The following is a 57,671-nucleotide window of genomic DNA, read 5'->3' as shown; positions in this document are numbered from 1 at the left end:
TACCCGATTTCCCGCCTTACCCAATACCTGGAGCGACGTTATGCCTTCTACTGAAACCGTCGCCGAACCCCTGGTCAGCCTGCGCGACTTGCACTTGTCGTTCGGCAGCAACCCGGTGCTCAAGGGCATTGACCTGGACGTGCGCCGTGGCGAAGCCGTGTCGATCATCGGCCCGTCCGGCTCGGGCAAGTCGACGATCCTGCGTTGCATCACCGGCCTGTTGCAACCCCAGCGGGGCAGCATCCGTGTTGGTGCCACCGAGGTCCACACCCTGGCCCAGGAAGCCCAGCGCATCGAGTTGCGCAAGCGCGTGGGGTTTGTATTCCAGCAGTACAACCTGTTCCCGCATCTGTCGGTGCTGGAGAACCTGGTGATTGCGCCGCGCAAGGTCCTTGGCCGCAATCGGGCCGACGCCGAGAAAGATGCCCGCGCCTTGCTCGCCAAGGTGCGCATGGAGCACAAGGCCAATGCCTATCCGGGACAACTCTCGGGCGGCCAGCAACAACGGGTGGCGATTGCCCGCGCCCTGGCGATGCGGCCGGAGCTGATCCTGTTCGATGAAGTAACCTCGGCCCTGGATCCGGAAACTGTCGGCGAGGTGTTGACGGTGATTCGCGAGCTGACCGAAGAGGGCATGACCTGTGTACTGGTGACCCACGAAATGCGTTTCGCCGAGGAGATCAGCGATGTCGTCTATTTCACCGAGAACGGCGTGATCGTCGAGCACGGTAGCGCCGCGCGGATTTTCCAGCACCCCACCAGCGAGCGCACCCGGGAGTTTCTGCGCCATGCCTTGGGTGATCCGGGGCGACGGCCGCCCATCGCCGATGATCCTTTCCTGTTGACCAACCTGAGTCGCTACAGCCTGTCCGTCTAAAGGAGACTGCCATGACCGCCCCTGACCGTGCCGATATCATCGAGGACTTCCTCAAGCAAGTGCGCGTCATTCACCAGCGTGGCGTCGACCGAGCCGCGCTCAAGCAGATTGTCGTGCTGCTGGAGGCCCTGGCCGAGCGCCGCGACCTGTTCAACTTCGAGGCCTTTCCGGCACCGGAGCCGGGGCAGGGCAGCACCGCGTTTCGCTATCGCCTCAATGACGACGGCGACACGCCGACGCTGTACCTGAACTCGCTGCTACCGGGCAAAAGCACCATCCCCCACAACCACGAAACCTGGGCCATCATCAGCGCCATTGAAGGCGAGGAAATCAACTACGTCTATCGACGCGATGACGAAGGTCGCGAACCGGGATACACCACCTTGCACCTGGAAAAAGAGGTGATCGTGCAGCCCGGTACGTCCATCGCGTTCCTGGGTGAGGACCTGCATGGCATTCGGGTCGCAGGCGAGCAACCGACCCTGCATTTCCATCTCTATGGCTTGCCGCTGGAGTCCCTCAACGGCCGTTACGGCGTCGAAGCCGACGGGCGCATCCTCAATTACAACGCCTCGCAAATGGCCCCGTCGATCAAGGCCTATGCCCACTGACGCCAACCTTGCGTTCCAGTCACTCCATTTTTCCAGCGGGACTCCCATGAGCCAGACCCTAACTCCCCAGCAACTGCAGCAGTGGTTGTTCGACGGGCAGGAAATCGCCCTGTTTGATGTGCGTGAGCACGGCCAATATGGCGAAGCCCATCTGTTTTTCGGGGTGAACCTGCCCTATAGCCGTTTGGAGTTGGAAGTGTGGCGGTTGGCGCCGAACCTCCAGGTGCGGTTGGTGCTCCATGATCAGGATGGCGGGGATCTGGCGGTCCGTGCGGCGCAACGCCTGCAAGCGTTGGGCTATGTCAATGTGCACATCCTGGAGGGCGGCGCCGATGGCTGGCAGGCCGCCGGCTATCAGCTGTTCGCTGGTGTGCACGTGCCATCCAAGGCTTTTGGCGAGCAGGTGGAGGCGGTCCGTCACACGCCTCACGTCAGCGCCCGTCAACTGGCACAGTGGCAGGCCCGGGGTGAGCCGCTGGTGATACTCGACGGCCGACCGTTGGAGGAGTATCGCAAGATGACCATTCCCGGTTCGATCTGTTGCCCCAATGGCGAACTGGGCTACCGCGTGCACGACCTGGTGCCGGACGAGCAGACCCCCATCGTGGTCAACTGCGCCGGCCGGACCCGCAGCATCATCGGCGCCCAGACGTTGATCGACCTGGGTCTGAAAAATCCGATCTATGCCCTGGAAAACGGTACGCAAGGCTGGCACTTGGAAGATCTTCAACTGGAACACGGCAGCGAGCGTCGCTATGCCGATGAGGTGTCGAGCAGCGCGTTGCCGGGGCAGCGCCTGGCGGCGGTACGCCTGGCCGAACGGGCCGGAGCGCCCGCCGTCGGGGCTGCCCAGGTCGAGCAGTGGGCCGTGGACGCCGGGCGTAGTCTGTTCTTCTGCGACGTGCGCACCGCCGAGGAATTTGCCGCTGGCACGTTGCCGGGCGCACAACACACGCCGGGCGGGCAGTTGATTCAATCCACCGATCTGTACGTGGGCGTGCGCCAGGCGCGGGTGGTGCTGTTCGACAATGACGGCGTACGCGCACCGATCATCGCCAGTTGGCTGCGGCAGCTGGGGCACGAGGCCTTTGTGTTGTCCGGTGGGTTGAGCAGTGGCCTGGCATTACCGGCTCGAACCGGCGTCGCGCCTGAAAAGCTGCCGCTGATCAGCGTGCAGGCCTTGGCCGATGCCCTGAAGGATGACGCAGTGGCCTTGATCGACCTGCGTTCGAGCCGGGCGTATCGCAAAGGTCATATCGCCGGGGCGCGTTGGTCGATCCGGCCATTATTGGCCCGTGCGCTGGCGGGCGAGCAGCGGCCGCTGGTGCTGGTGGCCGATGACGCCCGACTCGCCGCCCTGGCGGCACTGGAGCTGCCTCGAACGGACGTCCGTTTGCTGGACGGCGGTCCGGATGCCTGGCGCTCGGCGGGCCTGGCGTTGCAAGAAGGCGCCGATACATTGCCGGATGCACAGTGCATCGATTTCCTGTTTTTCACCCACGACCGCCACGCTGGCAACAAGGACGCGGCGCGCCAATACCTGGCGTGGGAAATCGGTCTGCTGGCGCAAATGAGCGAGGAGGAGGTCGCCAGTCTCAAGCCATTGCAGGGACAGCCTCAAAGCACTGTCGCTGAGCGGCTGCGGACTCGTCTGGTCCATGGCGCGCGCACCGCAAAGGGCGCCGGTGCCAGGCCCGTCAACGTACCGGTCAGCCGCCTGAGCACGGTGCTGTTCGACAACCTGGCCCAGATGCGTGACGCCCGTGCCCGGCGCGACAGCGAGCGAGTCCTGAGTTATGGCGCCCGGGGCAATCCGACGGCCTTCGCCTTGGAAGACCTCGTCACTGAATTGGAGGGTGGCTACCGCACGCGGCTGTTTGGCACCGGGTTGGCTGCCGTGGCGCAAACCTTCCTGGCCTACCTGCGGCCTGGCGATCATGTGCTGATCACCGATGCGGTGTATGCCCCGGTACGGCGTGTGGCCCGGGACTTCCTCGAGGCCTTCGGCATAGAGGTCGACTACTTCGCCCCCGACGGCAGCGACTTGCCCGGACGGTTGCAGGCCAATACCAAAATGGTCTACACCGAAGTGCCCGGTTCATTGCTGTACGAGCTCTGCGACTTGCCGGCCATCGCCGCACTCTGCAAGCAGCGCGGCATCTTGCTGGCAGTGGACAATACTTGGAGTTCGGGCGTGTTGTACCGACCACTGGCATTAGGCGCCGACATCTCGATCATGGCCCTGACCAAATACCTGAGCGGCCACAGCGACGTGGTCATGGGCAGCGTGTGCACGCGTCAGGAGGTTTGGCCGGCACTGGCGGCCATGAGCGACAGCTTCGGCAACACTGTCAGTCCCGACGACGCTTACCTGGTCCTGCGTGGCGCGCGCACCCTCGTGCCACGCCTGGACACCCATGAGCGCCAGGCCCTGGCAATCGCCCATTGGTTGCAGGCGCAACCGCAGGTGAAGCGGGTCTTCCATCCCGCGTTGCCCGAGCATCCCGACCACGGGTTGTGGCAGCGGGATTTCAAGGGCAGCAATGGGTTGCTGTCCTTTGAACTTCGCGAATACGACGACGCTTACCTGGAGCGATTCATCGACGCATTGCAGGTGTTTGGGTTGGGCGCGTCCTGGGGGGGATTTGAGAGCCTGGTGACCGTTGCTGATACCCAGGATCGTCAACGTGCCGAGGATCGGGCATTGAATCCGGTGGTGCGCTTGCATGTGGGGTTGGAGGATGTCGAGGTATTGATCGAGGACTTGCGGCGGGGGTTTGCGCAGGCTGCTGCCAGTGCATCGATTGCGAACTGACCCAGCGCCATCGCGAGCTTGCTCGCGATGGCGGCAGTACATCCAACCTCAATGCGCACTGACCCACCGCGTTCGCGAGCAAGGTTGTGCACCCCACCACAAAACCTAATCGACAGTGGGCTACCAAATCCCTTATCAACCGCTACCATTGCGCGCAGACCTCCCGACGCCCTGGACATTCACTTTCATGAAATTGCGCCTGCTGACCGCTGCCTTGTTTTTCACCTGTACCCTGACTCACGCCGCTGAATCGAAACCTGTGCCGAAAGCCCTGGAAGCACAGATCGGGCACTTGGTCGCGCTCATCAAAGACAGTTATGCCACCGGCTACCCAGAAGCGACGCTGGTGCAGACGCTGGACACTGGCGAGGACAGCCAGGTTACCCTCGCGGTCTTCACCATCGAGGGTTTCGGTATGGGCAACAACTACAGCCAATACCTGGCGGCCTTTACGCCCGAAGAGAACGAAGAAGGCATGCCGCACTACAGCCTGTTGGACGTGATGCGCGTCGGGGGCGATAGCTGGCGTGCCATCGACAAACTGGATGCCAGGCTGGTCAGCGACCCGACGGGTGAGCAGACCCTGATCGATATTCCTGTGATGGAAAATACCGATGACGATGCGCCGAACTTCCCGAGCAGGGCTGCTGTGATTCACCTATCGCTGGAGGGGGCACAGTCGCTGCGACTGGTCGAGAAAAGGTAAGTCGCGTTGTCCCCCGGGCCATCCACGCTCATACCTGATCCATCGCCTCGCCCACCCACCGGTCCTCACCCAGGAACCCACCACTTTGATGGTGCCAAAGCCGCGCATAGATACCGTTCTTGGCGAGCAATTCGGTGTGGGTGCCCTGTTCGATGATGCGTCCATCATCCATGACGATCAGTCGATCCATTGCCGCAATCGTGGACAGCCGATGGGCGATGGCGATGACGGTTTTGCCCTGCATCATTTCATCGAGGCTTTCCTGGATGGCCACTTCGACTTCCGAATCCAGCGCGCTGGTCGCCTCGTCAAGGAGCAGGATCGGGGCATTCTTGAGCATCACTCGGGCAATCGCGATGCGCTGGCGCTGGCCGCCCGACAGCTTGATGCCGCGCTCGCCTACCAAGGTGTCGTAGCCGGTGTGACCCTGGCGGTCGCTCAGTTGGCTGATGAACTCATCGGCCTGGGCATTGGCCGCGGCACGGCGGATTTGTGCGTCGCTGGCATCGGGTCGGCCATAGGCGATGTTGTCGCGAATGGAGCGGTGCAGCAGGGACGTATCCTGGGTGACCATGCCGATGGCGCTGCGCAGGCTGTCTTGCGTTACGCGCGCAATGTCTTGCCCGTCAATGCGGATCTGCCCGCTGTCGACATCATAGAAGCGCAGCAGCAAGTTGATGAGCGTGGATTTGCCCGCGCCGGAGCGGCCCACCAGGCCGATTTTCTCGCCTGGGCGAATGTCCAGGCTCAAGCCATTGAGCACCTGGCGTTCGCCATTGTAGTTGAAGCTCACATTGTCGAAGGTGACCGCTCCGCCGGAGGTCACCAGCACCCCCGCGTCCGGCGCATCCTGCACCTTGGGGCCGCGGGTAAGGGTGGCCATGCCATCCTGCACGGTGCCGATGCTCTCGAACAGCGAGGTCATTTGCCACATGATCCAGTGCGACATGCCGTTGATACGCAACGCCATGGCGGTGATCGCCGCCACGGCACCGGCGCCGACGTCGCCCTGGTGCCACAGCCAAAGGGCATAACCGCCTGCAGCCATGATCAACCCCACCACCAACGCCTGGTTGACGATCTCGAATTGGCTGACCAGACGCATCTGGCGAAAGCCGGTCTGTTTGAAATCCTCCATGGCCGCGCGCGCGAAGTGCGCTTCACGATTGGAATGGGAGAACAGCTTCACGGTCGTGATGTTGGTGTAGGCGTCCGAGATACGTCCGGTCATCGAAGAGCGCGCATTGGCCTGTTCCTGTCCGACTTTCCCCAGGCGGGGCACGAAGTAGAGCATGGCCAGCCCGAACAGCACGATCCAGGCCACGAAAGGCAGCATCAGTTTCAGGGCGAAGCCACCGGCCAATGCGATGATCGCGATAAAATACACGCCGATTCCGGGGGCGATCTCGATCAGGGTGAACAGCACGTCACGCACGGCCAGCGCAGTCTGCATCACCTTAGTGGTGACCCGGCCAGAGAACTCGTCGGAAAAAAACGACAGGCTTTGCCGCAGCATCAGGCGGTGAAAGTCCCAACGCAGCCGCAACGGCAGATTGATCGCCAATACCTGGTGCTGCACCATGGTTCGCAACGCTACCAGCCCGATGCTGGCCAGCATGACGAGGCCCATGCCCCACAGCACGCGACTTTCCTGCGCCGCCGCCTCACCGCCGGCCTGCCAGGTCGAGAGCAGGTCTACGACCTGGCCGAGGAAGGAAAACAGCCAGGCTTCATAGATCGACACACCGGCGCTGAGCAGCGCAAACGCGAGGATATAACCGCGGGCGCCCCGTGTGCAGGCCCAGAGAAACCGAGCCAGGCCTTCGGGCGGTGGCGGTACCTCGTCGGGTGGAAAGGGGTCGAGCCTTTGTTCAAATACGCGAAGCATGGGGGTCTCCGAAACGATCGATTGGGGATTCTGTCACTAAAGGCTGCTTTGAGGGTTATGTGGCACCACGACCACCGGTGGTACTGGCACTCTCAGGTAGTCTCTTTGGCGACGGCAAAGTTCGAAGCATTTGGGGGGCATCACTGCGCACTCAACTCCCACAACACATCCAGCACATGTTGCGTAGGCTGCTCGATGTCCTGACTGCGGTGGGCGATACCCAGTTGACGCCACAACAAGGGCCTCAATGGCCGCATGACGATCCGGGTATCGGGCAATGGCGTGGAGGCCTCATGGGGCAACAGCGTCGCACCATATCCAGCCGCCACCAGGCTTTTGATCGCATCGTTGTAGTTCAGTTGAATGCGCGGCACAGGCTGTCGGCCGTCACTGGCGAACCACTCCGACGTCAAGCGCGAAAGGCGAGTGGTGGTGTCATTCAAAATCAACGGCTGAGCGGACAGCCAACCGGGTGTCACGGTATCCGGGCATTCCCAGCGAGCCGGCAAGAAGGCCATGACCGGGTCCCGTCGCCACGGCTCGACCCGCAAGCCTTTCACCGGCGACTGCGGCAGCGCGACCAGACCGATCTCCAAGGAGCCCTCGGCAAGCTTCTTCAAGGTTTCCTGGGAGGTGAGCACCGCGACCTGCACATCGATAGCGGGGTGGCGATGGCTCAACGTTTCCAAGGCGTTCGGCAGCAACTGTGCGATTGCCCCGGTGGAGGCGCCTAGCCGCACACGTCCGGCCAATCCTTGTACCTGACGCTCCACGTCCTCAAGCGCTTGCTCCGCATCCGCCAACAGGCGCCGCGCCCGCTCCACCAGGGTGCTCCCTATTGCTGAAGGCTGAACGCGCCCACGTGTGCGCGACAAGAGCTTGCCGCCCACTCGCGACTCCAGGTCGGCGATATGCAGGCTGACAGTGGGTGGCGCAAGGTGCAGCACACGCGCGGCTTCGGCAAACGATCCCAGGTCGGCAATCGCCACCAACGTGCGCAGCCGGTCCAGGCTGATTTCCCGCATATGTGAGCCCTTGTTCAGAAAAGCTGAATCTCAGCGTTAATAAATTCAACTTTTCCTATCTTAGCGCCTCGCTGAACATTGGAGTCCTGAATTTCAATGTTCGAGAGCATGCCATGGCAAATCCCCTAGTATTCATCGATGGCGACCAAGGCACCACCGGGCTGCAAATCCATCAACGCCTGCGCGACCGGAGCGATCTGCGGCTTCTTACCCTCAGCGCCGAATATCGCAAGGATCCGCAGCGCCGCGCTGAAGCCATCAATCACTGCGACATCGCAATTCTTTGCTTGCCCGACCCGGCTGCGCGCGACGCGGTAGCGAGCATCAAAAACCCGGCTGTACGTGTGATCGATGCAAGTTCCGCGCACCGTACCCATCCAGACTGGGTCTACGGTTTCGCGCAGATGAGTTCGCAGCAGGCCAGGCGAATCGCCACGGCGCGGCGGGTCAGCAATCCCGGTTGTTATCCTACGGGAGCAATAGGGCTGCTACGCCCGCTGCTGGAGGCTGGACTGCTGCCCACGGACTACCCGATGAATATTTACGCCGTGTCGGGCTATTCCGGAAAAGGGCGTGCTGGCGTACAAGAATATGAGGAGGAGGGCGCATCGCAGGCGTCGGCGTTTCAGGTTTATGGGCTGGGACTGGCACACAAGCATATTCCGGAGATCCAGCAGCAAAGCGGTCTGACGGAACGGCCGATGTTTGTGCCGGCTTATGGCGCTTTTCGGCAGGGGATCGTGCTGACCATACCTGTGCAAACCCGGTTGTTGGCGCCTGGCGTGAGCGCGGTGCAGTTGCATGCGTGTCTGACCCAGCACTACGCCGATGCGCGTCAGGTACACGTGATGTCGATGCAGGAAGCTAAAGAGTTGACGTCCCTTGATCCTCAAGCGCTTAACGGGACAGATGATTTGCGCTTGTCGGTGTTTGAGAACGATGAGACTGGGCAGGTTTTGCTGGCTGCGGTGTTTGACAATCTTGGGAAGGGCGCCGCTGGCGCGGCGGTGCAGAATCTGGACCTGATGCTGGCAGGCGCATGACCGCGCCAATCAGCGTGATGCTCTGACTTCATGAGTAGCGGCAATATTCTGTTTTGGCATGAAAAATCGAGCAAACAGTTCAGATTGTGACTTGATGTTTAACTTTGCATAAATGTTGCGGCGGTGAACTTTTACGGTCTCCGCCGAAAGCGCCAGTTTTCCAGCTATTTCTTTATTGGAGAAGCCGCTGAGTAATAAACGGAGTACGTCACTTTCGCGTGCGGTAATTTGGGTGCCAAGTTGATTGACCGTCTCTGGCCACAGCGGCGGCTCAGTCAGCATTTTCTCAATATCAATTTCAAAACCCATGCGCTGATGCATCAAGGCAATCACCCACGGCTTGATAATGTCAAGGATGGTTATTTGCTCTTGGCTAAAGCGGGTTTTGCTGCCGATGGAAATGCACAACGTTCGGTCGGGGTCGAGCTGGACATTGTACTGTGCCTCATCCATGGAGATGTATTGGGCAAAATACTGATGGTAATACTCGGTTTCAAGAAAGTATTCCGGGGCAATGTCCAATAGGTGGAAGAAGCCACTCTGCGGCTTTTCCCGATTGGCTATATAAAACGGATCCAGCAAGTAAAGACCTTTCACATAGCGATGAGTGAATGCGTCGACTTCTTCGGCATCGGCTACCTCAGGAAGGCTGACGACCTGCACGTGTTGATTGCTGAAAATCAATACAACCCAATTATCGATCTGTACATATTCATTTAATGTGCGAACCAGGGAACTCCAGAAATCTGGACGATTCAGCTGCATGATCAGCTTTCCAATCGATCGATGCCAAGCCAGGCTATGGAGGTCAAACGGCATTTTCTACCCCTTTAGGGTTAGGAGTTCGCAGGTCAAAGGTAAGTATTCGTAGGTATTTACTATTCGGTAACACCCGGTATATTCGCTGCCAGGGTTTACGATAGCCATGAGGGCATATCGTCTTGACAAGGATGTTGCATGAGAAAGTCACATTTGCGAACCATTTTTTTGGCCTCGCTTCTCTGTGCCGGGATAAGCACTTCAGCGGCGGCTGTAGAGCCCGGGGTCTATCTGTATAACTGGTTCGGGTTGCTTGCGCCGCAGACGCCAAAGGAGTTTGAGCAGGAAACTGGCACGCGCGTGCATATGGATGCGTTCGACAGCGCAGAAATCATGCAGAGCAAGGTCATGGCCGGGCGCACCGGGTATGACGTGGTCGTGGCGACTTCCAATGTGTTGCCAAGCCTGATCCAGGCGGGAGTCCTCCAGCCTTTGGATCGTCATCAACTGAGTAACTTTTCACATATCGATCCTGACATCCTGGCCCAACTCGCGGTCAATGATCCTGGTAACCGCTACGCGGTACCCTATTTGTGGGGCACTACCGGCATTGGTTATGACGTTGACAAAGTCAGAGCGGCATTGGGTGATAATGCTCCGGTAAATAGCTGGGATCTGATCTTCAAAGAAGAAAACATCAGTAAACTCCAGTCGTGTGGTGTGGCAATGCTTGACTCGCCAAGCGAGATCATTTCGATTGCCTTGAATTACCTTGGACTCCCTAGCAACAGCAAGAACCCGGATGATTATCAGAAAGCTCAAGCCCTGCTGTTGAAAATCAGGCCTTATGTCCTTTATTTCGACTCGTCCAGAATCGACGCCGACCTGGCTGACGGCAATATTTGTGCAGTGGTGGGATGGGCCAATGGTGCGCTGGCGGCACAGGCCATCAACGAGAAGGCCAACACGGGACGCAAGATTACCTACAGTCTTCCTCGCGAAGGCGCGCTGTCCTGGTCGGAGAATCTGGTTTTGCTAAAAGATGCGCCCCATCCCAAGGAAGGCATGGCGTTCATCAATTATATGCTGCGACCAGAAATTATCGCCAAGACCTCCAACCACACGCTATACCCCAACGCAAACAAGGATGCCGCCGAGTTTGTCGAACAGAAACTGCGAGACAATCCTTGGATTTATCCCGACAAAAAAACGATCGCTACACTTATTCCGCTTGAACCCCTGCCATTGAAACTGGAGCGCATCCGCACGCGGATCTGGACCAAAGTGAAAAGTGGTGTGTGATCTGTTTTGATTTGTATGTCTGGAAAGTAAGACATAAACGTCGATATACAGGGGCGCTGGGTTGGTTAACTAATGCCTGCAAATTAACAGTCCGGTGTCTTCCGGTCCATTGCGCCGCCTTATGTAAAAAGAGAACAGCGGATGTTCAGCCCAGCCAATCAAACGCAGTTCAGTTTGACCATCCAAGGTGTCGAGCACGATTTTCAAGTGCTCGCATTCACTGGAGAAGAGGGGATCAGCAGGTCTTACCTCTTCAACGTGGAGTGTGTTAGCGAGCGGTCAGACCTGGCTCTCGAAAGCCTCTTCGACAAAGAGGCTTTTCTGACGTTAGACGCGAAGGGCAACGGCATTCATGGACGGGTCTACCACATCGCACAAAACGGTCATGGCCAGGGTTCGACACATTACAGCCTGGCCCTCGTACCGCACCTGTCCTACTTGCGGCATCGCATCAACCAGAGGATCTATCAACAGTTCTCGGTGCCGAAAATCGTCGCCTTGATACTGGAAGAGCACGGCATTCTGGGCGACGCCTATCGGTTTCACCTGGGGGCGAGCTACCCAGAGCGTGATTACTGTACCCAGTACGGCGAAACGGATTTGCACTTTATCCAGCGCTTGTGCGAAGAAGAGGGTATCCACTTTCACTTCCAGCACAGTATTCAAGGCCACGTGCTGGTCTTTGGTGACGATCAGGCGATTTTTCCCGGGATCGGGCAGCCCACTGCCTACGGGCAAGAGTGCGATAGGGTGACCAGCGAGCCACTGATCAAGCGCATCAACCTGCGTCTGGGACAGCTCCCCCGTCGTGTCTCGCACCGCAACGATGATGTCGAACAGTTTGGCATTGAAGGCGATGACAGGCTGGAGCGCTTCATCGGTCATGAGCACGGCAAGCAGATACGTCTTCGTACTATGGAGCGTCGTCATGCGGCTTATCGTCAAGCCGAAGGGCAGAGTGACCAGACTCGGTTAGTCAGCGGCCACGTGCTGGAAATCTCAGGCCATCCGCGCCAGGAGTGGAACGCCCTGTGGCTACTCACCCAGGTCATCCACGAAGGCCGGCAACCACAGGTGTTGAATGAGGATGTCGCCAGTGGCAACACTGCGCCCGAAGGTGACTTCCATCAGGGTTACCGCAACCGCTTTATCGTTCTTCCATGGAATGTGTCCTATCGTCCGTCGTTGGCTCACAAGAAGCCTCGGGTGCCAAGCGACCAGACGGCTGTAGTGATCGCTTTAGAAGACGAGGAGATCCTGAGTGGTGAGCGCTCGGGGAGGATCAAGGTCAAGTTCCCCTGGGACCGCGACGGCAGATTTGACGACAAGAGTCGTTGTTGGCTGATGGGGCCCTCTGATTGGCGTTGTGAAATCGGGCCCCCGCGGATGGGCGTGGAAGTCATGGTTACATTTCATGAAAACGACCCCGATCAACCACTGATCAGTGGTTGCCTGTGTTGTCGCTAAGGCGGGCTTGCCGCTGCTTTCGCCATTGTCAGTGCTCTACGGACGTACCCTTTCGATTGGTGCGGCGCTCTGTATTCAAGTTTTCGGTATTCGAAAAACCGACACAGCTACCATGATGGAATGCGCCGGGATTTCGCTATTGATGGGAGTACAGTTTCGCAGCATTGGCAAAGCCTTTGGCTCTGAAAATAGCGCTGCCTTCGCCGAGACTGCCGTCGTTGCTCACGAGATAAACCTCGTTGGTATCGGGCTTGAGCGCCATGCTCGTTGAGCGAAGAAAGTGGCCCTTTTCGCGCCCAGGAATCAAGATCTGGCCGATGGGCAAGCCGTTAGGATTGAGTACCAGCACGCGGCCTTGGCTGTACATAGCCACGTACAGATTGCCATCTTGATCGACACGCATTGAGTCAGGTGATGGGCCGCTAAACCGGTAAACAACGGCTTCCCCGAAGGGAGCGATTGTCTTGGCATCTTTCAGTTCGATTCGGTGCAGCAGCCCCGTCGCGAACTCAGTGACCCAAAGGGTCTTGCCGTCGGGAGAGAGCGCAATGCCGTTGGCGATCGCGAGATTGGGCAGGATCGAGACGATTGTCTTGCCGCCAGCTGGGACGTAATAGACGCCGCCGGTGGGCTGAGTCGATGTACCCTTGAAATCGGTGAAATAAAATCCCCCTGTGCTGTCGAAAACGAGGTCATCCACCAGATGGTTTTTGCTTGCCGGGATGATGACTTGCTTTCCTGAGCCGTCCGGTTTGTAGGCTGTCAGGTTGCCGGTATTTTTGAAATTACCCAGCCCTGCCACAAACAATCTGCCGTCTTTATGAATAGCCAGTCCCGCACTTCCCAGCGCGTTTTTCGGCACAACGACACTGAGTTTCTTGTCGGGATCGACCTTTAGAACCTGCCCCCCGAACACCTCGACAAACAACAAATTGCCGGCCCTGTCGAACGATGGACCTTCCAGTTGCAGAGGACCGTCGGCCACCTTCATCCACAGATCGGCTGTCACCGTCGGCAACTCTTTTTCTGGTGATCCAATGGCCTGAAGTTGCTGGCCCTCCGCCGGGTAGTTCAGGGTGGGGATAGCGTCCGCGTGGGCTTGTAAGATGCCAGCGCTGAAGGCCAGGAACAGGGAAGCCAAGAGTTTTTTGCGCATGTTGGTGACCTTCGTGTTGTTGTTATGTTGAAGTGGCTCATACGCTCAATAGGGCGACAATGGCGGGCACCGTCAGTACAGCGGTGTAATACCCCATGAATTGCACGCCGATGTTGAAGCCAAGGAAGCGCGATAGAAAACCACCCAGCAGGCCAACGGTGACAATGACCAGTAAGCCGAGTGCTCCGCCCTCCCAGATGCCGATCACCAGAATCAGGCCGACAAACGTCGAGATCACCGCTTCGTGACTGATGTTGCGTGAGACGAAGGACGCTGCCCGGTGGGCGTAATTCATCGTGAAGGGATAGGCAATGAGGATCGCCACGATCACCGCCAGCATCCCATAACCCAGAAACTCCCACGTGCTCAGCAGGGTATGGAGGTTGTTGACCTGCCCGGTGGCGGTGTCAACGCTGAAGCGAGGCGGGGCGTTGAACAGCGGTGCGGCCGGCCCTGCGGCGACAGGACTCAACGGCAAGCCAAACGCGATCAGCGGGATCAAGGCTTCAGCGATGTAAGTCGCTTCAGTGACGCCGTTACGGGCCGTGATCACCGTTGTCAGCCGATGGTAGACATGCTTGACCCGTGACCCGACGAGTTCGCCCATGATCACGGTCATCGCAACGGGGCTGAAGACGAACGTTGCACTGGAGATAATGGCCGTGACTGCAGTCCACAGACTCTGTTTGCTGTCCAGCACCTTGAGCGGGTTGGGGAAGAAACCGCCCCAGCTTTGCACATCCGCAGACAGCGAGAAGGTGCGCACTTGCTGGCGTCTCATCGTCTCCCGTTCAGCGGGGGCGAGCATTGAAAAGAGCGCGGCAATCAGCGGGCCAATGGCGATACCGAGGAAGTAGCTGACGCTCAGCTTGACGCCGTATTGTCCGGTGATGCTTTGCAGACCGACGATGACCATCACGAAGGGGACAAGCGCGAGCACCGCCGCAAGCCGCCCCTTGGAAAACCATGCAATGGCGATCGCAGCGAGCAGGAAGACCCATGGGGCGGCGCGTTTGATCGTGTCGCCAAAAGGCGCGAGCATCACGGCGAACAGCACCGCCGTGGGCACTGCGATCAGCGCCGCGATCACAGCGCCTGAAATCATCTTGCGCAGGGCGACGTGGGGTACGCCCAAGTTGCGCAGGAAATTGGCCTCGCGCATCAGGGGCGTTGCCAGGGTGTCGCCGGGGATGCCCAGTAATGCCGTGGGCACGGCATGGGTCATGTGTTTGGCCACTGCACCTGCGAGAAAGAACGTCAGGACACCGGGCGCAGGTACACCCAACAGCACCACGAGCAAGGTGAGCGGGGCGAGGGTGGTGGTTTCATCGCTGCCCGAAATGAGGCCAATCCCGGCGAAGATCACTGCACCTAATATGCCCATCCCGAACGCAATGAGAATCTGCTCCAACAGGGGTGTCATCATGACCGGCCACCGTTGGCCCGGATCGGAGCGACCGGGGCTACCGTTGCGTCTGTTTGAGCTTTAGCGGGACGGGTGAGGTGTGTCTCGTACTCTGCAAACAGCTCATAAAGATCCATTTCACGCAGTTCAGCGAGTGTTTCTGCGGGTAGATCCGACAGGTTTCCAAGGTCTCCGAATTCGTCCTGTAATTCCGCTAAAACCTTTGCTCGCCACGCAGGATCTGCCTGGTGCTCTACCACATTGCGCTTGGGCTTGAAGAGCTTTGCACTGATGGCGCCCCCCATCAGGCAGCCGACGATACCCACCAGCATGGCGTAGGCCTTGGCCATTTGGACATTGTCTACCCACCCCACGAGCAGGTGTTTGGCCAAGAAAAAAGCACCCAGGCTGACGGATGCGCCTATGGCAATGGCGTAAATCAGGTGACGACCGTTTACGGTGTCACCCCATAATTCATAGAGATCGGATTTCAAGGATTTCTCCTACTGCCCTTGCGAGCTTTTATTGTTATTAACATCAAGGAATGTAGCGGAGTCAGGCCTCTCGTCGTCGTTTCGCCAAGAGCGCCCGTGCAACTCTGGACGCCGTTTCTCGACCCAGATGAGCGTCAATGAACTCCCCGGCGTCAACGACGGCATCCAGGTCGACGCCGTGTTTGATCCCCAGGCCATCCAGCAGATAAAGCACATCTTCGGTGGCCACGTTTCCGGTCGCGCCAGGGGAGTAGGGGCAACCACCCAGCCCGGCCACGGAACTGTCGAATACACGAACACCCATCCCCAGCGCGGTATGGATGTTGGCAATCGCCATCCCGTAAGTGTCATGGAAATGGCCCGCCAAGGCGTTCACTGGTACCACCTGGGTACAGGCGTCCAGCAACGCTTTGGTGGCCGCGGGTGTTCCTGTTCCAATGGTGTCGCCCAAACTGATTTCGTAGCAGCCCATCCCGTAGAGAGCGGCGCTCACGGCAGCCACCGTTTCAGGTTTAACGTGGCCTGTGAACGGGCAACCCATCACGCACGAGACATAGCCTCGCACCCTGACGCCGGCATCCCGGGCGCGGACCATGACTGCCTCAAAGCGCTCGAGGCTCTCGGCTATGGAGCAATTGATGTTCTTTTGAGAGAACGCCTCGGAAGCGGCGGCGAAGACCGCCACCTCGCGGCAACCTGCTGCCAGGGCTTCCTCCAGTCCGCGAGCGTTCGGGACGAGCGCGGTCCAGGTGACATCCGGCAGGTCCGGCAACGCTTTAAAGACGTCACCTGATCCTGCCATGTGTGGCACCCATCGTTCTGAGACAAATGCACCGGCTTCCAGCGTCCGCAGGCCCGCGTTGGCGAGTTTTTTAAGCAACTCGACTCGTATGGCGGGGGCGAGCGTCCGTTTCTCGTTTTGCAAGCCGTCGCGGGCACCGACTTCCACCAATCGAACGGACAGTTCGAGATGGCTATTCATCACTCGGCCCGCTTTTGCTTGAGAAGCTCCGCCGCTTTGTCGGAGCGAACGTCCCGTGCATCGACCATCTCTTTGACCAGCCAAGTCACTTCATCGCCTTTCGCGCCGGCTGACAGTGCAATATTTCGTGCATGCAGTGCCATGTGGCCACGCTGGATGCCTTCCGTAGAGAGGGCTCTCAAAGCGCCGAGGTTTTGTGCCAAGCCCACGGCGACCGCGATTTCGGCGAGTTCCTGAGCGGTTTTCACCCCCAGAATGCGCAAGGAGAGTTGCGCCAGTGGGTGGGTTTTCGTGGCACCGCCGACCAGCCCGACAGGCATCGGCATTTCGAGAGTGCCCACCAGATTCCCTTTGCTGTCTTTTTCCCACGTTGTCAGCGAGCCGTAGTGTCCATCGCGGCAAGCGTAGGCGTGAGCACCCGCTTCCACTGCGCGCCAGTCGTTACCTGTGGCGACGATGAGCGGGTCAATCCCATTCATGATGCCCTTGTTGTGGGTCGCGGCACGGTAGGGATCGATGACGGCAAAGTTATAGGCGTCGAGAATGCCTTCGATCACGTCCTCACCTTTGTAAGCGCCAGTGGTGAGCAACGCTGGGGCAATACGGACCTGGGCACGGGCCAGGCGCAAGTCGGCGAGGTTCGAGAGAATGCGCAGGCGTACCTTCCCGCCGGTGATTTCCTCCATCAACGGGGCGACGGCTTCTGCCATCGTGTTCACGGTATTGGCCCCCATCGCGTCACGTACGTCCACGATCAAGTGAGCCACGAGCATGGGGCCTCTCGGGCTTTGAGCAAAGGTGTGGACTTCGATATCCCGGCAACCGCCCCCTAGCTTATTGAGCAATTGATCCTTGCGGTTTGCCAATTCAATGATGTCGTCTTTGCGACGCAGGAGGCTGAGCCGGGCATTGAAGGGGTCTTCAATGTCTACGATCTGAACTTGTGCGCGCATCAGCGGTTGCGAACTGGACGTCAGGAATCCACCCGCGTCCCGGGCAAGCTTGGCCATGAAAGAGGCAGCGGCAACGACTGAAGGCTCTTCCACGACCAGTGGGACAATTACGTCTCGGCCATTGATCTGGAAATTGCTGGCGACGGCGTACGGTAATTCGAACTTGCCGATCACGTTCTCGATCATGCCATCAGCCATTTCGAGCGGGAGCCCACCTGCGTCGCTAAGCAGGGCCACGTCAGCGGCCGGGAGGTTGAGCAGGTCTTGAAGGTGATTGAGGCGCTCGGCAGGCGTCAGGCTGCGAAAATTGGGAAGGCGAGAGTCGATGCTCATCTGGAAATCCTGTCGCGGTTGTTGTTTTAAGTTGCAGCCACACTATTCCGCTCTGTGCCTGTAAAGAAGGTACAGTTTGGACAGACAGTACCCAAGCTGTACCCTTGATGCTGGCACTGGAGGGATTCTCAGCATGAGCAGAATGACCTTGGCTCAACAGCTCACCGCTTCGTTGGCAGCCCAGATTGACGACGGCACTTATCGTGTGGGCGACCGTTTGCCGTCACTTCGTGAATGCATGCGTTTGTTGGGCCATTCGAAAAATACGGTCATCACGGCGTATGAAGCGCTGGCCTCTCAAGGCTTGGTTGAAGCCAGGCATGGGCAGGGCTTTTTCGTCAAGCAAGGCACCAGCGGTCACTACGAACCCGAGGAACCGCCGCCCTATGCCAGGGCGATGGATACCATTTGGCTAATGCGCCAGCAATTCGTCCGCGAGCCTGGGCATTCCCCTCTTGGGGAAGGATTCCCTCCCGTAGAGTGGTTAATGGACATGCGCCTGGACAAGTTCACCCGGCAAATCATGCGGATGGGCGTTACCACGTTGTTCAGGTACGGAAATCGCCTGGGCAATGCCAGCCTGCGCCAGCATCTGGTGCAAAAATTGGCGTCTTACGCCATTAGCGCGAATCCTCGGCAAATCGTCACGACTCACGGTGCAAATCATGGGCTGGACCTGATCATCCGACGCTTCCTTGCGTCGGGGGACACGGTACTTGTCGAGGATCCAGGCTATTACCCCTTGTTTGGCAAGCTGCAATTGCAGGGGGCTCGAATGCTGTCCGTGCCGCGTTTGCCCGATGGCCCGGATCTTGATGCGCTAGAAGCACACCTGCGCCTGCATAAACCGAAACTGTTTTTCCTGCAGTCCGTTGGCCATAACCCGACAGGGTCTGACATTTCGCCGGGTAAGGCGCATCGACTGGTTCAATTGGCACAGGAGCATGATTTCATTTTGGTGGACGATGACGCATTGGCTGACTTCAAGCCCGCCGCAGCCATCAGAGTGTCGGCATTGGACCAACTGAAGCGTTCGCTGTACGTGGGGAGCTTTTCGAAATCCGTTTCCGCAGCCCTGAGAGTGGGGTTCATCGCGGGCAGCAAGGAGGTTATCGATGAGTTGGGCGACCTGAAAATGTTGCTGCACACCAGTTCTTCTGAGCTTTGCGAGCGAACGGTCGACGTGGTGTTAATGGAGGGGCATTTCCTGAGGCACTTGATTCGGCTTCAAGAGCGGGTCAAATCGGCTACTGCCGCAGCGTTGGAAATGTTGGATGAGATGGGGGCCGACGTGTTCTGTCGTCCTGAGCAAAGCCTGTATTTATGGGCCAGGTTTCCTAACTTCGACGATGCCAGGGAGTTGACCCGGCTGCTGCTGCCGAAGGGTTTCATGATCGCTCCCGGGCACATTTTTTCACCCGAGCAATCACGTATCAATCCATGGACGAGACTCAATGTGGCTTATCTGAACGACCCTGTTTTCAAATCCACCCTGCAACAATGGGAGGTGGATGGTGGGGGGCGTTGATGAAGCCAACCTCACCAGGAAATGCGCGTATTGAGCCTGACATTGTCACCTCGGGGGCTGTCATCTCTAGCGTGAAAGCGATCCCCTGCATCTTTAACTCAGGGCAGCTTCACGTAGCGCTCCAGAGCCTGTCGGACCCGCGAAGCCAAGTCCCGGCGGACTCGGTGCGATCCATCCACCGACTGGCCCCATGACCCACCGGTTCAGCGCACGCGATCACGGCTTTGCGCGGCCAGGTCCAGGGCCTTTTGCATGTCCAGCCGCGCCGAGCGGCCGACGTCTTTGTCGTTGAGTTGGTAGCGACGCTCTGACGGCAGGATGGGGGCGGTGAGGTCTTCGGCGTCCATCTGTTCGAAGTCGTGGTTGTCGCCGATGGTCATGGCGCTGCGGCGTAGCAGCATGCGCAACTGCTCGGGTTGCAGTTGCGGGTTGATGGACAGCATTGCCGCCAGCAGACCCGCGACCATGGGCGTGGCGTAGGACGTGCCGCAATGCACCGCGCTGTCCTGGCCGGCGCTGGGCGTCGAGGCGTGGGCGCAAGCGGCGGCGGTGATGTCAACGCGCATGTCGATGTTCGAGGAGCTGCGCTTGACCGCATAGGCCGGGTCGTCGACGGCGACGCCGGTGCGTTCGCTGCGCTGGTGTCCACCGACCACCAGCAATTGCTCGGTAATGAAGGAGGAGGGCAGGCGGTACTCATCACTGCCCGAGAATGAGGAGCCGTTGCCGGCGGAGTTCACCACGATCACGTCGGGATGCGCCTTGCGCAGCCAGAGGAAAAATTCTTCCAGCAGTTCTTCGTAACCGCCCATGGCCAGGCCCGAGCGCAGCAGCGAGTCGACGTCATCGCCTTTGATGTCTTTGGCGCCGACGCGGTGAATGCCCCAACTCCAATTGAGCACGCGCACGCCATCTTCCACGAGGTTGACCGAAGCGGCGATGTTGGCGGTGATCCCGGCATCGGAGTTACGTTCGACGATGACCTCGAAGCCCCCGCTGGCCTTGTCCAGGCCACGGAGAAAACCGGTGTTGCCGCTGTCGTCCCAGCGTGCGGCGAGGATGCCGGCCACGGTTGTGCCGTGGTTGTCCGGCTTGTCCGCATCACGGGCGTAGACGCAGGTGCGCGGTGGCGAACAAGCACCCAGGTAATCCGCGAAATCCGTCGTGTCGAAATCCACATCGCGCTCGATCAGGCCGATGCGCACCGGTTGCGGCTGGATGGGCGGCTGTCGCCCGGGGATGCGTCGTTGGTAATAGTTCACCGCGTCGAGAAAGCGATTCGCAGCCCATTCGTCGGAGTCCAGGGCCGGTTTCTTCGGTTCTCCGGGCTGGGCAGGGGCCTGCTCGGTTTCTTCGGCCGAGGACTCCTCGGTAACCACGGCATCCACGCTGGTCTCGCTGCCCAAACGCAGCACCAAGGCGTCACGCTGCACCAGGTCCTTGGCCGGCAGGCGAAGTTGGTACAGGTTCAACGGCGCGATGCTACCGACCACTTTCGCGCCGTATTTCTGGGCCAGACGCTCGGCTTCCTGACGACCATCACGGTCTTCCTCGATCAGCACGCTGACCAGGTCGACGTAGGTGGTCAGACCGTCCATGTTCTTCGCCACTTCGTCCGGCCCGGCGGCCAGCACATGACTGTTGCGCAAGGTCAGCCAGGCGGCATTGCTGGTGCGGGGACCGTCTTCCAGCCAGAGCGGGCCGCTCTGGTAATCGGCGCTGTCCAGGCGCAAGCGCAGGTTTTCCCCTTCACGCTGGACCGTGTCTGCGGGTAGTGCCTTTGCGCCCAACTTGAGTTGTGGTGTTGCGTCGCCCAACCCACGCACTGTCAGGCACCAGTCCTGGTGCTGGCTTTGCAGCAGGTCGCCACAGCGTTTCAGGCTTTCCAGGCGCAGTGGTTCCGGTGCAGCGGTTGCCGCGCCGGCAGCCAGGGTGAACAAGGTCGCGAGGGCAGTGGGTCGTAGGAGCATGGGCCAGGCTTCTTTGTCGAGGGTCCTGTTGCTCCGACTGTTATGGTGTTTGCTTCGTTCAGCGGAGCGAATACATCTTCTGGTTCAGAAGCGCTCGAGATGCACTTCAAGACCTGCCTGCCGTGCGAGTTCGATCATGGCTTCGACCTGGTCTGCCTCGGCGATGAACCCGATATATTCGTCGCCACCGGAGTCCAGATGCAGGTAGCGTTTATCGAACGCCGTCAGCCATTGGTCGAGATTGGCCAGGGTCTGCGACATCGACAGCGGGCCCTCATGGCGGTAGGGATAAGTTTCTTTCACCCCGCTGGCGCTGACCAGATAGGGCACCAGATATTCGAAACCATCAAAGCCTTTCCAGTCGACGCCTAGTAAAGCCAAGTGTTCGAGTTTCTGGCCCTTGTCTGCATCCAACAGGCCTTCCACCAGGGCCGTGGCCGACTCCTGGCCCGAGCCGTAAATGCGCAGCACACGCCTGACCAGCCTGGCGCGTTCGCCTTCTGGCATGCGGGCCAACAGGGCTTGGGCAAACGCCTTGAGCTCGGAGCGATAGGGATGCAGCTCCCGCATGATCGCCGCGTCGCTGACAGCCGTTTCCTCTGGTGGCGGCAGGCTGAAGCGGCCGCCGAACAAGCGATCAAGAATGCCCATTTCCTTTCCTTTAGGTTGTCCATTTTTCCAGCCAACCGTTACACGCATCCCACATGAACGCGATACCTGATATCCCGATCAAAATGGTCTTCCGGGTTTTCGTAAGCTTCCAGTGTTTCCAAGAACCCTGTCCGCTCAAGACGCGTCAAATCCTCAAGGGTCCAATCGAAGGGGAAGTCGCTGGAAAAGCTTTCGCCCTGATATTCAACCCATTGGAAAACCGGAAAGGGCATGTAACCGAGCCATTCTGATCGATAAGTGATCTCGTCAGATTCGCTGCTCGTTACCACGGCGCGGATCTTGTGCTTGATGGCTGCTTGACGTTCATCCATGGTGTTTCGATCCCTAGCTCGGGGTTGGGCTGGAGGGTTTGGATGTCATTGCACTCACCATGCGTTCCTTGCGGTTCAAGGGCGTATTTTGCCTCGAAAAGCCAAACGCAGCACATCCTGATTCTGCCGCTGCGCCTAGATTGACCTCTGGTTAACGCGTTTGGAAAGCGCTTCGGCGCTTTCCTTGCGCTCGGAGTAGCGGTCGACCAGATAGGCTTCTCTGCCACGCACCAGCAAGGTGAACTTCATCAGTTCCTCCATCACATCGACAACTCGGTCGTAATAGGACGACGGCTTCATGCGCCCGGCTTCGTCGAACTCAAGGAAGGCTTTGGGGACGGAGGATTGATTGGGGATCGTGACCATGCGCATCCAACGACCCAACACGCGAAGTTGGTTCACCGTATTGAAGGATTGCGAGCCGCCGCACACTTGCATCACCGCCAATGTCTTGCCCTGTGAGGGACGAACCGCGCCCAGGGCGAGCGGGATCCAGTCGATCTGTGCCTTGAACACCGCCGACATCGAGCCATGGCGTTCTGGCGAGCACCAAACCTGGCCTTCCGACCACATCACCAGGTCGCGCAGTTCCTGCACCTTGGGGTGATCGACGGGGGCATCGTCCGGCAGCGGCAGCCCGGAGGGATCGAAGATTGCGGTTTCGGCGCCCATGAGCTCCAACAGGCGTGCCGCTTCACGGGTCAGCAGCTGACTGAAGGAGCGTTCGCGTGTTGATCCGTACAGTAGAAGTATGCGCGGCTTGTGCTGTGGTTCTGCGCTCTGCGCGAGCTTTTCCGGTGTTGGTACATCGAAAAGCGACAGGTCCAGATTTGGAAAGTCATTTGGGGGTTCGCTGGAAAACTCACTCATTGCACATCTCCCGTCCGGACGAAAACCTGATATATGGAAAAATGAATATTCGTATTTCCATATATTTAGCGCAAGACGCAATTTCGCTGGCTGTCCGAAATTTCGCCGAGGGCAGATGATTTCAAGGGAGGGCGGCAACCTGGAGCCTGCCCGGCAGGACTGAAGCGCGAGCTTGAGATCAGCAGCCAGGCGCGACGATTTTGGCGCAGCGCTTCAACGGGGCGGTGACGTGGATCAGCTTTGCGCAGGTGTGATGGGTGTTTCACTGGCTTCAGCCGCCAGTTTCAGGCGGTCGGCTTTGCTGATGTATTGATTCTTGCTTTTGGGTGCCAGCTTGGCACTGGCCTTTTTGGCGTTAGCCTTCAATAACTGGTTTATTTTCTTACGGCGATTCATGTCGATCTGCTCAGCGTGTCAATGGCCGGATGGTATCAGCTTTCCGTTTTCTCAGGATTTTTCCTGATCACTGCCATGGGCTTCACGCAGCGCTCGCCAACTTCAAAAGGAGCGGCTGGTGCGCGTGCTGGAAGATTGGTGCCCGCCATTTTCAGGCTACTATTTGTACTACCCCAGTCGGCGGCAACCTTCGCCTGCATTTACGCTGGTTGCCAATGCATTGCGCCAAGCCCATTAAGGCGGAGTGGCGGTTCGAATAAGCGGATCCGGCGTGTGTGTATTCTTGTTCAGGCAAGATTCACGGGGAGGGCTTTCCAGGGAGTCGCTTTCAGAACACGTTTCGTCGTCCATGTGCAATCGCCAACCCCCGGGAGTGGCAAGCTGTGAAGATGCCCCGGACCAGATGCGCAAAAGACACCTGGCCGGAGAGCGAGAATGGCGATCGGATGTGCCACGCTACCGTGACGTGGGCCGGACGCCGCAGCCAAGACTCCGGACGGCTGCCGCTATGCGGCGGTGTCGTTCGAGATGCCGAGGTACGTTTATGCCCGATGAGACGCTTCACCTGCCTTTGATCCATAGCGTGCTTGCGCGCGAAAAGGACACCCCCGGTGCCTTGCTGCCTATTCTCCATGCCATCCAGGCAGGCTGTGGGTATGTCCCCGACAGCGCCGTCCCGGAGATCGCCCACGCCCTGAACCTCAGCCTGGCTGAAGTGCGCGGGGTCATCAGTTTCTACCACGATTTCCGCACCACGCCGCCGGCGCGCCATACGCTTCGCCTGTGCCGGGCCGAGTCCTGCAAGAGCATGGGCGCCGAAGCCCTGGCTGCGCAGTTGCGCGAGCAATTGGCGCTGGACGATCACGGCACCAGCGCCGATGGCAGTATCAGCCTGCGGCCAGTCTATTGCCTGGGGGCCTGCGTTTGCTCGCCTGCCCTGGAGCTGGACGGGGAGTTGCATGCTCGGCTTACGCCCGAGCGTCTGCGTCAGTTGGTGAATGATTGCATGGAGGAGGGCGCATGCTGACGCTCTGTATCCCCCGTGATTCGGTGGCCCGTGCCGTGGGTGCGGACAAGGTGGCCGATGCGTTGGTTCGTGAGGCTGAACGTCGCCAACTGCCGCTGACGGTGTTGCGCACCAGTTCCCGTGGCCTCTATTGGCTGGAACCCTTGGTGGAGCTGGAAAGCGCCGGCGTCCGGCTGGGCTTCGGCCCTGTCACGCCCGCCGATGTGCCAGGCCTCTTGAATGCCCTGGCAGGCGATCCCGGTAGCCATCCGCTGGCCTTGGGGCCGGTGGAGGAGATTCCCTATCTCAAGAGCCAGCAGCGCCTGCTGTTCGCGCGCGCCGGCATCACGCAACCGCTGTCTTTGGACGACTACCGTGCCCGGGGCGGCTTCCTGGGCCTGGCCCGGTGCATCCAGATGGACGGCGCGGATGTGGTCGCCAGCGTGCTGGACTCCGGCCTGCGTGGCCGGGGCGGGGCGGCGTTCCCGGCGGGCATCAAGTGGCGCACGGTGCGTGATGCCCAGGGGCCGCAGAAGTACGTGGTCTGCAACGCCGACGAAGGCGATTCCGGCACGTTCGCCGACCGCATGCTGATGGAGGGCGACCCCTTCCTGCTGATCGAAGGCATGATCATCGCCGGTATCGCCGTAGGCGCGACGATGGGCTATATCTACGTGCGCTCGGAGTACCCGGACGCCGTCAGTACCCTGAACGAGGCGCTGCACATCGCCCGTGAGGCCGGTTATCTGGGCGCGGACGTCGGCGGCAGTGGCCGCGCGTTCGAGCTGGAAGTGCGGGTCGGTGCTGGCGCTTATATCTGTGGCGAGGAAACGGCGCTGCTGGAGTCCCTCGAGGGCAAGCGTGGCACGGTGCGCGCCAAGCCGCCGCTGCCGGCGCTGCAAGGCCTGTTCGGGTTGCCGACGCTGGTGCATAACGTACTGACCTTGACCTCGGTGCCGATCATTCTGGAGAAGGGCGCGCAGTTCTATCGCGACTTCGGCATGGGCCGCTCCCTGGGCACGATGCCGTTCCAACTGGCCGGCAACGTCCGGCACGGCGGCCTGGTGGAGCGCGCCTTCGGCCTGAGCCTGCGAGAATTGGTGGAAGGTTACGGTGGCGGTACCGCCAGTGGACGGCCCCTGAAGGCCGCGCAAGTGGGCGGGCCGTTGGGTGCCTGGGTGCCGCCTTCGCAGTTCGATACGCCGCTGGACTACGAAGCGTTCGCCGCCATGGGCGCGATGCTCGGCCACGGTGGTGTGGTAGTCGCCGACGACAGCCTGGACATGGCCCAGATGGCCCGGTTCGCCTTGCAATTCTGCGCCGAAGAATCCTGCGGCAAATGCACGCCATGCCGGATCGGTTCCACCCGCGGGGTGGAAGTGGTGGATCGCTTGATCGCCAGCACTGAAGCCGGTGCCCGCCAGGAACAGGCCCTGTTGTTGCAGGACCTGTGCGACACCCTGCAATACGGTTCGCTCTGTGCCCTCGGTGGGATGACGTCCTACCCTGTCGCCAGCGCCCTCAAGCATTTCCCCGCCGACTTCGGTCTGGCGACCACGGAGGCCGACCAATGATTACCATCTTCGATCCCAGCACCGATATCGACCTGGGCACCCCGGCGCGTGAAAGCGACGTGCAGGTCAGCCTGACCATCGACGGGCGTGAAATCAGCGTCGCCGCCGGCACTTCGGTCATGCGTGCCGCGGCCTTGCTCGGCACCACCATTCCCAAGCTCTGCGCCACCGACAGCCTGGAAGCATTCGGCTCCTGCCGCATGTGCCTGGTTGAAATCGACGGCATGCGCGGCTACCCCGCGTCCTGCACCACGCCGGTGACCGAGGGCATGGTGGTGCGCACGCAAACCTCCAAGCTCGCCACGCTGCGACGCAACGTGATGGAGCTGTACATTTCCGACCACCCGCTGGACTGCCTGACCTGCTCGGCCAATGGCAACTGCGAATTGCAGACCGTGGCGGGGCAGGTGGGTCTGCGCGAAGTGCGCTATGGCTACGAAGGTGCCAACCACCTGGATGAGGCCAAGGACGTTTCCAACCCGTATTTCGACTACGACCCGAGCAAGTGCATCGTTTGCAGCCGCTGCGTGCGTGCCTGTGAGGAAATCCAGGGCACCTTCGCCCTGACCATCAGCGGGCGCGGCTTCGATTCCCGGGTGGAAGCGGCCGGGGGGGACAACTTCCTCGATTCCGAATGCGTGTCCTGCGGCGCTTGCGTACAGGCGTGCCCGACGGCGACCCTGATCGACAAGAGCGTCGTGGAAATCGGCCAGCCGGAGCGCAGTGTCATCACCACGTGCGCCTACTGCGGGGTGGGTTGTTCGTTCCGCGCCGAGATGAAAGGCGAACAACTGGTGCGCATGGTCCCCGACAAGAACGGCCAGGCCAACCACGGCCATTCCTGCGTCAAGGGCCGCTTCGCCTGGGGCTACGCCACGCACCCGGATCGGATCACCAAGCCGATGATCCGCAAGCACATCAACGACCCGTGGCAGGAAGTCAGCTGGGACGAGGCGGTCACCTACGCCGCCAGCGAACTGCGCCGGATCCAGCTCAAGTACGGGCGCGACTCCATCGGCGGCATCACGTCCAGCCGCTGCACCAACGAAGAAACCTACCTGGTGCAGAAACTGGTGCGCACGGCGTTTGGCAACAACAACGTCGACACTTGTGCCCGTGTCTGCCATTCGCCTACCGGTTACGGCCTCAAGCAGACCCTGGGCGAATCCGCCGGGACCCAGAATTTCGACTCGGTGATGAAGGCCGATGTGATCCTGGTAATGGGCGCCAACCCCACCGACGCGCACCCGGTGTTCGGCTCCCAGCTCAAGCGCCGTCTGCGCCAGGGCGCGCGACTGATTGTCATCGACCCACGGCGCATCGACCTGGTGGATTCGCCCCACGCCCGCGCCGAGCTGCACTTGCAACTGCGTCCCGGCACCAACGTGGCGATGCTCAACGCGCTGGCCCATGTCATTGCCACTGAAGGCCTGATTGACCAGCCCTTTGTCGAAGCCCGCTGCGAGGCGACGGACTTCGCCCGCTGGCGCGATTTTGTCAGCCAGCCGGAAAACTCACCGGAGGTCCTGGGCCCGGTTTGCGGCGTACCTGCCGAGCAGATCCGCGCCGCGGCACGGCTCTACGCCACTGGCGGTAACGCGGCCATCTATTACGGCCTCGGCGTCACCGAACACAGCCAAGGCAGCACCTCGGTCATGGGCATCGCCAACCTGGCCATGGCGACCGGGAACATCGGTCGCGAAGGTGTCGGGGTGAACCCGTTGCGTGGGCAGAACAACGTCCAGGGTTCCTGCGACATGGGCTCCTTCCCCCACGAGTTGCCAGGCTATCGGCACATCTCCAACGAAGCGGTCCGCGCCGAGTTCGAGCAGGCCTGGAACGTCACCCTGCAACCCGACCCGGGCCTGCGTATCCCGAACATGTTCGAAGCGGCCCTGGACGGCACCTTCAAGGCGCTTTATTGCCAAGGTGAAGACATTGCCCAGAGCGACCCCAACACCCAGCATGTGACGGCCGCGCTGTCCGCGTTGGAATGCGTGATCGTCCAGGACATCTTCCTCAACGAGACGGCCAAGTTCGCCCACGTGTTCCTGCCGGGCAGCTCGTTCCTGGAGAAGGACGGCACCTTTACCAACGCCGAACGCCGCATCTCCCGCGTTCGCAAGGTGATGGACCCGTTGGCCGGCAAGGCCGATTGGGAAGCCACCATCGCCCTGGCCGATGCCCTGGGTTACAAGATGCACTACAACCACCCTTCGGAAATCATGGATGAAATCGCCCGCCTGACGCCGACCTTCACCCGTGTCAGCTACGCCGAACTGGAGCGCCACGGCAGCCTGCAATGGCCTTGCAACGATGCCGCGCCGGACGGCACGCCGACCATGCATATCGAACAGTTCGTGCGCGGCAAGGGCCGCTTCATGCTCACCGGCTACGTGCCCACCGAGGAGAAGGTCAACAACCGTTATCCGCTGCTGCTGACCACCGGCCGCATCCTCAGCCAGTACAACGTCGGCGCCCAGACCCGGCGCACCGAAAACGTCGCGTGGCACGAGGAGGATCGTCTGGAAATCCATCCGACCGATGCCGAGAACCGCGGGATCGTCGACGAAGATTGGGTCGGTATCGGCAGCCGTGCCGGGCAAACGGTGCTGCGGGCCAAGGTGACCGAGCGGGTGGCGCCAGGGGTGGTCTACACCACGTTCCACTTCCCTGAATCGGGCGCCAACGTGATCACCACCGACAACTCCGACTGGGCCACCAACTGCCCGGAATACAAGGTGACAGCGGTGGAGATCGTGCGGGTCAGCCAGCCTTCGGAATGGCAGAAGCGTTACCAAGCCTTCAGTGATGAACAAGGCCGCCTGTTGAAGGAGCGTCGCCATGCCGAAAAAGCCGAGGTGCGTCGATGAGCTCTGACAGCTTGATCAAGATGGCCAACCAGATCGGTCAGTATTTCGCCAGTGAGCCGGACCATGGGGTGGCGGTGCGTGGCGTGTACCAACACATCAAGAGCTTCTGGACGCCAACCATGTGTCGCGACTTGATGGCCTGGCAAACGAAACATCCTGACGCTGTCCTGCACCCATTGGTGTTGGCGGCATTGATGGAGTTTGAAAAAGCGGCCTAGGAAGGGACGTTCTGTAGTGCCTGGACACAGCCCCGGCCGGTGCCTTTCGTCGTTGACGAGGGCGCCGGCCGGTGCTGTGTGCCTTTCAGTTACTGGTTATTGACGGTGACGTAGGGGTCCCACGTGTTGATCGGGCCAATCTGGTTCAGGTGACGGTCCAGCAGAACGAAGTAGATTTGGTACCAGAGCTTTCCTGGGCTCAGCGCAGTGGACTGCCAGAAGGTATAGGTCACATCGGTTTTGGAGATACCGCCGGGGGCGCCGTTGTCCAGATATGGCACGGGGATGCCGGGGATGTTGAACGGTGTCGGCTTCGAAATGCTGCCCTTGTAATCACCGCCCTGGTGGGGGTCGCCGATCTCGACATCCTTGATCAATGCGATGCGGTCGAAGTTGCGCGACAGCGTGGTGGCGCGCCAGCGAATGATGTCACCGGGTTTTACGTCGAACCACAACTCGTTGCCGCCTTCGCCTTCGCCGCTGGTGATGTTGGCATGGCTGTCGATGGCACTGCGGGTCACCAGCATGGCAATTGCGCCGCCTACGTCGTTGGGGTGGGCGAGCAGGTAATCGGCGTCAACATTGACGAGCACATCAATGGTTTGGGTCGCTCCAGACATTTTGTTGCTCCTTGAGGGGAATGACTTTGACGACCGCGCCTGCAAAGGCGTCCGGGCCACCCGGTCCCTGGGTGCGGTCTCGAGAGGAACGATAGGTGACAGCGTTGTAGTGTCAAATTTCGAATACTTGACGCTGGCCAAGCAAAGCGAAGCGCAGCACAACCAAGGCTTTGATTTACTTTTGACGTGGACGATCACCCACGGGATTTTGGGTGGTTCGCGGATAGCATCAGCGGCCAAGGGCGTACGAATTTTGTCGGCGATTGCTCCCGATCTAGCCGGAGGACAGGACGGCGCATGTATGACCGGCCATCAGGTTTGGCAAGCGGGGGGCGTTTGCTTGTGACAGCGATGGTGGCTGTGCTGCCGCCATCGCGAGCAAGCTCGCTCCCACAGGAGGCTTGGACAGGCCGCGAAATCGAGGCGCACCACCGATCAAACTGTGGGAGCGAGCTTGCTCGCGATGGTATTTGGTCAGTCAATCAAAAGCCCAGGACTGCAGGTCTAGTCGCCCGTGTCTTCCGGCTCCAGCGCTCGCAGCCAGCGGTTCTCCGAACGGCTCAGATGTTGGCGCATCGAGGTTTGGGCGCCGAGGACATCCTTTTGGGCTACGGCGCGCAGGATCGCTTCATGTTCGACGACCGCGGCTTCCCATGTCAGGGCATTCTCCGAGTGTTTGCTCAGGTGAGCCGAAATCGGGTTGTGTCGTTCATCGAACAGGGCGGTGATGATCCGCACCAGGGCGGAGTTGCCGCTCATCTTGGCCAGGCGCTGATGGAACTTACGGTCATCCTCCAGTGGAGGCAGGCCGTTGGCGATGCTCGCGCGCATGGCATCGATGCAGTCCTGCAGATAGCGGTAGTCGCTTTTCTTGCCATGCAGGCATGCCAGGATCACCGACTCGCCCTCGATCAACGCACGCGCCTGCATCAGTTCCGAAGGGCTCTCGCCCAAGGTCATGCTCGGGTTTTTTCCGTCCTTGGACCGGGCTCGCACATACACGCCGGAGCCCATCTTGATCTCGATGTCGCCGTCTATTTCCAAGGCGATCAGCGCCTCGCGAAGCGACGGCCTGGAAACCCCCAACAGTTGGGTCAAGTCGCGCTCGGGGGGAAGCCTGGAGCCTGCTTTGAAATCCCCTTGGGCGATGTAGTTGCGCAATTGATCGGCTATTTTCTGGTAGGGCTTGCGTTCGGCGGCGTTGATCGGTGAGACCATGGGTGGACGTCCATCGGAGAGTCCGCCAAGGCTACCATAGGCGCTTGATGGTGGGAGCGAGCTTGCTCGCGAAGGCGGCGGTACATTCAGCAATGATGCAAATTGACCCAGCGCCTTCGCGGGCACGCTCGCTCCCAGAGGGAGAGGGGTGCAGTGACTTCGCCATTCACATCACCGCACCGATCTGCCAGGGTAGGAACTCGTTATCGCCCAAGCCGTTTTCCTCGCTGCAGGTACGGTGTCCGGACGCAGTCGCCAGCATCAGTCGGAACAACCGTTCACCCGCCTGGGCCACCGATTCCACGTCATCGACAATGCCGCCCGCGTTGAAGTCCATGTCCAGCTCCATGCGTTGGAACAGCCGGGAGTTGGTGGCGATTTTCAACGAGGGCGTGGGCTTGCACCCGTAGGTCGAGCCGCGCCCCGTGGTGAAACAGATCAGGTTGGCGCCACCGGCCACCTGGCCGGTCGCCGACACCGGGTCGTAACCGGGGGTGTCCATGAACACCAGGCCCCGGGCATCGACCGCTTCCGCGTATTGGTAAACGCCCATCAGCCCGGTCGCACCGGCTTTCGCCACGGCGCCCAAGGATTTTTCCAGGATGGTGGTGATGCCCCCGGCCTTGTTGCCCGGCGAAGGGTTGTTATTCATATCACCGTCGTTGTGGCGAACGTAGGCTTCCCACCAATGGATGCGCGCCATCAGTTTTGCCGCGATGTCGGCAGACGCGGCGCGGGCCGTCAGCAAGTGTTCGGCCCCATAGATTTCCGGGGTTTCCGAAAGGATCGCCGTGCCGCCCTGTTGCACCAGCAGGTCCACGGCCGCGCCGAGTGCCGGATTGGCCGTGATGCCGGAGTAGCCATCCGAGCCGCCGCATTGCAAACCGACGCATAAGTGGCTGGCGGCAACGGTCGTGCGCTGGTATTGGTTGATAAGGGGCAGCATCGCTTCGATGTGGGCGATGCCTCGTCGCACCGCTTCGCGAGTTCCGCCTTCGTCCTGGATGACCAGACTGGCCTTGAGCGCCGCGGGGCGATCCCCCAGTTCATTCATCAACGGGGTGAGTTGATTGACCTCGCAACCCAGGCCGATCAACAGCACACCGGCGAAATTGGCGTGATCGGCATAGCCGCTCAGGGTTCGCTTGAGGATGTCGATCCCTTCGCCCTGGGCGCCCATGCCACAGCCGCTGCCATGGGTGATCGCAACGACGCCATCGACGTTGGGGAAGTCTTTCAAGCGCTCGGCAGAAAAGGCATTGGCGATCTGCTTGCAGACGGTTGCCGAGCAGTTGACGCTGGAAATGATCCCGATGTAATTGCGGGTGCCGACGCGCCCATCCTCGCGGACGTAACCTTCGAAGGTCGCTGGGTTCTCGCTCAACGACGTGGGGACATAGACGTTCCGTACGCTGTGTTCGGCCGTGTTGGCGGGCATATCCAAGTTGTGCACGTGGACGTGATCGCCAGGCTCGATGGCCTGGGTGGCCTGGCCGATGGTTTGGCCGTACTTGAGCACCCGCTGGCCGGCCAACACCGGGCGCAGGGCGATCTTGTGGCCGGACGGGATTGCCTGCCGGGCGATCAGGCTGATGCCGTCGGCATTCACCGACTGACCTTCGGCGATATCGCCTCGGGCCACCGCGACATCATCGCCGGGTGTCAAAACAAGCAAAGCAGAAGGCGGGTTCATGGGGCGTCCTCCGATTTCTAGCACTCGATGATTGCCTTGACGACACCTTGCTTGGGGTCGAGCAAGCTGGCGAACGAGTGGGGCACGTCGCCCAGCGTCAGTCGGTGGGTGTTCAGGGCCGCATCCGGAATCAAGCCGTCGCGCAAGCATTGTTCGACGTACCGGAAGTCTTCCTGGGTGGCGTTGCGGCTGCCCATCAGCGTGGCTTCTCGCTTATGGAACTCAGGATCGGAGAAGGTGATGGAGTCTCGAACCACCGAGATCAACACATAGGTGCCACCGTGGGCGATGAACTCGAACCCACGCTCCATGGCCCGGGCATTTCCGGTGGCGTCGAAGACCACGTCGAAAAAATCACCCTCGGTCAGCTCGGCCAGGGTTTGCTTGTCACCTTCGCCGATGTGCACGGCGGCGTGGATATTCAGGTGTTGTTTGCAGAACGACAGGCGATCCTCTCGGGTATCCAGGACGGTGACTTTCGCACCGCGCAGGCTGGCGAAGATCGCCGCCGCCATGCCGATCGGGCCGGTGCCGACCACCAGGGCGTGTCTTTGCGCCTGGATGTTCGAGCGCCGCACGGCGTGAGCGCCGATCGAGAGGAATTCGATCATCGCGGCCTGGTCCAGGGAAATCCCCACGGCCTTGTGCACGAACCCATGGGGAACGCTCAGGTATTGAGTGAAAGCACCGTCGCAGTGAACCCCCAGCACTTGAATACCGGTGCAGCAGTTGGTCTTGTCCTGGCGGCAGGCGATGCAAGTCCCGCAGGACAGGTACGGCATTACATAGACGACATCGCCGACAGCCAAGTCGCTGGCCTCGTCGGTGCCCTCCACCATCCCAGAGAATTCGTGGCCCATGACCCGCGGGTACTCGAGGTACGGTTGATTGCCGGTGAAGATGTGCAGGTCGGTGCCGCAGACCCCGACACGCTTGACCCGGATCAGGATCTCCCCCGGTTTCCTGAGGGGGTGTTCACGTTCGATGGCGGTGAGCGAGCCGGGTTCGTTACAGATGACTGTCAGCATGGCGATGCTCCTTGGCTGGCCTACAGGCGGTGGCTGCCCATAGGCGGGAGGAGGGTTGTGAGCGCGCGGCTGCCGGGACCGGGCTCTTTTTTGTTGTAGGCGAGCGGTGACCTGCACCCCATGACCTTGGACCGAAGCTACAGGCTGGAAAAAATATTGGCAATACCAATTAATAAAAATATAGATTGGACTGACCAATATGGCCGAGGCGCCGCCCGGCACCGCATCATTGACTGAACCCAGGTCCATCCCGGCAGGTCACTCGTTTGTCAGGAACGAAAAACAGGATGGATCCCCTTGATGCAACCTATTGAACTCACCAGCCTTTCCTTTGCCGCGCTGCTGTGCGTGGCCTGTTCAAGTCAACCGCCTGCCACATGGAGCTACATCGACGCCCAGGCACGAGCCAATCTTCCTCCCGACCAGGCCTACCCCGAGCTCTTTGAAGCGGTGCAGCGTGGGCAGGTGTTCACCGACCAGAAGCATTTCGTGGACGCACTGCCTAACCGTGATCCGGCGCAGATCCGCGCCGACTACCTGGCCCAACGTGGCCGCGACGGCTTCGATATCAAGGCTTTCGTGAAAGACAACTTCATCGAATCTGGCCAAGCCGAAAGCCCGGCGCCCAAGCCCGGTGCTCCGATCCAGGAACACATCGACAGCCTCTGGCCGATACTGAGCCGATCCTACAGCCAGGTGCCGGCCTACAGCAGTTTGTTGCCCTTGCCGCAACCCTATGTGGTACCTGGGGGACGTTTTCGCGAGATGTATTACTGGGATTCGTATTTCACCATGCTGGGTCTCGAGCAAAGCGGCGATAAGGCTCAGGTCCGCCAGATGACCGATAACTTTGCCTACATGATCGACACCTACGGCCACATTCCCAATGGCAATCGCACCTACTACCTGAGTCGGTCGCAGCCGCCATTTTTCGCCTATATGGTGGAGTTACAGGCGCGTATCGAAGGTGACCAGGCCTATGGGCGATACTTGCCACAGTTGCAGAAGGAGTATGCCTATTGGATGGCGGGCGCCCAGGCACTCAAGCCCGGTGCTGCGGATCGGCACGTGGTCAAACTCGCCGATGGCAGTGTGCTCAACCGCTATTGGGATGCCAGCCCGACGCCTCGACAGGAGTCCTGGTTGCAAGATGTCAGCACCGCCGAACGGGCGCCGGACCGTCCCAAGGAAGAGGTCTGGCGTGACCTGCGCGCCGGCGCCGAAAGTGGCTGGGACTTCAGCTCGCGCTGGTTGGACGACGGCCAGAACCTGGCGAGTATTCGCACCACGGCCATTGTGCCCGTGGACCTCAATAGCCTGATCTATCACCTGGAACAGACCATCGTCAAAGCCTGCGAGACGGTGCAGAACGCCCCATGCGTCCAGGCTTACGGCCGGCGCGCCAAATTGCGTCAGCGAGCCATCGAGCAGCACTTGTGGAATGCCGACAAAGGTTTCTACGTGGACTACGACTGGCAACGTCAGCAACAACGCCAGCCGCTCACGGCCGCGACGCTTTTCCCGCTGTACACGGGCCTGGCCAGCGCCGAACATGCCAATCGCACCGCCGATGCGGTCCGTGATGGCCTGCTGCGTTCCGCAGGTATCGCCACCACCCAGGTCAACACTGGCCAGCAGTGGGACGAACCCAATGGCTGGGCACCGCTGCAATGGGTCGCGGTGGAAGGGCTGGACCGCTACGGGCACACCGCGCTGGCGCAACAGGTAGGCAGCCGCTTCTTGCAGCAAGTCGAGAACCTCTACCGCAAGGAAAACAAGTTGGTGGAGAAATACGACCTGTCCGGACGGGGCGACGGCGGGGGAGGTGGCGAATATGAATTGCAGGACGGCTTCGGCTGGACGAATGGGGTGACGCTCAAGCTGCTGGGTAAAGAGGATGAAGCTTCCCCAAGCCTTGGCGAGTGAATGCCAATGAACCCATGTGGGAGCGAGCTTGCTCGCGATGACGGCGTGTCAGCCGCCCTCAATGCTGCCGAACCACCGCTATCGCGAGCAAGCTCGCTCCCACAAGGGAGGTGTGGTGGGCACAAATCTCACCGTCATCCTGGAAGAAAGTGGGCTCGCTAATCATGCACTGTCACCCGATTGCGCCCGGTCTTCTTCGATGTATACAGCGCCTGGTCGGCCCTGGCGATCAGCTCGGCGTGGTCGTTCGAGGGCTGGCTCAGGTCGGCCACTCCCAGGCTGACGGTGAAGCGGATAGTCTGGTCGTTGTACTGCACTTCCAGCGCTTCGACGGCCTTGCGCAGGCGCTCGGCGAAAATCTGTGCGCCGGCCTTGTCGGTGTCTGAGAGCACCACGCCGAACTCTTCACCGCCATAACGCCCAGCCACGTCGGACTCGCGCACATGCTCGTGCAGCAGCCTGGCGACGTGCTCGATGACCTTGTCGCCAGCCTGGTGACCGTAGGTGTCGTTGACCCGCTTGAAGTGATCGATATCGAGCATGACCAGGCTCAACGCATGGCCGTAGCGTTGGTGCCGGGCGTAGGCGGCTTTCAGGTTGCTTTCCCAATGACCGCGGTTGTACAGCCCCGTCAGCCGATCGGTGCTGGAGAGTTGCTGCAGTTGTGCGTTGGCGGCCTGGAGCTGATGCCGGTTGGTGGCGACGTCAGTGACGTCATAGATGACCAGGCAGATGTGCTTGATGGTGTTGTCGGGCGAGCGCAGCGGCAACAGCGTGGTGTTCTGGTACATGAACGCTTCCTGGCCGGTGATCGGCTGGTAGCTCTTGAAACGCATCAAGTACGGACGCTGCTCCCAGACCGTGAACGCTGGCGTGCCCAGGGTCGCGACGCTTTCCACCTTGCGGCTGAACCATTGGCGATCGATTTCAGGGAACAGGCTGAAAAAATGCTGGTTGTGCGCGTCCTTGGGCTGCACCCCGGAGCGGTTCTCCATGAAGGTGTTCCAGACTTGCACGCGGTACTCGCGGTCGAGCACCACCACCCCGACGTCGATGCTCTGAACGATGGCCAGCAACCAGTGGAATTCGTTCAGATCGATGGATTCGCTCATGGCTCAGTTCATCAGGTAGGCGAGTTTGTGGGTCAACCGTTCGATGGAGTCCTCCGTGAACAACAGCAACAGGTCGAAACGAATATCGTGCCCTTCCAGGCTGTAGCTGATTTCCACCGCCAGGGTCTTTTTCCAGTGCTTGCTGTTGTCCCGGATCAGTTCCTCGATGGCCGCGTGCTGGCCGAGAATCTGCGGGTGGCCTTGGGAAAACACCACGTCGATCTGTTCGGCAATGCTGCTCAGGCACGCGCCGATCAAGACGCTGGAAAGATCCAGCAACATCTCCAGGTCCGAATAGTCGGCGCTCTGGCGCTGCATCAATTGCGCGATGTCGGCGATTTCCGAGTCATGGAAGATCAACAGGGCTTCGCCAGCGATGCCGCTGCCGATAAAACCCTGGCAAATTGCAGTGAGTTGCTGGGAGCTGCCGACGTCGGTCAAGGCCATGTGCAACTCCCCGACCTCAAGGAGGTTCACGTTCGGCACCGGCAATTGCACGAAGACCCCCAGCACCTTGGCGATCAAGGCCGCTGCCCGGCCGATGGCCACGTTGACCGTCTCGCGGAACACATCATGGAAGCTGATGGCCGTGTTCGTGGTCGAACGATTCTGCAACGGTACCTGGCTGGGTTGGGCCAGTAGTCCCAGCCGCGCCAGCGTCTGGCGCAGGTCGTTTTCATCGAACGGTTTTTTCAGGAACGCCAGCGCGCCCAGCTCATGTACGCGGCGCACCGCCTCATCCTGGACGTCACCGGAAATCACGATGACCTGGGCCTTCAATCCTTCGTCGCGCAAGGCGCTCAACACCTGGTAGCCATCCATTTCCGGCATGGTCAGGTCGAGCAACACCACATGCCCCAGGCCCTGGCGTATGGCATCCATGGCCTGGCGCCCATTGCTCGCCTCGGTGACCGAAACCGGCCAGTCTGTCGGCAGCGCACGCAACACCTGCTTGCGCGCCATGTTGGAGTCGTCACATACCACCAGGGGAATCAACGACACAGGAATGACCATAGGTGATCAATGGCAGGGGGAGAGGGGCTACTGACATCATTCATAGGCTTGCAAAGACCCTTTGATTAACGAACCGGGTTTATCAAGCTTAGCGTCCTGCACGAAAACTGCGGGACTTGGTTGCATTAGAAACTGGACCAATAAGTCAGGGGCGTCAACTGCACTTCGTCATCGCCACCCCACGTAAAGCCACGGTCGGTGTGCGACTGGCTGCCAAGACCAAGGTATTGGGCTTTTCGCCATGGGCTCAAGGTAACCTCGTTGCGTGGATCGCCATTCGTCTGTTCCTTGTAACGTTGGCTGAAGCTGCGCGTATCACGTACCGAAGCGCAGCCTAGATCGCCAACTTGAGCGTGAAGGTCGCCCCCGTTCCCGGGCCATCGCTATGGGCCTCCAGCGAGCCGCCCATCTCCATGGCCGCCAGGACGCAGCTGTGCAGGCCAAAACCATGGCCATCCTTGCGTGTGGTAAAGCCATGGGCAAAGATTCGCGTCAGGTTCTCGGGCGCTATGCCTTCGCCGTTGTCGATGACCTTGATCACCAGGGTGTCTTCTTGGGGAACCTCGCTCTTAAGGATGATTTGAGGGGGCCGCTCCGGCCGGTCATCCATCGCCCTGCTGGCGTTTTTTATCAGGTTGATCAGGATCAGCAGCACCCGGTGTTTGTCCAGTTGCAGCAAGGGCGTTTCGGCCAGGTTTCGCACCACGGTGATCCGATGCGCCGCGATGATGTTGGCGTTCATGCGCAGGGCATCCTCGATCAGGTCCTTGATCTGCACGGCCTCGGCGAGGCTGGATGTGCTTGCGTAAGATTGCTGGGCAGCGACGATTTCCTTGATGTGATCAACGCTTTTACTCAATTGGCCGAGTTCTTCGGTCATGCTCTGTTGCTCGAGCGCAAGCGCGTCCACCAGTTGGTTCAGGTAGCCGGGCAGCAGCTTGCCTTTCTCGTCGTGGCAGATGAAGTCGCCGAGGTCATCGGCGTGCTCGTTCATCATCTGCACCGCCTTACCAAGCCCCGAGGCCTTGCTGGTGTGCAGCTTGCGGGTGAGCAGATCGGCGGAGACATTCACGCTGTTGAGCACGTTGCCCACGTTGTGCAGGACGTTGGTGGCGATTTCCGCCATGCCGGCCTGGCGAGCGGCGGCGGCCAGTTGAGCCTGGATTTCGGTGGCGCGCAAACGGCTTTGCGCCAGTTGCCAGCTCATCCGGGCGAGCACCCCCACCAGCAGCACCAACACCAGGCTGCCGCCCGCCGTGCGCCAGAGGTAGGTACGCGCTTGCTGGTTCACCGCGGCCAGTTGTTCCTCCTCGGACAACCCGACAATCACCGCCAGCGGGAGGTCATAGAGCTGGCGGGCACTGGTATAGCGCCGCACCCCATCCCACCCATTGACCGAGAGCACCGCCTCGGTGTTTTCCGCGTCCGGCACCACCGTCGTGTAATCGACCGTATCGCCGGCCAGTACGGTTTCTCCGGTGCGTCGCACGCGGAAGAGGCCGTCAGTGCCCAGCAACCCGAGCGCACCCTGTTCGCCGAGTTTCGAGGCGTCGTAGCTGCTGACGAAATAGGCGGCATCGACCTCGACCCTGGCGATCCCGGAAAGCGTGCCATCCGCGGCGTCGAGTCGCCGGCTGAAGCGCAAGCGCCATGTTCCGGTGATTGGACTTTTCCACGGATGACTGATGGAAAATGAGTCGCTGTGCCGCAGTGTTTGCTGCTCATTCGGGTCAGCGCTATTTTCCCGACCGTTGCCCCGTGTACTCGCCACGAGCCTGCCGTCCGGGTTGACCACGCTGACGTCGAACACCAAGGCCGGCGGCAACAAGGCCCGCTCCTGGAGCCGGCGCAGGGGATTAGGCTCGCCCTCGGTCTCGTAGGTGTATTTGACCAGCTTGAGGGTTTGATCGATTTCATGGATGGCGCGCAACATTTGCGCTTCGTAGATGGCGCCCATTTCCAGGCTGGCCGTCGCGGCGCTCTGCTGGGCGCGAAGATGTTCGACCTTGATCAGGTAGAGGGTGGCGCTCCAGATGGCCAGCAACAATAGAACGGCCAGCAGCGGGAACAGGATGTAGGCTTTCTTGGCCTGGTCGAAAGCGCGCCGAAGCACGCCGGCCTCGGTATCGTCATCGGCCTCGGCACAATGAGCAGTGCCAGGGGCCAACCTCAGTGTCTCAGGCCGCTGGATCGGCATGGTGTGCTCCCTGCATGGTTCGACCGAAGGCTGGTGGGCGTCGGTACGGTACGGCTCGAGGGATGTAGCTCCTGATGGCCCGAGCAAAGGTCCTGGATCTGTCAGGAACTATAGACCACAAACTCTGCATGCCGACGCGCGAAGGTGGGCCCGATTGACTGGGATACTGAGGATTTTGCGGTGAGGGGATTTTGTGGGAGCAAGGCTCCCTTCGCCAAAGGTTATTCAGTGTTTCCCTATCGGGATCACACCGCTTGCTTGATCTTGCGATGCACCCATTGCGCCTCGTCCTTCAATTCAAGGACTTGCCAATGAAAGTGCTCCAGGGAGGCGCTGTGGCCGACGCTGATCAGGATCGTGTCCGGCAACGTTTGCCTGAGCAGTTGATAGCAGCGCGCTTCGTTTGCCGCATCCAGCGCCGAACTGCTTTCGTCGAGGAACAGCACCGTGGGCCGGGCCAGCAGGGCCCTGACGAACGCACAGCGTTGTTGTTCGCCGATGCTCAGGGTCTGTGCCCAGTCGCGCTCCTGCTCCAACTGATCGCCCAGGTGTTGCAGGCCGACTTGCTCCATGACCTGGCGCAGCGAGGCATCCTCTTCGCGACGGGGTGGGTGGGGATACCAGAGCGCTTCACGCAGGCTGCCCAACGGCAGGTAGGGTTTTTGCGCCAGCGTCAGGGCGCGCTCGCGGTCATAACAGCTCGAGCCGCGCGCGTGGGGCCACAGCCCGGTAATCGTGCGGATCAGCGTCGATTTGCCGTAGCCGGACGGCGCGCTGATCATCAGGCTGTCGCCGGGCTTGAGTGACAGGTTGAAGCCTTTGAACAACGGACGACCATTTGGCAGCCAGATGTCCAGGTCCTTGATATCAAGGCCGCTGGCCTGTTGTTCGTGCCTGACCTGGGATTTGACCTCGACGTTATCCAGGCGCTCCTGGAAGCCGACCAAGCGGTCGATCACCGATTTCCATTCCGACAGTTCCGGGAACACACTTACCAGGTAGGCGATGGCCGCGTGCACTTCGCCGAAGGCCGCGCTTATCTGCGTCAGGCGGCCAAGGGGAAAGGCGCCGGCAAAGAACTGTGGCGCCATGATGAACATCGGTATGACCGTCGCGCTGCGCAAATAGAAGGTCGAGTAGCCCATGATCAGCTTCTGTTTTTTCACCAGCGCCCAGAAGTTTTCCAGCGCCGCCTCCAGGCGGTGGTTGAAGCGTTCGTTCTCCACGACCTCGCCGCGGTATTGCGCCACCGAGTCAGCGTTCTCCCGAAGGCGGATGAGCGAGAAACGAAAGTCCGCTTCACGCCGCTGTTGCATGAAGTTGAGGCTGGGCAGTGCACGTCCGAGCCAGAATGCAAGGCCGGTGCCCAGGAGCGCATACACCAGGGCGACCCACACCAGCAGCCCGGGAATGACGATCGAGTGGTCGTTGAACGGCACGCTGACGAGGCTGGAGGCCTGCCAGAGGATATGCAGGAAGGAAAACAGCGACACCACCGACGTCAACAGGCCCAGGCTCAACTTGAGCGATTTGACGATAAACAGGTCGACGTCCTCGGCGATCCGCTGATCGGGGTTGTCGACCTCGGTCTCGGTCAGCTTCAGCTTCTGGTAGCGCTGGCTGCCCAGCCACTGACCGAGCATGTTGCGGGTCGCCCAGCGCCGCCAGCGGATGGTCAGCTTCTGCTGGAAATGGAACGCGCCAACGGTAAAGGCGGCCATGCCGATCTGCAGCAGGATGAACTGCAGGCTACCGATCAGGAAACCGTGGTAGTCCAAGGCCTGCAAGGCGTTATAGAAATGCAGGTTCCAGAAATTGGTGAGGATGTTGACCCCGACCAGGCACAGGGTCATCAGTACGGTGGCCAACAGCAGCAACAGGGCCGGGTACTTTTCCTCGGAAGCCCAGAAGGGCTGCGCGAGACGCCAGAAATTGCGAAGTGTGTGCATGGGATCTTGGTGGGCCTGGTCGCTAACGACGTTGAGTTTGCAGGGGAGGGAGGATAGGATCAGCCAATGCTAATCGTTTGCATTAATTAGGGAAAGCCACGGGAGCCCCGTTATCGAATTTCCAGAATGGCTTAGTCAGGCCTGGCCGCCCATACAGCGGGTCGTCCGGCAGGAGCCTGGCGATCAGCCTTCCATCGCGTTGAGCCAGCTTGCCGACCCTGCCGCGTTGCAACCCTTGCTGACCCGATTTGCCCTGCGTTACCCGGGGGTGAACCGCGCCGCCGTGGTTTCGCAGTGGTCGATGAACTACATGAGCATTGTCTTGCCGGCCACCCTGGCCTGTGTGCTCACGCGTGGCTGCGCGATCGAGTTCTGGGGCGACGGCGCGTTGTTGTTGCACGACGACGGCCAACCGGCGGCGCTGGGCCTGGCTGCCGGGCTGTCGCCCTTGAACGCGGAGGACCGGGCGGTTTATTGGTCGCGGTTGGTCCACGAGCATTTGGCGCCACTGTTTGGCACATTGGCCGCCGCCGGTGGCTTGGCCCCGAAAATATTGTGGGGCAACTTTGTCGCCATCTGGGACGGCGCCTTCGCCAGGATGGACCCGGACCTGTCCAGGGACGGCTTCGCCGAGGCGCACCGGTGGCTGGAACCGGTCACGGTGAACAACGGACGCCTGAAGCTGCGAGGCCTGCAACGCATGGTCGAATCACCGGCGCCGCAGATATGCCCCACCTTGCCCTTGCGTCGGCATTGTTGCCTGCACTACCAACTGCACGAACCGGTCGAAGGCCAACCGCCAGTGCTGTGCGAATCCTGCCCCAAACTGCACCGTCTGCCGGTGGCGGAACAAGTGAGCTACCTGCATTACATCTATGAAGAGGGTTGAGCGCAGCTTTTGACAGCCTCGGCCAGAAACCCTCCACATTCCTCAAGACAGCACTTGCGCCAGGGATGATGCGTTGGCCTGGGAGGCTGCTTCGCTGACTTTGCCATGTTCGACATGGATCAACCGATCGGCCAGGCCGAAATAGGCGTCGTCATGGGAGATGACGATCAGCAATTTGCCGCGCTCGCGCAGGTCCGGCAGGATCCGGGTGTAGAAGAAGTGCTTGAACACTGGGTCCTGGTCGGCCGCCCATTCGTCGAACAGGTAGCAGGGGCGGTCATCCAGATAGGCACTGAGCAACGCCAGGCGCTTGCGTTGCCCGGTGGACAGCGCCAGCGTCGTCAGCTTGCCTCCTTCTATCTGCACCTTATGGTCCAGTTGCAGGTGCACCAGGTAGTCCTGTGCCTGTTTCACCAAGTCCGGATCGTCGCCATCGAACAGGTTTTCGAACAGGCAGAAGTCGGTGAAGATCGCCGAGAAGTGCTGTCGATAATGGTGGTTGTCGTTACTCGAGGACACTTGCTCATCAAGCACGATATCGCCGCTTTCCGGCCGGTACAGCCCGGTCAGCAGCAAGGCCAGGGTGGTCTTGCCGCTGCCGTTGCCGCCGGTGATGAATACCACTTCGCCGGCATTGAGGGTCAGGTCGATGGGGCCCAGGGTGAAATGACCATCCTCGCGTTCGCGGTAATAGGTATGGGCGACTTGCCGACACACCAGGTGGCGAACCTGGGTCGGCGAGATGGTATCGAAGGTTTCGTCGGATGTTTCCATCTCGCCTTCCAGGGCACGGATCTTATTCAGTGCGACGCTGGCGCGGCCCAGGGTCGGCAAGGCGTTCATCAATTCCGACAGCGGCGTGATCATGTAGAGGATCGTCAGGATATAGCCGGTGACGAGGCTCACGCCCAGGTCGATGAAATGCGGTGCGGCGAACAGCACCACGCCGATCAGCATGTAGAACACCGCGTTGCCCCAGTTCAATACCAGGGCGTAGATGCTCATGCCGCGTACGAAGTTGCGACGGTATTGCTGGCTGACCGGAATCAGCAAACGGGTGAAGAAGTGTTGCCGGCGTGGATGGTTGAGCTGCAGTTCCTTGCTGCCATCGGTGAGCAGGCGGTACTGGTCGAACAACTGATCCTTGAGCTCCCGGGCCCGGGAGATCGAAGTCAACGCCCGACGTTGCGGCCAGTGAAAACTGAAGCTGCCCGCGATGATCAGCAGCAGTGTCAGGCTGAGCAGCGGCAGGCTGAGCCAACCCAGGTAGCCCAGGCAGGCGGCGATGATCCCGGCGTTGACCAGCAGGATTGGCACCAACTCCACCGCCTGGCTGATGGTTTGCGTATCGTCGGTCAGCATGGCCAGCAGGCGATGCTTGCCCAGGCGCTGCAATTTCGCGTAGGGGGTATCGATCAGCTTGGCGCTCAGGTGCAGGCGCATGTCGTTGACCGCGGCCTGGCCCAGGCGCAGCAGGCTGATGTCGGAGATCACCCGTGACACCATGACCAGTAGCACCAGCCCGGCGAAAAGCAGCCCGTCCACCGGGCGTAGCTTATCGAACACCTCCAGGCTGTGGTTGATGTTGGCGATCAGCCCGGCCGCCGCGAGGCCGCAGATCAGGCCCGTCAGGGTCGCCACCAGCAGTGCGCGCCATGAACGTTTAGCCATGAGTAACAACAGATCCATTTTCAAACCGCTCCGCTTGTAGCGATGGTCTCGAGCCGCGCCGCCAGTTGCTGATGCAGGGCCGGTTGCTCGAGGATAGTGAGATGCTGTGCCGGGATGACCTCACGGGTCAACGGCCCGGTGCTCAGGCGTTCCCAGTGCGGGTCGGCGAACTCAGCCTGTTCCAGGGTATCGTCGGCCCACCAGACATGCACCGGGCAACTGAGTGGCGCAGGCTTGAAGGTCGCCAGCAGATGCTGCGTATGTTGCTGGTAGCGCAGCCGCGTTTGCAGGTGCTCCCAACTGTCGCCATCGAGCTGCAGGCCCTGCTGGCGCGCCCACTGGGCCAGTTCCGGCAGGCGCGCTGCCGGGGGCAGGGCATCGAGTTGTTCCAGCAATGCCGCCAGGGTCGCCTGTGGCAGCTGGCGCAACACGGTCTGGCTGTCCGATGTCAGTGACAGGGCGGCCGACTCCAGCAGCGCTTCGACGCTGTCTTGCGGGGCGTGATGCTGGTACTGGGAATCGATGATACCGAGAAACGCCACCTGTTCGCCCTGGCTCTCCAGGCGTGCGGCAGCGGCAATCGCGAGCAACCCGCCGAGGGAGAAACCCAGCAGGTGATAAGGACCGTGCGCTTGCTGCTGGCGCAGATGCTCGACGTAGCCTGCCGCCAGGCTCTCGATGTCACCGCCCAGTGTCGAGCTGTCGTCGGTCAGGTAGGCCGCCTGGAGTCCCCACAGTTGCCAGGCCGGTAGCGATGCCAGCAGAGGGCGGTAGTCCTGCACATGGCCTGTGGAGGGGTGGAAGCAGAACAGTTTGCCGGCCTCCACGGGCGCGTTTGGCGCCGACAGCCTGACGAGGGGCGAAAGCTTGAGTTCAGCCTGCACCAACGCCGCGAACGCCGAGACGCTGGGGGCGTTGAACACCGCATTGACCGTCACCGGTGCCGACAGCGCGGCCTGCAAGCGACTGGCAAGCGTCACCGCTGCCAGGGAATGGCCACCGAGCTCGAAGAAATCGTCGTCGATACCCACCCGCTCCAGGCCCAGCACTTGTGCCCAGACCTCGGCGAGCAAAGCTTCCAGCGGCGTGCGCGGCAAGGCGCTGCCAACGGTGTCGAGGACTTTGTCGGCCCATTGCTGCAGGGTCTTGCGGTCCAGCTTGCCGTTGCCCATCAACGGCAAGGCTTCGACGATCCGCAGGGTGGGCAGCATGTAGTCCGGCAAGCAATCCTGGGCCTGGCCATGCAGCCTGGCGACCGTGGTCGAATGCCCGGGCGCCAGGGTCATGAAGGCGAACAGTTGCTGGCCGAGCTCGCCCCGGGGAATGCATTCCACCGCGGCCTGGGCGACGCCGGGAAGGCGGGTCAGTTGCGCCTGGATCTCATCGAGTTCCACGCGGAAACCACGGATCTTCACCTGGCGATCGGCACGTCCGGTGATTTCCAGGCTACCGTCGTGGAGGTAGCGGGCCATGTCGCCGGTGCGGTAGAGGCGTTCGCCAGGTGATTGCACCCATTCGATGAAACGACCGGCGTTCTGTTGCGCGTCCAGGTAACCCCGGGCCAGTTGCGGGCCGGCGATATACAACTCGGCGCTCTGCCCGGGAGCGGCCAGCGCCTGCTGCTCGTCGAGCAGGTACAGGCGCATGCCATCGAGGCGGTCGCTGAGGGGCAGGCGACGATAGTCCACGGCCGGATCGGCTGTGTGCATCACCACCCCGACCGTGGTTTCGGTCGGGCCGTAATGGTTGAAGACCGTCAGCGTCGGCGCGAGGCTGCGAATGTTCTGCAACAGGCGTCGCGAGCAGCTTTCGCCACCGAGGATCAGTTGCTTGCGAGGCAACACGGCCGCGCTCTGGGCGTGAATCAGCCAGGCGTCCAGCAGGGACGGCACGATCTTCAGGTGATCGATGGGGTATTCAGCCTGCCAGGCCGCCCAGGCCTGTGCGTCCATTGCCGTTTCCTTGTCCAGCAGGTGCAACTCACCGCCGCTGAGCAGCGCCGGGAACAGCAACGTGTAGCCCAGGTCGGCCGCCAGCGAAGTGACCACCGCACTGCGCTCGCCAACCCCTAGCGCCAGGCGCCGGGACACGCTGGCGATATAACTGGCGAGCTGGGCATGTTCGACAATGACGCCTTTGGGCGTGCCGGTGCTGCCAGAGGTGAACAGCACGTAGGCCGCGTCCTGCCCTTGGAGCTCGACGGTGGTTGCCGTGGCAGGTGCGTGCTGCCAGGTCGCTTCATCACGCAGGTCGAGGCTAGCGATGCCGGGCAACGCGGGGGCGCTGCCGGCCGAACCGCTCAGGACCAAGACCGGCTGCGCCTGTTGCAGGATGGCCAGGGAGCGTTGTGCCGGCTGATGCACGTCCAGGGGGACGAACGCCGCGCCGCTCTTGAGCACGGCGAGCATGGCCAGGACCATTTGCGCCGAGCGATCCAGGTACAACGCCACGCGGTCTTCGCGGCCCACGCCCTGGGCACGCAGGTAATGCGCCAGTTGGTTACTCTGCGCCTGCAACTGGGCATAGCTCAGATACCCGTGGTGGTCGCGCAGGGCCAAATGCTCGGGGAACTGCGCGGCACATTCAGCGAAGCGCGCCGGTACGCTGGCAAACGATGGGGCGGCGACGTCGCCCTGCCGGGCGGCCAGCGTCGCGCTGAAGCTCGGCGCCTGCAACGACAGCTCGGCCAAGGGCTTGTCTGGGTGGGCGAGGGCATCGGACAGCAGCGACTGGAACTGCTCCAGAACCGTTAGGGCGGCTTGTTCGCTGTAGCGGTTCGGTAGATGGTGCAGGTTCAGCCGATAGCCAAGGCCGCTGGCTTCGTGGCGGACCGTTTCGACCGCCAGCAGCAACTCCATGCCTGCCGGGATGGCTTGCGCATCCAATACAGTGAGCCTCGATGCAAGACTGCCCAAGGTGTCGAGTCGATCGGGCAGGTGCGCGCCCCACTGGAAACCGTAGTGCAAGGTTTCGGCCGGCAGTGCGGTGCTGACGCCGCAGTATTCCTGCCATTCGATGGCTTGCTCGCACAGCGACTGCAGGGTGTTCAGCGCGTCGACAAATGGACTGTTCGCAGCCGGTTGCCAGCGCAAGGGCAGGGGCTTGGCAAACAAACCCCAGCAGTCTTCGAGCTCCTCGTAGTCGTCGCGGCAATCGTGTACCCAGTTCAAGGTCAGTGCCGGACTGTCGCCGGTACTAAGGCGCTGCAGCAACACCCCCCAGGCGCTCATCAGCACCTGCTCGGGCGAGGCACCGTGACGCTGGCAAAAGCGGTCCAGGGCGTTGCTCAATTGCGGGTTGGCGAGCAGGCGGGTGGTTACCGGGGCGTCGTGGCGGTCGTTACGCACCTGGCGGTAGAGCAGCTCGCTCCCGGCGGGTTCGTCCAAGGCCTGGCTGGCCCAGAAGCGCCGACCGGGAACGGCGTCTTCATCGGCCTGCAATTCATGGAGCCAGGCGCTGTACTGGGTGTAGGTCATGGCCTCGTCATCGACGCTTGGCGCATCCGTCGATCCCAATGCCTGCGCCAGGCGCAGCAAGGTGCCGCGATCCGCACTCAGCGCCGGCAGTTGCAATGTCACCCGGTGCCGATCGTCACCCACCGATTGCACATCGACACTGATCGCGTCGACTGCGCTGGCGGCGGGTTCGACCACTTGCAGCGGCATCAGCAGGCCCGGCTCGGGCCGCACGCCCAGGCGCAAGGCCTCGTGACAAGCGCTCAGCGCGGCCAGCCGCTGCCGCAGGCGTTCCAGCGCCAACGCGCCGGTGATCTCCAGCTCCAGGCGTACGGGCGGCAAGCCCGCCAGCCATTGGCTGCGCTGTTGCGGTGAGAGGGCGAAGGCTTCCTCACGTTTCTCAAAGGCGGTCATGCCTGCACCTCCGAAGCCGGCAGCGGCTGTACTTCGGGCAACTGCCCCGTCAATTCTTCGCGGCGCATCATCTGGCCCATGGCGACGCAGATCTTGCGCTCGCCCTCGAAGGGATCCCGGGCGTGAGCCACCAACATATTGTCCAACATGACCATGTCACCCTTTTGCCAGGTAAAACGTACCGCGCAATGTTCGTACGCCTCGCCGATCACTTGCATCACCGCGTCTTCGATCACGCTGCCGTCGCCGTAGTACACGTTGCGGGGCAGGTGCCCGGGGCCGAACAGGTTGATCAGGTTGCTGCGCACTTCCGGCTCCAGACAGGCAGTGTGGTGCAGTTGCACCTGATTGAAGAACGACAGTTCGCCGGTCTCCGGATGTTCGACGATGGCCGGGCAGTGCTGGGCGATCCGCAGGTTGTCGGTGCCCAGCCATTCCCAGCGCATGCCCGAGGCCAGGCACTGGCGCTCGACTTCCTCGCGCTGTTCGGTCTTGAAGAAGTCCTGCCAGCGCACATCCAGCTTGTCGGTGAAGTGCCGCACGTACAGCAGCCCCAGGGCCTTGAAGCGAGCGACGATGTCCTGGGGCAAGCGCGCCAATACCTGCCGGCAGTCGACGATGGGCGTGCAGCCGCCACGTGGCGCCGGTGTTTCGCAGTAGAACCACTGTTTGCGTGGCCACTGCGGCAGATGGGAGCTCTCGTTGTGGAAGAGAATCATGTGCTGTTCCGGGTACGGCGTGGAGTGGTAGATATTCTTGCCGGACTTGTTTTTCGGCAGGTCGCCGTAGGTCCCGTAGAGGTCGGGCTCGATGGCCTGGGCGAACTGCTCGAAGGCCGCTGCATCCGGCAGGTTGAAACCCCGGAACAGCAGGCCGCCATGGGTCAGCAACTGTGCATTGATCCATTCCCGGGCTTGTAGCGCCCAATGCACCGGGTCCAGGTCGCCGAGCAACGGCTCGATCACCAACGGCAAGCCTTGCCCGGCGTCGAGGGTACGGGTGCGGACCTGCTCATGGGCCACCTGGCTGACGGCGGTTGCGCGGGTCTGCTTGAGCTTGCTCAGTTTCGACTGCTTGCGTGCGCTGCGGGCCGTGGCCTCGTCAAGCGACGAATCAGGCTGGGACGCGGCGCCGGCGTTACTGCCCTCAAGGCGCCACGACCACTGGTCCAATGCCTGGGCGGGGGCCGAGACGATCTGCTCCAGCAGGTGCTCGAAGCCCTGTTCGAGACGCTGGATGGTCTGTTCCTGCAACACGCTGGTGCGGTACACCCAGCGCACGTTCAGGCCTTGGTCTTCGTCCTCTTCGACAAACACGGCGAGGTCGAATTTGCTGCTCTGCTGGGGTGCTACCAAGTGTTCCACTTCAAGGTCCGGCAGGCTGGCATTGCCACTGGGCGTGTTCTGCATGACGAACAACACCTGGACCAACGGGTTGACCCCAGGCGTACGCGGCGGTTGCAACTCCTCCACCAGTTTGTCGAACGGCACTTGCTGGTGTTGGAACGCCGACAGGCAATCCTCGCGCAAGCGTTGCAGGCGGGCGTCAAAGGTTTCGCCCTCGCTCAGGCGGGCACGGATCGGCAGCACGTTGACGAAGAACCCGATGAGATGTTCCAGGGCCGGGTGTTCGCGGTTGGCCAGGTCGGTGCCGACGATAAAGTCGTTGGCCCCGGTGGCCCGCTGCAACAGGCTGTTGAAGGCATTGAGCAAGACCATGAACAGTGTCGCCCGTTGCGCTTGCGCATAGGCCTTCAGCACCTGGGTCTGGGCCGGCGTGAAGCGTTGCTCGAGGGCCGCGCCCTGGTAGTCGGGGCGAGCCGGACGTGGCTGGTCAAGGGGCAACGGGATCAACGTTGGCGCGCCGTCGAGCTGGCGGCGCCAGTAATCGATGGCCCGTGCCAGCAGGCGCTGTTGCGCTTCGCTGCGTTGCCAGTAGGCATAGTCGGCGAACTGGATCGGCAACACCGGCAACACAGGGGTCGAACCGCTGATGCGGGCCTGGTACCCGACGATCAGTTCCTGCATCAGAATGCCCATGGACCAGGCGTCAGTGGCGATGTGATGCAGCACCAGTTGCAGCACATGATCCTCGCGTCCCAAGCGCAGCAGGTTGGCGCGCAGCATCGGCGCCTGTTGCAAGTCGAACGGGCGCGCGGCCTGTTCATCGATCAGGCGCTGCAGGCTTTGCGTCTGCTCTTCGCCGTCCAGGTCGCTCAGCTCGATTGGCGTCAAGTCGACCACCGGCGTGGGGCTGATGACCTGGCAAGGTTGGTCGCCGTGGAGGTGGAACGCGGTGCGCAAAGACTCATGGCGTTCGAACACCGCCTGCAAGGCGCCTTGCAACGCCGCGATGTCCAGTGCGCCACGCAGCCTGACGGTGGTGGTCATGTTGTAGGCGGCACTAGGGCCTTCGAAGCGATCCAGGAACCACAACCGTTGCTGGCTGTAGGACAGCGGCAGTGGTTGGTTGCGCGGTGCCAGGGCCATCTCGGTGTCACTGTCGGCCTCGGTCCGGGCGTTGCCTTGCTGATCGACCGCTTGGGCCAGTTGCTCAAGGGTGCCGCGCTCGAACAGCGTGCGCAGCGGCAGGTTCACGTTCAACCGTCGGCGAATGCGCGACAGGACTTGGGTGGCCAGCAGCGAGTGACCGCCGATGGCGAAGAAGTCGTCGTGCACACTGACGTTGTCCAGGCCGAGAATTTCTTGCCAGAGTTCGGCCAGGACGTGTTCGGTCGGCGTGCGCGGCGCCACGGATTGCGCCTGTGCCGTCTCGTCCTGGGGCACACCCAAGGCGGCGAGGGCACGACGGTCGACCTTGCCGTTGGCGTTCAGCGGCAATTGTCCCAGGGCCAGCCAACGGGCTGGGACCATGTAGCTTGCCAGTTGCTGGCCCAGGTATGCGCTCAATACCTGTTGCGCGGGTTCGCCGCCCAGGTCGGCCGCTTCGTCGAGCACATACCAGGCCACCAGTTGCAAGGTGGCGCGTGCGTCGGGCAGCGCCAGCACCGCCGCGCTGTCCACCGCCGGGTGTTGCATCAGGCGGTTTTCGATCTCGCCCAGCTCGATGCGGTGGCCACGGATCTTCACTTGCTGGTCGCGACGGCCGAGGTATTCGATCGCACCATCCTCACGCATCCGGCCGATATCGCCGCTGCGATACAGGCGCGCACCGGCTTGGAACGGGTGCGGCACAAAGGCTTCGCGGGTGCGTTGCGGGTCGCGCAGGTAGCCGCGACCCACACCGACACCACCGATGCACAATTCACCCGGTACACCCACAGGGACCAGGCGCAGCGCCGAGTCGAGAACGAACACCTGGTTATTGGCGGTCGGCGTGCCGATGGGCATGTGCAAGCAGTCGTCGGCCGGTGCTTCGGTGATGGGGTAGAAGGCCACGTCGTCCGAGCATTCGGCGGGACCGTAGGCGTTCATCAACGGGGTCGCCGGGAAGCGTGCGAACCAATCCCGCGCCAGGGCCGGGGGCAGTGCCTCGCCGGTGGGCAACAGCCAGCGCAGGCTCGCCAGGGTGTGATGGGCCTGGCTTTCCTGGAGCATGCCGCGAATCAGCGCCGGCACGGTTTCCAGCAGCGTCAGTTGCTGCTCCTGGACGGCGTCGAGCAGGGCCACAGGGTCGTGGGCCTGGGCATCGGGAAGAATGTGCACGGTGGCGCCGAACAGCGGTGCGGCGAGGAACTGCCACACGCTGATATCGAACGCCGCCGAAGCTGTCTGGGCAATCCGGTCGTGCTCACCCAGGCCCAGGCTCGGGACCTTGCCGAACATGTTGTTGAGCATCCCGCGTTGTTCCACCATCACGCCTTTTGGCGTGCCGGTGGAACCCGAGGTGAAGATCACGTAGGCCAGTTGATCCGGCTGGTGCCCATAGCTGACCGGCGGTTGCTCAGGGCCTTGCCAGAGCGCCTGGGCGACCAGGCAGGTGGGCTGCTTGTGCATCTGCGGCAGGACGTGGTCCAGTGTCGAGGTCGCGTGCTCGCACACCAGAAACAGCGGCGCGTCACCGAGGTCCAGCAGTTCCGCCAGGCGCGCGTGGGGCTGTTGGATGTCCAAGGCCTGGAACGCGGCACCGACCTTGAGCGTGGCGATCATCATCGTCAGCAACGCCAGGCCACGCTCAGCGAACAACGCCACCAGGGTTTCCGGGCCGGCACCGGCTGCTTGCAGCGCATGGGCGATGGCGTTGGCGCGGCGGTCCAGTTCGGCGTAGGTCAGCGATTGGTCCTGGCATACGGCGGCCAGGTGTTGCCCACGGTTGCGCACTTGCTCGGCGAACAGCGCCGCATAACCGCGTTCCAGCGGGAAGTCGGCGTCGCTGCGGTTGCAGTCGATCAGCAGGTGCCGGCGTTCCGCCTCGGGCAGCATGTGCAAGCTGCCCAAGGGCGCCTGCGGTGTCTCCAGCATGGCCGAAAGCAGCTGCACCAGATGCCCGAGCATGCGCTGCACGGTGTCCGTGCTGAAACGCATGCTGTCGTAGGACAGGCGAATGCCCAGGCGGTCGCCGGGGTACAGCACCACCGTCATCGGGAAGTTGGTGTGCACCCGGTCTTCGTAGATGTCGATGCTGAAGGCGTCCAATTGCACGCTGCTGATGTCCAGCGGAGCGTTTTCGAACACCACCAGGCTGTCGAACAACTGCTGGCCGCGCGGCACTTGGCTGCAACGCTGGATGTCCACCAGCGACGCACTTTCGTGTTCGCGCAATTGTGCGTTGTGGGACAGCAGTGCCTGCAACCAGTCGGCCACGGGGGCCTCTGGGTCGACATCGACGCGCAGGGGCAGGCTGTTGATGAACAGCCCGACCATTTCTTCTACACCGGCGAGGTCAGTCGGGCGACCGGCGACGGTCACGCCGAACAACACGTCGCGGTTGCCGCTGTAGCGCGACAGCAACAGCGCCCAGGCGCCTTGGATCCAGGTGTTGGGCGTCAGTTGGTATTGCTGGCAGAGCTGTTGCAACCGTTGGGTCTGGGCGATGCTCAGGGTCTGGTCGAAATCGCCGACCTGTTCAGGTGCCTGCTCCGGCCGGGCCACGGGGCCGTCCACCTGCAGCGGCGTCGGCTCGCTGAAGCCGGCCATTTGTGCCTGCCAGAAGGCGTGGGCGGCAGCCATGTCATGGCGTTCCAGCCAACTCATGTAGCCACGGAACGAGCGCAGACGCGGGCGGGCCACCGGCTCCTGGCGCACCAAGGCCTGGTAGATCGCCAACAGGTCTTCCATCAACAGGCCGAAGCACCAGGCATCGGTCAGGATGTGGTGGAAACTGCGCACCACGGCGAAGCGGCGCTCATCGAGCTGGAACACCCGCAAATGGGTGAGCGGTGCGCAGGCCATGTCGAAGCCTTGCAGGCGCTGTGCTTCGAGGGCCTGGTCCATCGCCTCGCGCTGCTGCTCTTCGTCGAGATGGCGCAGGTCCTGCCAGTCGAACGCCGGGTGGGTCTGGCGGTACACGCATTGCAGCGGCTCATGGTCGTCCTGCCACCAAAAGGCGGTCCGCATCATTGGATGGCGCTCGAGAAATAGCTGCCACGCGGCTTCCATTGCCGGGCGCTGCAATACCCCGTCCCAGCTGTAGCGTTGTTGCATCAGGTAGATGCCGCTGTGGGGTTGCAACAGGGTGTGCAAAAGCATGCCCTGTTGCATCGACGACAGCGGGTAGACATCTTCGATGTTCAGCCAGTCCAGCGGTTCGGCCGCCAGGGTTGCCGCTTGCTTGTGGCACAGCGGGAACGCCTGGCTGGCAGGGCGCAGGTCGGCCGCGGTGGCCAGTGCGGCGAGTTCGCTCAAGCGTTGGGCAAGGTGCGGCGCCCAGTCGGCGGCGAGGGTGCCCTGGCTGCGCAGGTGCAGCCGGTCATCCTGCCACCAGGCGTCCACGTTCAGCGGCCCGGTCGAAGCCGGTGATGGGGTTGGCGCCTCAACCTGAGCCAGGATGCCGCGCTCTTCGCGGTGGCTGTCGAGGTTGCCCAGCCAGCGAATGACGACCGATGCCGCTGGCAGCTCGCGCAGCGGTTCTTGCAGGTAGGTATTGTCCGACAAGTAGCGCAGGGCGCCATAGTCGGCGCCGTGTTGCGGGTAGGCGCGCATCTGCGCCACCAGTGCCTGCAAGCGTTGCAGCAGACTCTCGCCTTCGGGCTGGAGGAAGTACGGCACGGCCAGTGCCAAGGGGCCCAGGATGCGTGCCGGGTCGAGGTCGGCCACGGCAATCGGCGCATCGACCGGCAAGCGTTCGGCGTTCGGACGGGCATCGTGCACGCTCAGCGCGACCAGGCCATTGCCGCACCGTTCACGGCACTGTTCGGCCACGGCAGCGGCCAACAGGTTGTTCCAATCCAATTGCAGCACCTCGCCCAGGCGCTTGAGTTCGCCAGAGATGGCGGCTGGCAGGGTGTGTTCGACCACGCTGGCCGGCTGCTGGCTGTCAGGCAGCTGCAGCGGTTCCACACCCGCGTATTGCAGCCAATGTTCCCAGGCGTCATCCAGGGCATCACCCTGGGCATGGGCCTGCTGGTGCCGTGTCCACTGGGTGAAATCGCCACCGGCGTAGGACAGGCGCACTGGCCGCTGATAGCGCAGCTGTGCCAAGGCCAGGTTGAGATCAGCCAGTAGCAGCGACCAGGAGGCTTCGTCCAGGCACAGCGGATGAGCGGCCAGCAGCAAGGATTGCGTGCCGTCCACCTCCAGCAGGCTGGCATGCAGGGTTTGGCCTGAGCCCAATTCCAGCGCATCGACACCGGCCTGGGCCAGGGCTTGCAGTTGCGCCGGGGTGCAGGTCTCCAATTGCTCGGTGGTGATGACCGGGGTCTTGGCCACGACCAGTACCCGTTGCTGCCACTCGCCCTCCGGCAGCGCCTTGAGCGCCAGACGCAGGGCCTGATGGTGTTGCTGCAACGCGGCGATGGCCTGTGCCAGCAGCTCGCTATCGATGGCCTGGGTCAACGCCACGCAGCGCCAAGTGGCGTCTAACGGCCCTTGCTGCAAGCGTGCCAATTGCCCGGCAGACAGCGGCAGGTCATAGCCGTCGGCAACGGTTTGCGCCTCGCCATGGCTGGCATCGGCGCCCAGTACCCGGGCGATATCGGCGATGGTGCGGTTCTCGAAGAGCTGGCGAGGCGTGAGTTTCAGCCCTTGCTGGTTGGCGCGGGCGATGATCTGCAAGTTGATGATCGAGTCGCCGCCCAAGGCGAAGAAGTTGTCATGCACGCCGACACGTTCAAGCTTGAGGACGTCTTGCCAGATAGCGGCCAGCTGCGTTTCGACTTCATTGCGCGGGGCAACGTGAGTGGCGCTGTCGTCCGTGGCTTTTTGCGGGAGCGGCAAGCGCTGGACATCGACCTTGCCGTTACGGGTGAGGGGCAGTTCGTCGAGGGTCATGAAGTGCGCCGGCACCATGTAGTCCGGCACTCGCGCACCCAGGTCGTTACGCAGTTTCGTCGCGGACAGTGACTGGCTGGCGACCAGATAGGCCACCAGCCGCAGGCTGCCGTCCAGTTCCACGGCACGGACCAGCGCCTGTTCGATCAGCGGCGACAGGCGCTTGATCTGCGCTTCGACTTCGCCCAGCTCCAGGCGATTGCCACGGATCTTGACCTGGCTGTCGACCCGGCCGAGGAACGCCAGTTGGCCGTCCACTTGCCAGCGCACGCGGTCGCCAGTGCGATACCAGCGTTGCTGGTCCGCGTCGAGATGAAAGCGTTCGGCGGTCAGGTCCGGGCGGTGCAGGTAACCCCGGGCCAAAGCACCGTTGATCAGCAGCTCGCCGGACACCCCGGTGGGCACTTGGCGACCCTTGGCATCCACCACTTGCAGTTGGCGGTTCGGCAGCGGCCGGCCGAGGGCAATGCTGCGCAGGCCCGCGGGCAGCTCGGTGGCGATTGCGCCGACCGTCGCTTCGCTCGGCCCATAGTGGTTGAACACCCTGAGGCCCGGCGCCAGGCGGTTGACCTGCTCCAGCAGCGCCGGGCTGAGGGCGTCGCCACCGAAGACCAGCAGGGCACGAGGCAACAAGCGTGCATCGGGCAGCGCCTGCAACAGGCCGGACAGATGGCTTGGGGTGATCTTCAGCACATCCACCGGGTGTTGGTCGAAGAGTTCGGCCAGTGCCAGGGGGCTGAAACCACTGTCTTCATCCACCAGCAACAGGCTGGCGCCGCTGCACAGGGCGCCGAACAGTTGGGTGTGGCCCAGGTCGGCGGCGATGCTGGACAACAAGCCGTAGCGGGCTGCCGGCGGCGGGTTGAGTACCGCGTGCACTGCCGTCAGGTAATCGACGATGGACTGGTGCTCGACCACCACACCCTTAGGGGTGCCGGTGGAACCTGAGGTGTAGATCACATAGGCGGCGTCAGTCGGGCTGTGGGCCACGGCAGGTGGCGTGTCTGGCTGGGAGGCGATGGCGTCGGCCTGTTCCGCCAGCCACAGCGTCGGCGTGTGCTCGGCCAGGCCTTTGAGCAGGGGCGAGGCGGTGGCGCCGATCAGCAGTGCGGCGCGGCTGTCCACCAGCACGTCAGCCAGGCGCCCGGCAGGCTGCTTGAGGTCCAGCGGCAGATAGGCCGCGCCAGCCTTGAGGGTGGCGAGCAGGGCGATCACGAACCCGGCACTGCGTTCCAGGGCCAGTGCCACGACACTGTCGTGGCCGATGCCCTGGGCGCGCAGGTACTGGCTGAGGCGGTTGGCTTGCTGGTCCAGTTCACGGTAGGTCAAGGCGACCTGACGGTCGCGGACTGCCAGGTGATCAGGGTGGGCGGCCACTTGTTGTTCAAAGCACTGATGCAGGCATGCCTGGGGCACCGGCAGTTGTACGCCGCGCCCCTGCGCGAGCAGTTGCCGGCGTTCTTCAGGGCTCAGCCACTCAAGCTCGCTGACCCGGCACTGCGCTTGCGCCGTCATCGCCAACAGGATGGCGCGCAATTGTGCCGACAACACCGCGACCTCGGCGTCGCTGAAGCGACTGCGGTCGTAGCTGATCAGGTAGTGCAGTTGTTTGTCCGGCACCACGATCAGCGACAACGGGAAGTGGTTGCGGCCTTGGGTGAGGGTGATGCCGTCGGCCTGCTGGTCGCTGCTCGGGGCACTGAAGCTCAGGCCGCCGGTGTCCTGGTTGAGCGCGTCGGTGACCGGGAAGTTCTCGAACACCAGGATCGAGTCGAACAGCGCCTGCTCGGCGGCGATGCGCGTCATGGACTTGAGCTTGCCCAGGGGCAGGTAGGCATGGTGACGCAGATCGCTGTTGGCTTG

The 57,671-nt window shown here is 61.5% G+C and carries 40 protein-coding genes (2 of these 40 only partly in view); 16 read left to right on the top strand and 24 right to left on the bottom strand.

The window, feature by feature from the left end; all coding sequences use genetic code 11:
• The 5 genes from BT125_RS01620 to BT125_RS01600 all read left to right on the top strand — a co-directional run.
• Window positions 1-54: the end of an amino acid ABC transporter permease gene (locus BT125_RS01620; protein WP_072404714.1), read on the top strand. It extends 735 nt beyond the left edge of the window; the window shows 54 of its 789 coding nt (coding positions 736-789); the start codon falls outside the window, past its left edge; its stop codon occupies window positions 52-54.
• Window positions 41-877: an amino acid ABC transporter ATP-binding protein gene (locus BT125_RS01615; RefSeq protein WP_072404712.1), complete on the top strand. Its 837-nt coding sequence runs from the start codon at window positions 41-43 to the stop codon at window positions 875-877. Before BT125_RS01620 ends, BT125_RS01615 begins: the two co-directional genes overlap by 14 nt.
• An 11-nt stretch (window positions 878-888) precedes the next feature.
• Complete coding sequence (locus BT125_RS01610) at window positions 889-1,488, top strand: cysteine dioxygenase family protein (protein ID WP_072404710.1); 600 nt, start codon at window positions 889-891, stop codon at window positions 1,486-1,488.
• Window positions 1,489-1,534: 46 nt separating this feature from the next.
• Window positions 1,535-4,303: a cystathionine beta-lyase gene (gene metC / locus BT125_RS01605; protein WP_072404708.1), complete on the top strand. Its 2,769-nt coding sequence runs from the start codon at window positions 1,535-1,537 to the stop codon at window positions 4,301-4,303.
• 187 nt (window positions 4,304-4,490) lie between these two features.
• Entirely contained in the window at window positions 4,491-5,009 is a 519-nt protein-coding gene (locus BT125_RS01600) for a hypothetical protein (RefSeq protein ID WP_072404706.1), read from the top strand.
• A gap of 28 nt (window positions 5,010-5,037) precedes the next feature.
• Here BT125_RS01600 and BT125_RS01595 read toward each other — a convergent pair whose 3' ends face one another.
• A complete protein-coding gene (locus BT125_RS01595) occupies window positions 5,038-6,897 on the bottom strand; it encodes an ABC transporter ATP-binding protein (RefSeq protein WP_072404704.1) in 1,860 nt (619 codons plus the stop codon).
• 140 nt (window positions 6,898-7,037) lie between these two features.
• Window positions 7,038-7,922: a LysR family transcriptional regulator gene (locus BT125_RS01590; RefSeq protein ID WP_072404702.1), complete on the bottom strand. Its 885-nt coding sequence runs from the start codon at window positions 7,920-7,922 to the stop codon at window positions 7,038-7,040.
• 113 nt (window positions 7,923-8,035) lie between these two features.
• Between BT125_RS01590 and argC the strand changes: the two genes are divergently transcribed.
• Window positions 8,036-8,965: an N-acetyl-gamma-glutamyl-phosphate reductase gene (gene argC / locus BT125_RS01585; RefSeq protein WP_072404700.1), complete on the top strand. Its 930-nt coding sequence runs from the start codon at window positions 8,036-8,038 to the stop codon at window positions 8,963-8,965.
• 9 nt (window positions 8,966-8,974) lie between these two features.
• Here argC and BT125_RS01580 read toward each other — a convergent pair whose 3' ends face one another.
• Window positions 8,975-9,784, bottom strand: coding sequence for a response regulator transcription factor (locus BT125_RS01580; RefSeq protein WP_072404698.1), 810 nt, complete (start codon window positions 9,782-9,784; stop codon window positions 8,975-8,977).
• A gap of 138 nt (window positions 9,785-9,922) precedes the next feature.
• Here BT125_RS01580 and BT125_RS01575 point away from each other — a divergent pair, with 138 nt between their 5' ends.
• A complete protein-coding gene (locus BT125_RS01575) occupies window positions 9,923-11,026 on the top strand; it encodes a polyamine ABC transporter substrate-binding protein (protein WP_072404696.1) in 1,104 nt (367 codons plus the stop codon).
• 141 nt (window positions 11,027-11,167) lie between these two features.
• On the top strand, window positions 11,168-12,493 hold the full coding sequence (tssI, locus tag BT125_RS01570) for a type VI secretion system tip protein TssI/VgrG (protein WP_072404694.1): 1,326 nt from the start codon (window positions 11,168-11,170) through the stop codon (window positions 12,491-12,493).
• 136 nt (window positions 12,494-12,629) lie between these two features.
• On the opposite strand, the gene BT125_RS01565 is transcribed toward tssI, so the two are convergent.
• From BT125_RS01565 to BT125_RS01545, 5 genes are all read right to left on the bottom strand, one after another.
• The gene (locus BT125_RS01565) at window positions 12,630-13,649 is read right to left on the bottom strand and encodes an SMP-30/gluconolactonase/LRE family protein (RefSeq protein ID WP_072404691.1); all 1,020 of its coding nucleotides are present in this window, start codon (window positions 13,647-13,649) and stop codon (window positions 12,630-12,632) included.
• Between the two features lie 37 nt (window positions 13,650-13,686).
• Window positions 13,687-15,075, bottom strand: a complete 1,389-nt coding sequence (locus tag BT125_RS01560; RefSeq protein WP_218190260.1) for a tripartite tricarboxylate transporter permease — start codon at window positions 15,073-15,075, stop codon at window positions 13,687-13,689.
• Complete coding sequence (locus tag BT125_RS01555) at window positions 15,072-15,548, bottom strand: hypothetical protein (protein ID WP_072404689.1); 477 nt, start codon at window positions 15,546-15,548, stop codon at window positions 15,072-15,074. The genes BT125_RS01560 and BT125_RS01555 overlap by 4 nt, the downstream gene beginning before the upstream one ends.
• 61 nt (window positions 15,549-15,609) lie before the next feature.
• Complete coding sequence (locus BT125_RS01550) at window positions 15,610-16,530, bottom strand: hydroxymethylglutaryl-CoA lyase (RefSeq protein WP_072404687.1); 921 nt, start codon at window positions 16,528-16,530, stop codon at window positions 15,610-15,612.
• Window positions 16,530-17,816, bottom strand: coding sequence for a hydroxymethylglutaryl-CoA reductase, degradative (locus BT125_RS01545; RefSeq protein WP_072404685.1), 1,287 nt, complete (start codon window positions 17,814-17,816; stop codon window positions 16,530-16,532). The genes BT125_RS01550 and BT125_RS01545 overlap by 1 nt, the downstream gene beginning before the upstream one ends.
• 133 nt (window positions 17,817-17,949) lie before the next feature.
• Here BT125_RS01545 and BT125_RS01540 point away from each other — a divergent pair, with 133 nt between their 5' ends.
• Window positions 17,950-19,344 (top strand): aminotransferase-like domain-containing protein, encoded by a 1,395-nt coding sequence (locus tag BT125_RS01540; protein WP_072404683.1) that lies wholly within the window; start codon window positions 17,950-17,952, stop codon window positions 19,342-19,344.
• A 203-nt stretch (window positions 19,345-19,547) separates the two neighbouring features.
• Here BT125_RS01540 and BT125_RS01535 read toward each other — a convergent pair whose 3' ends face one another.
• The 5 genes from BT125_RS01535 to BT125_RS01515 all read right to left on the bottom strand — a co-directional run bounded on the left by BT125_RS01535 (window position 19,548) and on the right by BT125_RS01515 (window position 23,563).
• Window positions 19,548-21,314: a S8/S53 family peptidase gene (locus BT125_RS01535; RefSeq protein WP_072404681.1), complete on the bottom strand. Its 1,767-nt coding sequence runs from the start codon at window positions 21,312-21,314 to the stop codon at window positions 19,548-19,550.
• Between the two features lie 84 nt (window positions 21,315-21,398).
• Entirely contained in the window at window positions 21,399-21,965 is a 567-nt protein-coding gene (locus BT125_RS01530; protein ID WP_072404679.1) for a DUF6630 family protein, read from the bottom strand.
• A 38-nt stretch (window positions 21,966-22,003) separates the two neighbouring features.
• Complete coding sequence (locus tag BT125_RS01525; RefSeq protein ID WP_072404677.1) at window positions 22,004-22,297, bottom strand: hypothetical protein; 294 nt, start codon at window positions 22,295-22,297, stop codon at window positions 22,004-22,006.
• Between the two features lie 135 nt (window positions 22,298-22,432).
• Window positions 22,433-23,167, bottom strand: coding sequence for an arsenical resistance protein ArsH (arsH, locus tag BT125_RS01520; protein WP_072404675.1), 735 nt, complete (start codon window positions 23,165-23,167; stop codon window positions 22,433-22,435).
• A 234-nt stretch (window positions 23,168-23,401) separates the two neighbouring features.
• Entirely contained in the window at window positions 23,402-23,563 is a 162-nt protein-coding gene (locus tag BT125_RS01515) for a DUF2986 domain-containing protein (RefSeq protein WP_072404673.1), read from the bottom strand.
• A gap of 70 nt (window positions 23,564-23,633) precedes the next feature.
• On the opposite strand from BT125_RS01515, the gene BT125_RS01510 reads away from it, so the two are divergent.
• The 5 genes from BT125_RS01510 to BT125_RS01490 all read left to right on the top strand — a co-directional run bounded on the left by BT125_RS01510 (window position 23,634) and on the right by BT125_RS01490 (window position 29,234).
• Complete coding sequence (locus tag BT125_RS01510) at window positions 23,634-23,801, top strand: LysR substrate-binding domain-containing protein (protein ID WP_371857779.1); 168 nt, start codon at window positions 23,634-23,636, stop codon at window positions 23,799-23,801.
• A gap of 306 nt (window positions 23,802-24,107) precedes the next feature.
• Window positions 24,108-24,590 (top strand): formate dehydrogenase subunit gamma, encoded by a 483-nt coding sequence (locus tag BT125_RS01505; protein WP_072404671.1) that lies wholly within the window; start codon window positions 24,108-24,110, stop codon window positions 24,588-24,590.
• Window positions 24,584-26,143, top strand: a complete 1,560-nt coding sequence (locus BT125_RS01500) for a formate dehydrogenase beta subunit (protein ID WP_072404669.1) — start codon at window positions 24,584-24,586, stop codon at window positions 26,141-26,143. The genes BT125_RS01505 and BT125_RS01500 overlap by 7 nt, the downstream gene beginning before the upstream one ends.
• Window positions 26,140-29,016: a formate dehydrogenase subunit alpha gene (gene fdhF, locus BT125_RS01495; protein WP_072404667.1), complete on the top strand. Its 2,877-nt coding sequence runs from the start codon at window positions 26,140-26,142 to the stop codon at window positions 29,014-29,016. Before BT125_RS01500 ends, fdhF begins: the two co-directional genes overlap by 4 nt.
• Complete coding sequence (locus tag BT125_RS01490) at window positions 29,013-29,234, top strand: formate dehydrogenase subunit delta (protein WP_072404665.1); 222 nt, start codon at window positions 29,013-29,015, stop codon at window positions 29,232-29,234. The genes fdhF and BT125_RS01490 overlap by 4 nt, the downstream gene beginning before the upstream one ends.
• Before the next feature lie 89 nt (window positions 29,235-29,323).
• Here the strand turns inward: BT125_RS01490 and BT125_RS01485 are convergent, their stop codons facing one another.
• The 4 genes from BT125_RS01485 to BT125_RS01465 form a co-directional block, all read right to left on the bottom strand.
• On the bottom strand, window positions 29,324-29,854 hold the full coding sequence (locus BT125_RS01485; RefSeq protein ID WP_072404663.1) for an AidA/PixA family protein: 531 nt from the start codon (window positions 29,852-29,854) through the stop codon (window positions 29,324-29,326).
• A gap of 504 nt (window positions 29,855-30,358) precedes the next feature.
• Window positions 30,359-31,072, bottom strand: coding sequence for a FadR/GntR family transcriptional regulator (locus BT125_RS01475; RefSeq protein ID WP_072404659.1), 714 nt, complete (start codon window positions 31,070-31,072; stop codon window positions 30,359-30,361).
• 166 nt (window positions 31,073-31,238) lie between these two features.
• Window positions 31,239-32,765, bottom strand: coding sequence for a UxaA family hydrolase (locus tag BT125_RS01470; protein ID WP_072404657.1), 1,527 nt, complete (start codon window positions 32,763-32,765; stop codon window positions 31,239-31,241).
• A 17-nt stretch (window positions 32,766-32,782) separates the two neighbouring features.
• Window positions 32,783-33,793 carry a zinc-binding alcohol dehydrogenase family protein gene (locus BT125_RS01465; RefSeq protein WP_072404656.1) on the bottom strand — a complete coding sequence of 337 codons (1,011 nt, stop codon included), beginning with the start codon at window positions 33,791-33,793 and terminating at the stop codon, window positions 32,783-32,785.
• Window positions 33,794-34,093: 300 nt separating this feature from the next.
• Between BT125_RS01465 and treA the strand changes: the two genes are divergently transcribed.
• The gene (gene treA, locus BT125_RS01460) at window positions 34,094-35,719 is read left to right on the top strand and encodes an alpha,alpha-trehalase TreA (RefSeq protein ID WP_072404654.1); all 1,626 of its coding nucleotides are present in this window, start codon (window positions 34,094-34,096) and stop codon (window positions 35,717-35,719) included.
• 158 nt (window positions 35,720-35,877) lie between these two features.
• Here treA and BT125_RS01455 read toward each other — a convergent pair whose 3' ends face one another.
• The 4 genes from BT125_RS01455 to BT125_RS01440 all read right to left on the bottom strand — a co-directional run bounded on the left by BT125_RS01455 (window position 35,878) and on the right by BT125_RS01440 (window position 41,991).
• Window positions 35,878-36,831, bottom strand: coding sequence for a sensor domain-containing diguanylate cyclase (locus BT125_RS01455; protein ID WP_072404652.1), 954 nt, complete (start codon window positions 36,829-36,831; stop codon window positions 35,878-35,880).
• Between the two features lie 3 nt (window positions 36,832-36,834).
• On the bottom strand, window positions 36,835-37,845 hold the full coding sequence (locus BT125_RS01450) for a response regulator (protein WP_072404650.1): 1,011 nt from the start codon (window positions 37,843-37,845) through the stop codon (window positions 36,835-36,837).
• Window positions 37,846-38,179: 334 nt separating this feature from the next.
• The gene (locus BT125_RS01445) at window positions 38,180-40,042 is read right to left on the bottom strand and encodes an ATP-binding protein (protein WP_072404648.1); all 1,863 of its coding nucleotides are present in this window, start codon (window positions 40,040-40,042) and stop codon (window positions 38,180-38,182) included.
• Between the two features lie 245 nt (window positions 40,043-40,287).
• Window positions 40,288-41,991, bottom strand: a complete 1,704-nt coding sequence (locus BT125_RS01440) for an ABC transporter ATP-binding protein/permease (protein ID WP_072404647.1) — start codon at window positions 41,989-41,991, stop codon at window positions 40,288-40,290.
• A gap of 199 nt (window positions 41,992-42,190) precedes the next feature.
• Here BT125_RS01440 and fhuF point away from each other — a divergent pair, with 199 nt between their 5' ends.
• Entirely contained in the window at window positions 42,191-42,880 is a 690-nt protein-coding gene (fhuF, locus tag BT125_RS01435; protein WP_083564421.1) for a siderophore-iron reductase FhuF, read from the top strand.
• Window positions 42,881-42,922: 42 nt separating this feature from the next.
• Here the strand turns inward: fhuF and BT125_RS01430 are convergent, their stop codons facing one another.
• The 3 genes in view from BT125_RS01430 to BT125_RS01420 are tightly spaced (at most 2 nt apart) and all read right to left on the bottom strand, a layout consistent with a single transcriptional unit that may run on beyond the window.
• Window positions 42,923-44,569 carry a cyclic peptide export ABC transporter gene (locus BT125_RS01430; RefSeq protein WP_072404645.1) on the bottom strand — a complete coding sequence of 549 codons (1,647 nt, stop codon included), beginning with the start codon at window positions 44,567-44,569 and terminating at the stop codon, window positions 42,923-42,925.
• A gap of 2 nt (window positions 44,570-44,571) precedes the next feature.
• Window positions 44,572-48,420 carry a non-ribosomal peptide synthetase gene (locus BT125_RS01425; RefSeq protein ID WP_072404644.1) on the bottom strand — a complete coding sequence of 1,283 codons (3,849 nt, stop codon included), beginning with the start codon at window positions 48,418-48,420 and terminating at the stop codon, window positions 44,572-44,574.
• A protein-coding gene (locus BT125_RS01420) for a non-ribosomal peptide synthetase (protein WP_072404959.1) crosses the window boundary here: on the bottom strand, window positions 48,417-57,671 show its 3' portion. Its footprint extends 951 nt past the window's final position; 9,255 of the gene's 10,206 nt are visible here — the last part of the coding sequence; the start codon falls outside the window, past its right edge; the stop codon is at window positions 48,417-48,419. Before BT125_RS01420 ends, BT125_RS01425 begins: the two co-directional genes overlap by 4 nt.

Source organism: Pseudomonas sp. NFACC04-2, assembly GCF_900119265.1.
Taxonomy (GTDB): Bacteria; Pseudomonadota; Gammaproteobacteria; order Pseudomonadales; family Pseudomonadaceae; genus Aquipseudomonas; species Aquipseudomonas fluorescens_AA.
This window is presented reverse-complemented; position numbering and strand designations above follow the sequence as displayed.

Bases quoted from the DNA above. Each gene is read 5' to 3' on its own strand.
- BT125_RS01615 (WP_072404712.1), top strand. From the start codon at position 41: ATGCCTTCTACTGAAACCGTCGCCGAACCCCTGGTCAGCCTGCGCGAC.
- BT125_RS01610 (WP_072404710.1), top strand. From the start codon at position 889: ATGACCGCCCCTGACCGTGCCGATATCATCGAGGACTTCCTCAAGCAA.
- metC (WP_072404708.1), top strand. From the start codon at position 1,535: ATGAGCCAGACCCTAACTCCCCAGCAACTGCAGCAGTGGTTGTTCGAC.
- BT125_RS01600 (WP_072404706.1), top strand. From the start codon at position 4,491: ATGAAATTGCGCCTGCTGACCGCTGCCTTGTTTTTCACCTGTACCCTG.
- BT125_RS01595 (WP_072404704.1), bottom strand. From the start codon at position 6,897: ATGCTTCGCGTATTTGAACAAAGGCTCGACCCCTTTCCACCCGACGAG.
- BT125_RS01590 (WP_072404702.1), bottom strand. From the start codon at position 7,922: ATGCGGGAAATCAGCCTGGACCGGCTGCGCACGTTGGTGGCGATTGCC.
- argC (WP_072404700.1), top strand. From the start codon at position 8,036: ATGGCAAATCCCCTAGTATTCATCGATGGCGACCAAGGCACCACCGGG.
- BT125_RS01580 (WP_072404698.1), bottom strand. From the start codon at position 9,784: ATGCCGTTTGACCTCCATAGCCTGGCTTGGCATCGATCGATTGGAAAG.
- BT125_RS01575 (WP_072404696.1), top strand. From the start codon at position 9,923: ATGAGAAAGTCACATTTGCGAACCATTTTTTTGGCCTCGCTTCTCTGT.
- tssI (WP_072404694.1), top strand. From the start codon at position 11,168: ATGTTCAGCCCAGCCAATCAAACGCAGTTCAGTTTGACCATCCAAGGT.
- BT125_RS01565 (WP_072404691.1), bottom strand. From the start codon at position 13,649: ATGCGCAAAAAACTCTTGGCTTCCCTGTTCCTGGCCTTCAGCGCTGGC.
- BT125_RS01560 (WP_218190260.1), bottom strand. From the start codon at position 15,075: ATGATGACACCCCTGTTGGAGCAGATTCTCATTGCGTTCGGGATGGGC.
- BT125_RS01550 (WP_072404687.1), bottom strand. From the start codon at position 16,530: ATGAATAGCCATCTCGAACTGTCCGTTCGATTGGTGGAAGTCGGTGCC.
- BT125_RS01545 (WP_072404685.1), bottom strand. From the start codon at position 17,816: ATGAGCATCGACTCTCGCCTTCCCAATTTTCGCAGCCTGACGCCTGCC.
- BT125_RS01540 (WP_072404683.1), top strand. From the start codon at position 17,950: ATGAGCAGAATGACCTTGGCTCAACAGCTCACCGCTTCGTTGGCAGCC.
- BT125_RS01535 (WP_072404681.1), bottom strand. From the start codon at position 21,314: ATGCTCCTACGACCCACTGCCCTCGCGACCTTGTTCACCCTGGCTGCC.
- BT125_RS01530 (WP_072404679.1), bottom strand. From the start codon at position 21,965: ATGGGCATTCTTGATCGCTTGTTCGGCGGCCGCTTCAGCCTGCCGCCA.
- BT125_RS01525 (WP_072404677.1), bottom strand. From the start codon at position 22,297: ATGGATGAACGTCAAGCAGCCATCAAGCACAAGATCCGCGCCGTGGTA.
- arsH (WP_072404675.1), bottom strand. From the start codon at position 23,167: ATGAGTGAGTTTTCCAGCGAACCCCCAAATGACTTTCCAAATCTGGAC.
- BT125_RS01515 (WP_072404673.1), bottom strand. From the start codon at position 23,563: ATGAATCGCCGTAAGAAAATAAACCAGTTATTGAAGGCTAACGCCAAA.
- BT125_RS01505 (WP_072404671.1), top strand. From the start codon at position 24,108: ATGCCCGATGAGACGCTTCACCTGCCTTTGATCCATAGCGTGCTTGCG.
- BT125_RS01500 (WP_072404669.1), top strand. From the start codon at position 24,584: ATGCTGACGCTCTGTATCCCCCGTGATTCGGTGGCCCGTGCCGTGGGT.
- fdhF (WP_072404667.1), top strand. From the start codon at position 26,140: ATGATTACCATCTTCGATCCCAGCACCGATATCGACCTGGGCACCCCG.
- BT125_RS01490 (WP_072404665.1), top strand. From the start codon at position 29,013: ATGAGCTCTGACAGCTTGATCAAGATGGCCAACCAGATCGGTCAGTAT.
- BT125_RS01485 (WP_072404663.1), bottom strand. From the start codon at position 29,854: ATGTCTGGAGCGACCCAAACCATTGATGTGCTCGTCAATGTTGACGCC.
- BT125_RS01475 (WP_072404659.1), bottom strand. From the start codon at position 31,072: ATGGTCTCACCGATCAACGCCGCCGAACGCAAGCCCTACCAGAAAATA.
- BT125_RS01470 (WP_072404657.1), bottom strand. From the start codon at position 32,765: ATGAACCCGCCTTCTGCTTTGCTTGTTTTGACACCCGGCGATGATGTC.
- BT125_RS01465 (WP_072404656.1), bottom strand. From the start codon at position 33,793: ATGCTGACAGTCATCTGTAACGAACCCGGCTCGCTCACCGCCATCGAA.
- treA (WP_072404654.1), top strand. From the start codon at position 34,094: ATGCAACCTATTGAACTCACCAGCCTTTCCTTTGCCGCGCTGCTGTGC.
- BT125_RS01455 (WP_072404652.1), bottom strand. From the start codon at position 36,831: ATGAGCGAATCCATCGATCTGAACGAATTCCACTGGTTGCTGGCCATC.
- BT125_RS01450 (WP_072404650.1), bottom strand. From the start codon at position 37,845: ATGGTCATTCCTGTGTCGTTGATTCCCCTGGTGGTATGTGACGACTCC.
- BT125_RS01445 (WP_072404648.1), bottom strand. From the start codon at position 40,042: ATGCCGATCCAGCGGCCTGAGACACTGAGGTTGGCCCCTGGCACTGCT.
- BT125_RS01440 (WP_072404647.1), bottom strand. From the start codon at position 41,991: ATGCACACACTTCGCAATTTCTGGCGTCTCGCGCAGCCCTTCTGGGCT.
- BT125_RS01430 (WP_072404645.1), bottom strand. From the start codon at position 44,569: ATGGATCTGTTGTTACTCATGGCTAAACGTTCATGGCGCGCACTGCTG.
- BT125_RS01425 (WP_072404644.1), bottom strand. From the start codon at position 48,420: ATGACCGCCTTTGAGAAACGTGAGGAAGCCTTCGCCCTCTCACCGCAA.